Source organism: Sulfitobacter sp. (assembly GCF_041552635.1).
In the GTDB taxonomy this organism is placed as follows: domain Bacteria; phylum Pseudomonadota; class Alphaproteobacteria; order Rhodobacterales; family Rhodobacteraceae; genus Sulfitobacter.
The window spans coordinates 1-57,671 of record NZ_JBFEKM010000003.1 but is presented as its reverse complement, the minus strand read 5'-3'; the positions used below and the strand labels follow the sequence as shown (position 1 = coordinate 57,671).

Annotated in this window: 52 protein-coding genes (1 of these 52 running past the window's edge); 16 read left to right on the top strand and 36 right to left on the bottom strand. The window is 56.9% G+C overall.

Annotated elements, in window-relative coordinates; genetic code table 11:
* The 6 genes from ABYT07_RS00840 to ABYT07_RS00815 all read right to left on the bottom strand — a co-directional run.
* A protein-coding gene (locus ABYT07_RS00840) for a hypothetical protein (RefSeq protein WP_372988691.1) crosses the window boundary here: on the bottom strand, positions 1-3,441 show its 5' portion. It extends 444 nt beyond the left edge of the window; only the first 3,441 of its 3,885 coding nucleotides appear in the window; it begins with the start codon at positions 3,439-3,441; its stop codon lies off the left edge, out of view.
* Between the two features lie 773 nt (positions 3,442-4,214).
* Positions 4,215-4,916 (bottom strand): ABC transporter ATP-binding protein, encoded by a 702-nt coding sequence (locus ABYT07_RS00835; RefSeq protein WP_372988690.1) that lies wholly within the window; start codon positions 4,914-4,916, stop codon positions 4,215-4,217.
* Positions 4,909-5,685 (bottom strand): ABC transporter ATP-binding protein, encoded by a 777-nt coding sequence (locus tag ABYT07_RS00830; RefSeq protein ID WP_372988689.1) that lies wholly within the window; start codon positions 5,683-5,685, stop codon positions 4,909-4,911. Before ABYT07_RS00830 ends, ABYT07_RS00835 begins: the two co-directional genes overlap by 8 nt.
* Complete coding sequence (locus tag ABYT07_RS00825) at positions 5,682-7,544, bottom strand: ABC transporter permease (RefSeq protein WP_372988688.1); 1,863 nt, start codon at positions 7,542-7,544, stop codon at positions 5,682-5,684. Before ABYT07_RS00825 ends, ABYT07_RS00830 begins: the two co-directional genes overlap by 4 nt.
* Before the next feature lie 70 nt (positions 7,545-7,614).
* The gene (locus ABYT07_RS00820) at positions 7,615-8,832 is read right to left on the bottom strand and encodes an ABC transporter substrate-binding protein (RefSeq protein WP_372988686.1); all 1,218 of its coding nucleotides are present in this window, start codon (positions 8,830-8,832) and stop codon (positions 7,615-7,617) included.
* A 52-nt stretch (positions 8,833-8,884) separates the two neighbouring features.
* Complete coding sequence (locus tag ABYT07_RS00815; protein ID WP_372988685.1) at positions 8,885-9,952, bottom strand: Rieske 2Fe-2S domain-containing protein; 1,068 nt, start codon at positions 9,950-9,952, stop codon at positions 8,885-8,887.
* A 145-nt stretch (positions 9,953-10,097) separates the two neighbouring features.
* On the opposite strand from ABYT07_RS00815, the gene ABYT07_RS00810 reads away from it, so the two are divergent.
* Positions 10,098-10,550 (top strand): MarR family winged helix-turn-helix transcriptional regulator, encoded by a 453-nt coding sequence (locus ABYT07_RS00810; RefSeq protein WP_372988684.1) that lies wholly within the window; start codon positions 10,098-10,100, stop codon positions 10,548-10,550.
* Between the two features lie 3 nt (positions 10,551-10,553).
* Here ABYT07_RS00810 and ABYT07_RS00805 read toward each other — a convergent pair whose 3' ends face one another.
* From ABYT07_RS00805 to ABYT07_RS00775, 7 genes are all read right to left on the bottom strand, one after another.
* Positions 10,554-11,138 carry an amino acid synthesis family protein gene (locus ABYT07_RS00805; RefSeq protein ID WP_372988683.1) on the bottom strand — a complete coding sequence of 195 codons (585 nt, stop codon included), beginning with the start codon at positions 11,136-11,138 and terminating at the stop codon, positions 10,554-10,556.
* Entirely contained in the window at positions 11,135-11,719 is a 585-nt protein-coding gene (locus tag ABYT07_RS00800) for an amino acid synthesis family protein (RefSeq protein ID WP_372988682.1), read from the bottom strand. The genes ABYT07_RS00805 and ABYT07_RS00800 overlap by 4 nt, the downstream gene beginning before the upstream one ends.
* Positions 11,704-12,561 (bottom strand): UPF0280 family protein, encoded by an 858-nt coding sequence (locus tag ABYT07_RS00795; protein WP_372988681.1) that lies wholly within the window; start codon positions 12,559-12,561, stop codon positions 11,704-11,706. The genes ABYT07_RS00800 and ABYT07_RS00795 overlap by 16 nt, the downstream gene beginning before the upstream one ends.
* A complete protein-coding gene (locus ABYT07_RS00790; protein WP_372988680.1) occupies positions 12,558-14,045 on the bottom strand; it encodes a 6-hydroxynicotinate reductase in 1,488 nt (495 codons plus the stop codon). Before ABYT07_RS00790 ends, ABYT07_RS00795 begins: the two co-directional genes overlap by 4 nt.
* Positions 14,038-16,785 carry a molybdopterin-dependent oxidoreductase gene (locus ABYT07_RS00785; protein WP_372988679.1) on the bottom strand — a complete coding sequence of 916 codons (2,748 nt, stop codon included), beginning with the start codon at positions 16,783-16,785 and terminating at the stop codon, positions 14,038-14,040. The genes ABYT07_RS00790 and ABYT07_RS00785 overlap by 8 nt, the downstream gene beginning before the upstream one ends.
* On the bottom strand, positions 16,785-17,621 hold the full coding sequence (locus ABYT07_RS00780; RefSeq protein ID WP_372988678.1) for a xanthine dehydrogenase family protein subunit M: 837 nt from the start codon (positions 17,619-17,621) through the stop codon (positions 16,785-16,787). The genes ABYT07_RS00785 and ABYT07_RS00780 overlap by 1 nt, the downstream gene beginning before the upstream one ends.
* A gap of 90 nt (positions 17,622-17,711) precedes the next feature.
* Positions 17,712-18,518, bottom strand: a complete 807-nt coding sequence (locus tag ABYT07_RS00775; RefSeq protein ID WP_372988677.1) for a ferredoxin--NADP reductase — start codon at positions 18,516-18,518, stop codon at positions 17,712-17,714.
* A 129-nt stretch (positions 18,519-18,647) separates the two neighbouring features.
* Here ABYT07_RS00775 and ABYT07_RS00770 point away from each other — a divergent pair, with 129 nt between their 5' ends.
* On the top strand, positions 18,648-19,838 hold the full coding sequence (locus ABYT07_RS00770) for an amidohydrolase family protein (RefSeq protein ID WP_372988676.1): 1,191 nt from the start codon (positions 18,648-18,650) through the stop codon (positions 19,836-19,838).
* 6 nt (positions 19,839-19,844) lie between these two features.
* On the opposite strand, the gene ABYT07_RS00765 is transcribed toward ABYT07_RS00770, so the two are convergent.
* Positions 19,845-20,717, bottom strand: a complete 873-nt coding sequence (locus tag ABYT07_RS00765; RefSeq protein ID WP_372988675.1) for an amidohydrolase family protein — start codon at positions 20,715-20,717, stop codon at positions 19,845-19,847.
* 111 nt (positions 20,718-20,828) lie between these two features.
* Between ABYT07_RS00765 and ABYT07_RS00760 the strand changes: the two genes are divergently transcribed.
* A complete protein-coding gene (locus ABYT07_RS00760) occupies positions 20,829-21,611 on the top strand; it encodes a crotonase/enoyl-CoA hydratase family protein (RefSeq protein WP_372988674.1) in 783 nt (260 codons plus the stop codon).
* A 78-nt stretch (positions 21,612-21,689) separates the two neighbouring features.
* The gene (locus ABYT07_RS00755) at positions 21,690-22,733 is read left to right on the top strand and encodes a TRAP transporter substrate-binding protein (protein WP_372988673.1); all 1,044 of its coding nucleotides are present in this window, start codon (positions 21,690-21,692) and stop codon (positions 22,731-22,733) included.
* Positions 22,734-22,755: 22 nt separating this feature from the next.
* On the opposite strand, the gene ABYT07_RS00750 is transcribed toward ABYT07_RS00755, so the two are convergent.
* The gene (locus tag ABYT07_RS00750) at positions 22,756-24,570 is read right to left on the bottom strand and encodes a feruloyl-CoA synthase (RefSeq protein WP_372988672.1); all 1,815 of its coding nucleotides are present in this window, start codon (positions 24,568-24,570) and stop codon (positions 22,756-22,758) included.
* A gap of 5 nt (positions 24,571-24,575) precedes the next feature.
* On the bottom strand, positions 24,576-25,058 hold the full coding sequence (locus tag ABYT07_RS00745; RefSeq protein ID WP_372988670.1) for a MarR family winged helix-turn-helix transcriptional regulator: 483 nt from the start codon (positions 25,056-25,058) through the stop codon (positions 24,576-24,578).
* A 134-nt stretch (positions 25,059-25,192) separates the two neighbouring features.
* Here ABYT07_RS00745 and ABYT07_RS00740 point away from each other — a divergent pair, with 134 nt between their 5' ends.
* From ABYT07_RS00740 to ABYT07_RS00705, 8 genes are all read left to right on the top strand, one after another.
* Entirely contained in the window at positions 25,193-25,660 is a 468-nt protein-coding gene (locus ABYT07_RS00740; protein ID WP_372988669.1) for a DUF3237 domain-containing protein, read from the top strand.
* A 305-nt stretch (positions 25,661-25,965) separates the two neighbouring features.
* Complete coding sequence (locus ABYT07_RS00735) at positions 25,966-27,657, top strand: class I adenylate-forming enzyme family protein (protein WP_372988668.1); 1,692 nt, start codon at positions 25,966-25,968, stop codon at positions 27,655-27,657.
* 31 nt (positions 27,658-27,688) lie between these two features.
* A complete protein-coding gene (locus ABYT07_RS00730) occupies positions 27,689-28,981 on the top strand; it encodes a 3-hydroxyacyl-CoA dehydrogenase NAD-binding domain-containing protein (protein WP_372988667.1) in 1,293 nt (430 codons plus the stop codon).
* Positions 28,978-29,757 (top strand): enoyl-CoA hydratase-related protein, encoded by a 780-nt coding sequence (locus tag ABYT07_RS00725; RefSeq protein ID WP_372988666.1) that lies wholly within the window; start codon positions 28,978-28,980, stop codon positions 29,755-29,757. Before ABYT07_RS00730 ends, ABYT07_RS00725 begins: the two co-directional genes overlap by 4 nt.
* 57 nt (positions 29,758-29,814) lie before the next feature.
* A complete protein-coding gene (locus ABYT07_RS00720; RefSeq protein WP_372988696.1) occupies positions 29,815-31,101 on the top strand; it encodes an acyl-CoA dehydrogenase family protein in 1,287 nt (428 codons plus the stop codon).
* A complete protein-coding gene (locus ABYT07_RS00715; protein WP_372988665.1) occupies positions 31,098-31,865 on the top strand; it encodes an SDR family NAD(P)-dependent oxidoreductase in 768 nt (255 codons plus the stop codon). Before ABYT07_RS00720 ends, ABYT07_RS00715 begins: the two co-directional genes overlap by 4 nt.
* Before the next feature lie 9 nt (positions 31,866-31,874).
* Complete coding sequence (locus ABYT07_RS00710; RefSeq protein WP_372988664.1) at positions 31,875-32,666, top strand: SDR family oxidoreductase; 792 nt, start codon at positions 31,875-31,877, stop codon at positions 32,664-32,666.
* A complete protein-coding gene (locus ABYT07_RS00705) occupies positions 32,663-33,034 on the top strand; it encodes a VOC family protein (protein ID WP_372988663.1) in 372 nt (123 codons plus the stop codon). Before ABYT07_RS00710 ends, ABYT07_RS00705 begins: the two co-directional genes overlap by 4 nt.
* Positions 33,035-33,055: 21 nt before the next feature.
* Here the strand turns inward: ABYT07_RS00705 and ABYT07_RS00700 are convergent, their stop codons facing one another.
* From ABYT07_RS00700 to ABYT07_RS00620, 17 genes are all read right to left on the bottom strand, one after another.
* Entirely contained in the window at positions 33,056-34,111 is a 1,056-nt protein-coding gene (locus tag ABYT07_RS00700) for an amidohydrolase (protein ID WP_372988662.1), read from the bottom strand.
* Entirely contained in the window at positions 34,111-34,983 is an 873-nt protein-coding gene (locus tag ABYT07_RS00695) for an acyl-CoA thioesterase (protein ID WP_372988661.1), read from the bottom strand. The genes ABYT07_RS00700 and ABYT07_RS00695 overlap by 1 nt, the downstream gene beginning before the upstream one ends.
* Positions 34,984-34,986: 3 nt before the next feature.
* Positions 34,987-36,945, bottom strand: a complete 1,959-nt coding sequence (locus ABYT07_RS00690; RefSeq protein ID WP_372988660.1) for an acetoacetate--CoA ligase — start codon at positions 36,943-36,945, stop codon at positions 34,987-34,989.
* Positions 36,942-38,144 carry a serine hydrolase domain-containing protein gene (locus ABYT07_RS00685; protein ID WP_372988659.1) on the bottom strand — a complete coding sequence of 401 codons (1,203 nt, stop codon included), beginning with the start codon at positions 38,142-38,144 and terminating at the stop codon, positions 36,942-36,944. Before ABYT07_RS00685 ends, ABYT07_RS00690 begins: the two co-directional genes overlap by 4 nt.
* A gap of 89 nt (positions 38,145-38,233) precedes the next feature.
* Positions 38,234-38,938: an ABC transporter ATP-binding protein gene (locus ABYT07_RS00680; RefSeq protein WP_372988658.1), complete on the bottom strand. Its 705-nt coding sequence runs from the start codon at positions 38,936-38,938 to the stop codon at positions 38,234-38,236.
* Positions 38,938-39,699 (bottom strand): ABC transporter ATP-binding protein, encoded by a 762-nt coding sequence (locus tag ABYT07_RS00675; RefSeq protein WP_372988657.1) that lies wholly within the window; start codon positions 39,697-39,699, stop codon positions 38,938-38,940. The genes ABYT07_RS00680 and ABYT07_RS00675 overlap by 1 nt, the downstream gene beginning before the upstream one ends.
* Entirely contained in the window at positions 39,696-41,036 is a 1,341-nt protein-coding gene (locus tag ABYT07_RS00670; RefSeq protein ID WP_372988656.1) for a branched-chain amino acid ABC transporter permease, read from the bottom strand. Before ABYT07_RS00670 ends, ABYT07_RS00675 begins: the two co-directional genes overlap by 4 nt.
* A complete protein-coding gene (locus ABYT07_RS00665; protein ID WP_372988655.1) occupies positions 41,033-41,989 on the bottom strand; it encodes a branched-chain amino acid ABC transporter permease in 957 nt (318 codons plus the stop codon). The genes ABYT07_RS00670 and ABYT07_RS00665 overlap by 4 nt, the downstream gene beginning before the upstream one ends.
* Before the next feature lie 77 nt (positions 41,990-42,066).
* A complete protein-coding gene (locus ABYT07_RS00660; protein WP_372988654.1) occupies positions 42,067-43,311 on the bottom strand; it encodes a branched-chain amino acid ABC transporter substrate-binding protein in 1,245 nt (414 codons plus the stop codon).
* A 476-nt stretch (positions 43,312-43,787) separates the two neighbouring features.
* Positions 43,788-44,585: an IclR family transcriptional regulator gene (locus ABYT07_RS00655; RefSeq protein ID WP_372988653.1), complete on the bottom strand. Its 798-nt coding sequence runs from the start codon at positions 44,583-44,585 to the stop codon at positions 43,788-43,790.
* On the bottom strand, positions 44,586-45,617 hold the full coding sequence (locus tag ABYT07_RS00650) for a phosphotransferase family protein (RefSeq protein ID WP_372988652.1): 1,032 nt from the start codon (positions 45,615-45,617) through the stop codon (positions 44,586-44,588).
* 11 nt (positions 45,618-45,628) lie between these two features.
* Positions 45,629-46,276, bottom strand: coding sequence for a histidine phosphatase family protein (locus ABYT07_RS00645; RefSeq protein ID WP_295512360.1), 648 nt, complete (start codon positions 46,274-46,276; stop codon positions 45,629-45,631).
* 6 nt (positions 46,277-46,282) lie between these two features.
* Positions 46,283-47,479, bottom strand: a complete 1,197-nt coding sequence (locus tag ABYT07_RS00640; protein WP_372988651.1) for an acetyl-CoA C-acyltransferase — start codon at positions 47,477-47,479, stop codon at positions 46,283-46,285.
* A 27-nt stretch (positions 47,480-47,506) separates the two neighbouring features.
* A complete protein-coding gene (locus ABYT07_RS00635) occupies positions 47,507-48,433 on the bottom strand; it encodes an SDR family NAD(P)-dependent oxidoreductase (RefSeq protein ID WP_372988650.1) in 927 nt (308 codons plus the stop codon).
* A gap of 9 nt (positions 48,434-48,442) precedes the next feature.
* Positions 48,443-49,264: an SDR family NAD(P)-dependent oxidoreductase gene (locus ABYT07_RS00630; protein WP_372988649.1), complete on the bottom strand. Its 822-nt coding sequence runs from the start codon at positions 49,262-49,264 to the stop codon at positions 48,443-48,445.
* A 3-nt stretch (positions 49,265-49,267) separates the two neighbouring features.
* On the bottom strand, positions 49,268-50,383 hold the full coding sequence (locus ABYT07_RS00625) for an acyl-CoA dehydrogenase family protein (protein ID WP_372988648.1): 1,116 nt from the start codon (positions 50,381-50,383) through the stop codon (positions 49,268-49,270).
* Between the two features lie 3 nt (positions 50,384-50,386).
* Entirely contained in the window at positions 50,387-51,562 is a 1,176-nt protein-coding gene (locus ABYT07_RS00620) for an acyl-CoA dehydrogenase family protein (protein WP_372988647.1), read from the bottom strand.
* Positions 51,563-51,689: 127 nt separating this feature from the next.
* Between ABYT07_RS00620 and ABYT07_RS00615 the strand changes: the two genes are divergently transcribed.
* The 3 genes from ABYT07_RS00615 to ABYT07_RS00605 are packed head-to-tail and all read left to right on the top strand — an operon-like array spanning position 51,690 to position 54,193.
* A complete protein-coding gene (locus ABYT07_RS00615; protein ID WP_372988646.1) occupies positions 51,690-52,688 on the top strand; it encodes an NADPH:quinone oxidoreductase family protein in 999 nt (332 codons plus the stop codon).
* A gap of 17 nt (positions 52,689-52,705) precedes the next feature.
* Complete coding sequence (locus ABYT07_RS00610) at positions 52,706-53,710, top strand: NADP-dependent oxidoreductase (protein WP_372988645.1); 1,005 nt, start codon at positions 52,706-52,708, stop codon at positions 53,708-53,710.
* A gap of 12 nt (positions 53,711-53,722) precedes the next feature.
* The gene (locus ABYT07_RS00605) at positions 53,723-54,193 is read left to right on the top strand and encodes a MaoC family dehydratase (RefSeq protein ID WP_372988644.1); all 471 of its coding nucleotides are present in this window, start codon (positions 53,723-53,725) and stop codon (positions 54,191-54,193) included.
* A 63-nt stretch (positions 54,194-54,256) separates the two neighbouring features.
* Here ABYT07_RS00605 and ABYT07_RS00600 read toward each other — a convergent pair whose 3' ends face one another.
* The 3 genes from ABYT07_RS00600 to ABYT07_RS00590 form a co-directional block, all read right to left on the bottom strand.
* The gene (locus ABYT07_RS00600) at positions 54,257-55,525 is read right to left on the bottom strand and encodes a multidrug effflux MFS transporter (RefSeq protein ID WP_372988643.1); all 1,269 of its coding nucleotides are present in this window, start codon (positions 55,523-55,525) and stop codon (positions 54,257-54,259) included.
* Positions 55,522-55,995 (bottom strand): MarR family winged helix-turn-helix transcriptional regulator, encoded by a 474-nt coding sequence (locus ABYT07_RS00595; protein WP_372988642.1) that lies wholly within the window; start codon positions 55,993-55,995, stop codon positions 55,522-55,524. Before ABYT07_RS00595 ends, ABYT07_RS00600 begins: the two co-directional genes overlap by 4 nt.
* A gap of 83 nt (positions 55,996-56,078) precedes the next feature.
* Entirely contained in the window at positions 56,079-57,065 is a 987-nt protein-coding gene (locus ABYT07_RS00590) for an aldose epimerase family protein (protein ID WP_372988641.1), read from the bottom strand.
* A 241-nt stretch (positions 57,066-57,306) separates the two neighbouring features.
* Between ABYT07_RS00590 and ABYT07_RS00585 the strand changes: the two genes are divergently transcribed.
* Positions 57,307-57,671 (top strand): phosphorelay protein (locus ABYT07_RS00585; protein WP_372988640.1); only part of this gene is annotated, 365 nt, incomplete at its 3' end.

Below are 57,671 nucleotides of genomic sequence, written 5' to 3'. Positions count from 1 at the left end.
ATCCACCGCCCAAGGCAACACCGCATCTATGCGCTTGCCATAAAGGTAAGCAGCACGGTCCTTCGGCAGTTTCTGCGTCGCGATCTTGAGGCCCGGATCAACCAGCTTGGCCTTAACGTTTTTGTCAAATCCTGGCGGATCGTTCAATTTGGCAAAATCACCTTCGGGGGCGACAGCGTTAAAGGCGTGGATCCCGCCTGTTGACACCATGGTCATGTCACCGCCGCCCATTCCTGAAATCGCCTTAAGAACCTTGACCGCCCGTTCCCCTATGGTGTCGCTCGAATTCTCGCTGACGACATCGTGCCCGCGCAGATTTGCGGGCCGTTTGCTGCCGTCATCCTGTGGCAACAGGACCGCCCCTGATGAATCGCCCCACCCGCCAAAGGACATTTCCCACGGTTTGTCATTGCCCGCCAGCTTGTCGATCCCGGCCACGAATGCAGGTTCATCAATATAGGCTGAAACCTTGTCGCGGTTCGCATCGTCCAGACCTGCTGATGCAACGGCTTCAAGCGCCTTGCGCTTGATGAATTTCACAAAGTCGGCCTGCGACAGAACCTCTTCCTTGGTGTCGATGGTAACCATCTTGTAGACACCCTTGGACGATGATCCGTCAGCACTAACCGCGCCGGCAACGCGGGTGGGGTCATAAACAAAGGTATACCCCCCGATAACGGCCTGTTGCAGCTTGGGTTCAAGCTTCAGCCACGCGTCGGCATCCACCTCGTTTTTGAGCGCACCCAAGGACGGTTCAGATGGATCACGGACCCCGAACATCGCTGCGTTCATGCGGCCACGTTCGCGACTACTTTGCAAACGGGCCGCTGCTGTGGCGATCGAATATTCAAGGCTGCGCGCTAATGGTTCATCACCCGGCGGCAGATTTGTAACGGCGGGGACGGGGCGGCCATGTTTGGGGTTGAACACACCTGTTGTGGCGATATCGCGGTACATTTCCATCAACGCGACCGGATCGTCATTTTGCAACTTGCGCAAAGGCGCGGTGGCAAAACACGACCCGACATCGCCTTGGGCAATGGGCGTCGTCATCGCCTTGAGAATACCAACCTGAATTTTCTCTTTGATCTCGTCTGCCTTCAACGGGTCGTCAAAGTCTTCAGCCGGGATACCCATTTGCGCGCTAAGCAAAGACCGCGAAGCAGGCGATGCGGGCACAGCCGTCACCGAATTCAAAATGGTCTCGGCCTTGGCCCGTCTTGCGTCGCCTTGGGTTGGATCGCCAAAGTACTCTTTCAGATTTCCCATCTGTTCGGACAGGGTAACCGTGGCGTTGAAACTGGCGTCAAAACCGTGGCGTTGTTCGATCAGCATCGCGTTGAACGCAGGGCTGTTAAGGTCAAGCTTGACGCCCGCTGGCACCCCTTGGGATGCGGGGGTCCGCTGGATCATTGTCTCGGCGGCGGTGGTTGCGCGCGACGCCGCGACGTTTTTCATCGAATAGTCGGTCAATGCCCGCATATTGGCGTCTTGTTTGTGGGGAACTCCGTTTGCCACGGCCTGTTGCGCCTCGGCGGTGAATTCCGCACCGAAAAACGCGGCCTGCTTCAGCGCATTTTTCGCGTAACTCATGGCTTGGCCTTCCCCCATCGTCTGGGCCGGGGGGACAACGCCGTCGCTGCCAGCCGGGGGTTGCCACAGGAATTTCGTCTCGCATTGTTGGGCCATAAGCAGGGCAGTTTGTGCCAGCGCCTGTTTGTCCTTGGCACCGGGTGCCAATGCGCAGGTCTGAATGGCAATATCGGGGTTCTTGTCGAACAGACCGACCACATCCTCCAGCATGTCCTCGGGGATCGGATGTGCGGCAAGGGGGGACAACGGCCCAAAGGTAATCGCGTCGAGCATCGCGCGTTGGCTTTTTGCGGCTTTCAACTCCTTCTCGGCGGTAGCGACCTCAGCTTTCTTGGCGTTATAGTCTCTAGCTTTTTCGTCTTTTGCGGTTTGTGCAATCAGGGCAATCTGCAACGATGCTTCGCACACCAGTCGTGCCGCTTCGACTCCGGTACGATCCTCGTCGGTGGCCGCAGCCCCCAGCAAGGTCACGCGTTCTTTCTCATCCGCGAGAGCCTGTTTCAGGTCTTCAAAATCTGCCTTTTTTACTTTGAAATCATCGTTCAGGGGGGTCCAATCGGCAAGCAAGACGGCCAATTCATCCGCGCGCTCTTTCGCTTCTTTCCCTTTGTCCTCGATATAGGTCCGCGTGGCTTCTTGGCCTTTCAGGATCGTTTTAGTGCTTTGCAAGCTTGAAATCACGGCATTGCCTGCGGCTTCATTCGCATCCAGCAATGCTAGCACGCCATCAGCATGTGCATCGGACGCCCCAAGAGCTTTGAACTGTTCCTTTTGAATCCGGCTATCGAGTTCAATAGAAAGATTATAAAAAGTGATGCATTTCGACTGGAGTGCACTCAGCAGCGGCACGAGTTTCAGAATTTCAACGGGGTCGCCGGTGGCCAGTGTCGACAGGATCATCTGATTTTCGGCGGTGATTTCGGCGCGTGTGGACAGCAAACCCGCCTGTTCCGGCTGGCTGTCATATTCCGTCAGATTGATGTCCAGTGCATCTGTTATATCCTCTTCAACGTCATCATAAGCTGCCTGAACCTGAGTAATCACAGCCTGTGTCGCATCATCGACCAGCGATGTGGCAGCATCCAAAGTCACCCAGACCGTAAGCCTGCCAGCAAGGATGCGTAGGGATGCAGCGTCGTTTTGATCAACGGCAGAAACTGCGGCTTGCAGGTCTTTTGCGTCCTGAACCACCGCGGCAAGGGCGCCTGATTGAGGCGTCGACGCAAAAGGCGTCACGTCCAATGCAACAACTTCAGCCAGCCGCGCCGTCGCGGTTCCTGCGGCTTTGTCCAGCGCGGCCCGTGCGGCGGGCAATTCACCAGCCTCAACATAGGCGGCGTTGATGGCCTGTTCAAAAACGGTAATGGCTGCGCGTGCTTCGTCTATCTGCGCCTTGGTCGGTAACGGATCAGCCAGCGGGCGCAGCACGTTTTGACGGGCTTGATCAATTGCGGCTACCGCGTTCTGACTAAACCCGACACCAGTGACTGGACCGACTTCGGCACGTAGAAGATCAGCGGCACTGGTCAAATCTGCGCGCAAACGCTCCATCGCCTGAATGGCGGGTGCCATGCGTTGTGTTGCATCATCAAACGCGCCGGCCTGATTACGTGCACGGGCGGTTTCGGCCTGCGCCAGAACGGCGGCCTTTTGGATATAGTCGTCCGGAACGAGGGCGGCACGTTGATCAAAAAGCGTATCCAGCTCAGAAAACTTGCCAAAGGCATCGATGATGCCCTTGTTGGTTTCGGTCTTATATTTGTCTCTGAACAGGTCGCGGATACTGGTTTTAAGGAAACTCTTCAAAAAGTTTTGCTGTTCGGGCGATAGCTCCTGCCACGTTTTCATGCAAATCCTCTGGCAAATTAATTTCAAGGAAACCTACAGCACCAGCTTGCATATACCTAGTCTGTTTTTGAACAATCAGCATCAGTTTTACACACGAACGGACCGATGAAAAGTTCGGCTTTGTGGCGGGAACCTTTAACTCCGCAAGGAGCAGTTCCCGATCTGCAGCCGATCTGGTCATGAGAATTTTGTCGGGTTCGCGCCGCAGGTCATCGCTGTTCTGGGTGCCTGCGGCAATGGTCTAGATCCGCGCGTCGGATGGCAAACTCTGGCGGTCGAGAGCATTACACAGCAGGGAAAACTGCGGATCGTTGTTCGCAGTAAGCATCAGAAATCCGTCTACTCACTCGAAGGTTCCGGAAGGCGGCGCGCGCTCCAGACTTCGTTTTGGTTCTGCTCGGGCTTCCCCCGGCGGACAAGTACTGCGTCGCAAACGCGGCCATCAACATCAGTGCGGTATCAGGCATCGCGGAATTGATGTGCGACGCCTTTGGTAACCGCTCTACCGCTCTACCGCGCGCCGAACAGCGAGAATGCCGAAGGGCGCGCCCAACTTGGTCGGGTGCCACGCAGCCTTCGTTTCGCAAGCACCCCAAAAGGGGGCAGATTTCGTTGCGACAGTCACAATACATATAACCTAAATTATGTAACATAAAGGTGAAGATGAATTCCACGCGCTAGTACAGGAGCGGTGGAATTCCGTGTCGTATTCGTGACCACGGTCATATGGCCCAGTATTCATCAACCCTTTGTGCTGTCACAACCGTGGGTTATTAAACCGACAGATATTGGTCGCGAATTTCCGGATGTGCCTGAAGGTCGGCCAAACTTCCGGCGAATTTTTGGGTACCGTGTTCAATGATCACCACGCCATCGGCAACAGCTTGGGCAAAATGCAAGTTCTGTTCTGACAAAAGAACGGTCAGCCCTTCGTCTTTGAGCTGCAAAATCACCCGCGCCATTTGTTCGACGATCACCGGTGCGATCCCTTCGGAGGGTTCATCAAGCAAGATAAACGCCGGATTGCCCATTAATGTGCGCGCGATCGTCAGCATTTGCTGTTCACCACCCGACAAGGCCTTGCCGCGGTTGCTACGTCGCTCAGCAAGGTTGGGGAACAGATCAAACACCATATCTTCAGTCCATGTGCTGCACCCGTCGCGGGGCGGCTGGCGACCGACCTCAAGGTTCTCGAGCACAGTAAGCTGTGTGAAGATCCGGCGTTCTTCGGGGACATAGCCCAATCCGGCACGCGCGACTTTGTGGCTGGGCCAGCCGGTGATGTCGTGACCATTATAGATAACGGACCCGCTGCGGGGGCGCACCATCTGCATGATGGATTTCATCGTCGTCGTTTTGCCAGCCCCGTTGCGCCCCAAAAGGGCGACGACAGTGCCGTCATCAACGCGGAAACTCAGGTCATTCAAAACATGTGCTTTGCCGTAGAATGAATTGACGCCTTTGACCTCAAGCATGAGCATCCTCCTCGGCTTTGAACAAGGTACCACCGCCCAGATATACCTCTTGGACTTGTGGGTTGTTCCGGATTTCATCAACGGTGCCGTCCGCGATCAACTGACCACGGTTCAGCACCATAATCCGGTGCGAATGGGCAAATACGACATCCATGTCATGTTCGGTGAACAAAACGCTGATGCCTTTGGCATCCAGAATATCCGCTGTCAGCTGCATCAACGCGATGCGTTCGCGCGGTGCCATGCCGGCGGTGGGTTCATCCATCAGCAGCAAAATCGGATCATGGGCCAGCGCCACGGCAAGTTCGAGCCGCTTGAGATCGCCATACGCCAGCACGGCACAGTGGCGTTCGGCCTGATCAACCATGCCGACTGTATCCAGCAACGCCAGCGCCTCGTCGCGGTAAAGTTTATGCGCAAATGTGGTCAGGGAATACAGTTTGCGGTGATGCGAGATCAGCGCCATCTGCACGTTTTCTACCACTGTCATCGACGCGTATGTTGCGGTGATTTGAAAGGTACGCCCCACCCCCATGCGCCAGATTTTGCGCGGCTGCATCCCGGCAATGTTCTTGCCCATCAGCTGCACAGTGCCCGACGATGGTTTAAGCTGGCCCATCAACATGTTGAAACAGGTGCTTTTGCCAGCGCCGTTTGGTCCGATCAGGGCAAGCAATTCACCCTTGGCTAGATCAAAGCTGACGTTATCGACCGCTTTGATGGCCCCGAAACTGCGGGATAGATTACGAACGGAAAGGATCGGGCTCATTTTGCATCCTCCGGTGTTTTCAACAGGCCATAGCGTTCTCCTGCTTTGCGCAGGCTGCCGACGATCCCTTCGGGGCCAAGGATGACCACCACGATGATCGACAGGCCAAGGGCAAGCCGCCAGTATTCGAAGCGTGTCAGATAATCTTTGATTCCCTCAAAGAACGCGCCGCCGACCCAACCGCCTGACAGGGTTTTGACCCCGCCGAGGAACACAACAATCAGCGCGTCAAAACTGCGGGCAGTTTCCAATTCGTTGGGAAAGATGCTGCCCTTGGAAAAGACGAATAACCCGCCGGCAAGCCCGGCCATTGTGCCGGCAAAGGTAAAGGCAACCCATTGGACATGCTTGGTGTTGATCCCCATCGCTTCGGCTTGGCGTGCGCTGTCACGCGCAGCGCGCATGGCGTATCCAAAGGGCGCATGGGCCGCTTGGCGCAGCAACAAAATGCCCCCGACGCACAGGATGAAGGCGACGTAGTAGTAGACGCTGTTGTCAGACGCCCATGCCGAGGGCCAGATGTTGACCAACCCGTCGTCGCCGCCGGTGACGTCACCCCACTGGAACGCGAGGCTCCAAAGCAGTTGACCAAAGGCAAGCGTCAGCATCGCAAAATAGACGCCGGTTGACCGCAAACAAACCCAACCGATGACGATCGCGGCAAGCCCTGCGCAAAGCGGCGCAAGGATCAGCGCAAGCTCCATCGGCGTATCGGCATAGGTGACGAACAAGGCCGCCGCATAGGCACCACCCCCAAAGAATGCCGCATGACCAAAGCTGACCAAACCGCCTTGACCCAGCATGAAATGCAGCGATGCGGCGAACAGACAGAAAATCATGATATCGGTGACCAGCACGACCGAGAAATTACTGCCATAAAGCGGCAGCAACCCGAGGATCACCAAGCCAAACGCCACCAACCAACGAACGCGTTGACCTGCGGGCTTGATGGGGCGTTCAGGTTCGCCGACCTGGCCATGTTCACCTGCGATTTCCTCTTTGCCCAGCAGGCCAAAGGGGCGGAACATCAGCACGACGATCATCACAAGGAACATCAGAACAAGTGTGGATTGCGGCGCATAAGTGACGCCAAAAACGTTGAGTACGGATATGATGACCGCAGCCAGATAGGCCCCCGGCAATGATCCCATACCGCCAATAACAACGACAACAAAGACAGCGCCCAGAATGGTGAAGTCCATCAGCAGATCGGCGCCCCCCTTGGGCAGTTGCAGCGCACCGCCAAGACCGGCCAAAGCGCAGCCCAGAAAAAAGACGCCGGTGAACAGCCATGCCTGATTGACGCCAAGTGCGCTGACCATTTCGCGGTCCTGCGTCGCCGCACGGACCAGAACGCCGACACGGGTGCGGGTGATCAGATACCAAAGCGCAAGGGCGACGAATGGCGTAATGATGATCAGCGCGATGTCATATTGTGGCACCGGTTCGCCCATAATCCGGATTACCCCCTTGAGGCCCGGGGCACGCGGCCCCAGCAAATCTTGGGGTCCCCAGATCATCAGGGCAAGGTCTTGGATCACCAAGATCACCCCGAAGGTTGCGACCAGTTGGAACAGTTCAGGCGCGCTATAGACAGGGCGCAGCACGCAGACTTCGACGATGACACCAATCAGGCCGACAATCAGACCCGCAAGCAAAATAGCGCCCCAAAATCCGACAACACCGGGGAGAACCTGCATCAGGGAATAGCCGACATAGGCCCCCAGCATATAAAAAGACCCGTGGGCAAAGTTTACGATACGAGTCACACCAAAGATCAGCGACAAGCCAGACGCGACCATGAAAAGCGCACCAGCATTGGCAAGCCCAGTCAGAATCTGTGCGATAAAAAGGCCCATCAGCCAACCTCATAAATTTTGGGAAAAGACGATGCTCCGGAAGGCGACCCTTCCGGAGCGGCACCGCTGTTTAGTCAGCCGGGCGCAGTTTCGAGACTTCTTCGTCGGATGGCAGATAGTTGGCACCATCCATGTACGTCCAGTCGGTCATGACGCCTGCACCGTCCCTTAGTGCAGTCGTACCGACAAAGGCACCCAAGGTTGCTTGGTTATCGATTTCGCGGAAGGTGATATCGCCCACGGGTGTGGTCACGTCCAGCCCTTCGAACGCCATGCGGATTGCATCGCTTTCGGTAGATCCCGCTTTGTGGATCGCTGCGGCAACTGTTTCAGCCGTCATATAGCCCACAAGAGACCCCAGCTTTGGCGTTTCATTGAACCGTGCCTGATAGGCATCGACGAACACCTTGTTATCGCCATCCGCTTCGGTGAAGTCATACCAAGGATAGCCCGTCACGATCCAACCCTCAGGCGCTTCATCTGCCAGCGGTTCAAGGTATTCCGGTTCGCCTGACAGCAGGCCGTAAACCGTGCGACCATCAAACAGACCGCGTGTGGTCCCTTCGCGGACAAATTTGGCCAGATCGGGGCCGAATGTCACGTTATAGATCGCGTCGGGTTTGGACCGTTCCAGCGCCTGCACCTCGGCACCGGCGTCGATCTTGAACAGGGCGGGCCACTGTTCGCCGACGAATTCAACGCCCGGCTTCAGCTGGGTCAGCACTTCCTTGAACGCGGCAACCGCGTCTTTGCCATAGGCATAGTTGGGCGCGATGGTGGCGTATTTCATCGCGTCAGTTTTGGCCGCCTGTTCAGCCAGCATTGCGGCTTGCATATAGGTCGAGGTGCGCAGACGGAACGTCCACGGATTGCCCTGCGACCACGTCAACGCATCAGCAAGTGGTTCAGAGGCCAGATAAACCCATTCCTTTTCCGCCGCGACCGACGAGATTGCCAAACCCACATTCGACAGGATCGTACCGGTCAGCATCACAGTGCCTTCGCTGGTCATCAGTTCTTCGGCAATTTTGATCGCCTCGCCGGGATCGCCCTGATCGTCGCGGAACACAAATTCCAGCGGACGGCCCAGCACACCGCCAGCGGCGTTGATTTCTTCCAGACGCAGTTCGATGCCCTTTTTATATGGCTCTGCAAAGGCGGCCATCCGCTTGTAGTGGTTGATTTCGCCAACCTTGATCGGTTCGCCCGATTGGGCAAGGGCGGCAAGGCCCGTCATGCTAAGGGCAGCAGCCCCCGCAATGGTTTTCAGGAAAGTGTTTCTGTTCATTTTGGTGTCCTCTGTGTTGGGGTGGTGCCGTCTTTTGCGGCTTTATTTATGGTCAATCGTGTTGGACAAAGACCGGCGAAACAGGTTCGCCCAAATCATCGGTTGCTTCGGCCTCTATCCGGTCGCGAATCCGCTTGCGGTAGACATTTGGCCCTTTGTCGATGGCAATGCGGATGGGCTTGCGTTTTTGTGGGCGCTGCTCTTCTTCATGCACGGCCTCGAGTATTGCTTTATCCTCGGCAAAGGCGACGCGGAACATCGCATCCATCTGATCAGACGCGGCATCATCGCCGAGGGCCGTGTTGCGCAGATGCATCCAGTGGTCGATCGTATAATCCTCGGTCACGGGGGTAACGAAATGCAGCGCAAAGATGCGCACGCCTTTGTTGCGTTCTTCTTCGGGAAGTTCAAGCGCAGCATCGACCGACCCGAAATCAATCACAGCAGTCGAAGGCATGTGCAGATAGTAATAATGCCAGCGGTCAACGTTGCCTTCAAAGCCACCAAATTTCTTGAAAAACCCAATCGGTTCCGCATTCCTGATCCAACGCCAAGCCACAATAACCTCGTCCGCCGTTTTTACATGCACCGGCACGTTTTCAGACGCCGCGTTGCCAAGTGTGGTGGGGTGCACAAAGCTGACATGCGCCGGATCGACCAGATTCTCGGCGACGTTCAGGTAATTTGCCTGAATGTGAAGCTTGTCGCCGTGATGCAGATGCCAGCCGTCTTGCGACAGTTCGGGCATATCAAAGGCCAGCGCAGGGTCTGCCTTGTCGGCGTCACCCATCCAGACGAAAACGATGCCATGGCGTTCCAGCACCGGAAAGCTGTCAACATAAGCCGATTTGGGGAGGTTTGACTGGCCCGGTACGCGCACGCATTGCCCGCCCGCGTCAAAGGTCATGCCGTGATAGCCGCATTGAATGGTGTCACCGATGCGCTTGCCCTTGGACAACGGCAGCAACCGGTGCGGGCAGCGGTCCTCCAGCACGGCAAGCTGGCCGTCACTGCAGCGGAACATAACGATGTTCTGAGAAAGCAGGGTAAGCGACACCAGATCGTCGCCAAAGTCGGTTGACCATCCTGCGACGTACCACGCGTTTCTGACAAAGGACAAAGCATTACTCCCAGTGGTTATGGGTTCCATGAAGGACCAAAAACTTGTTAGCTGTCAAACAATATTTTTGATCTGATATGATGTAGACCCCAGATAAAATCCATGGGATGATAATGCATAAGAAATACGCAGACGCATCAAAATATTGGACATCACTTTGGCCGAAACGGCAAATTCAGCGCGCCGCACGGCAGCACCCTATCAACTGGAAGACCAGGTCGGATTCAAGCTGCGCCTTGCCAACCAGCGCCACCTTGAAATATTTAACCAGCGGATGCCTGACATCACACCGACGCAATTTGCCGTTCTGGCCAAGCTGCGCGATGAGGTCTGCATCAGCCAGAACCAGCTTGGCCGTCTGGTTGGCATGGACGCGGCGACGACCAAAGGCGTGGTGGACCGGTTGCGCAAAAAAGGGCTGGTCCAAAGCACACCGTCCGAGACCGACATGCGCCGCCTCGAGATATCGCTGACGGACGCGGGCAAAGACTTCTCGGCCAGCGCCATCAGCATAGCCCATGACATTTCTGCCGAGACTGTCAGCAACCTGACCCCCCGCGAGGTCGAACGGCTGCTGACGTTACTTGATAAGCTTTAGACCCTAGCGCAGGCCGTCTTGACCAATTGCGTCGTCGTGAGTCAATCCGCCAACGCGGGGCAACGGGCGCCCACTGTCGGTGACGGCAACGGCAACCATGATTTCACCGGCACGTGGTGCGTCGTTCAGGTGCACTTCGATCCCGTCGAAATGGCTGCGCACATAGGCGGCGTCTTTGTGCCCCAGCGGAACGTCCAGTACCTGCCCCGGCCCGCCCATCTTTTTCGAGGACGGCACCAGTGCTGCGCCTTTTTCAACGGCAACCCGCAACGGCGCACCCAGTTTTGGGTGCAAGATCGCAGCGGCATGTTCCAGTTCCCCGCCTTCGCCAACCATGGCCGCCTTGCCATAGCTTTCGGCTTGCGCGGGGGTGATGCCAAGCGCCGCAACACATTTGTCACCCAGCAGACCGCCCAATTCGGCACCGATGTCCATAAGGGGGGTCAGATCCTCGGTGTAAGACCCTGCAAAGGGGTTTTTGATAACAGCTACGGCCACGGCCTTACGTGTGGGCGGCGAAATAACTTGCCCGATTTCGCGATGCGTTTCCTCGACCCAAACGGCAATTTTACGAATATCAGCTTTCATCTCAAACCATCCTCCCCTTTGATGTCCTTTGCGTCCAAGCCGCCCGCCCGGTTGTGAATGCGCGACCCTGTGGTCATGACCAAAATCACAGCCATTTCGTTGGCGCGGGGGCTGTCGTTCAGCCCGACTTCGATAGAATCGAAATGGCTGCGGACATAGGACGCGTCAACATGGGTGACAGGCACGTCCAACCGCACGCCCGCCGCGCCCACCTTTTTCGTGGAAGGCACGATCGCCTTGGCCCCCCCCAGAACATCGCGCATCGCATAGCCACCGGGGGCATGCCACAGCGCGCCATGCTCCAACTCTCCGCCCACGCCGACGATAGACCCTTTTCCATAGCCTTCAATCTGTTTCGCTTCGACCCCAAGGGCGGCCAACAGTTTTTGCGCCATCTCAAGCCCAAGGGGTTTTAGGTCTTCCATGAATGTCTGGATGTCCTCGACATAAGACCCTGCATAGGGGTTTTCGATCACTGCCATGACATATCCGCGCTTTAGCGGTGTGTTGGCGCGGGGGCCGCCTTCGTGAAAGATCTCCTCGATACTGGTGACCATCTTGCGGATTATGACGTCAGGCATGGTTGGGGGCCTTTCTGTAAGTGTTTCATTTTTTCAGGCAGTCCAAGCGTTCGGCTTTGACCTTGTAGGAACAGTGCGGCCCCGTCGATCAGGCGCGCATCGCGCATCGCATTGGCCGCAGCTTCACCGCGTTCAAGAGCCTGCACAACATCTGTTTTCGCCAGATTTGCAACATGAGTGACAACCAGAGTGCTGCCCAGATCGCTATCGTCGTGCAGGTTGTTGGCGGGTGCGCGTTTGATGGCGGGATGGCAGGGCAGATCGACAGCATTGCCCAACTTGGTCGCCGCCGCATCTGCTATCGCGGCTGATCGGGCCAAAACAGTCACTGCATCGGCAATACCAAGGCTCAGCGACCGACCGCGCTGCCCGCTGGTCGCGATCCCGCGAATGGCGTCGGTGCTTGATATTGTAACTGTGCCAAGGCTGTGTCCATCAGGCACCGCAATAGCCACCTTGAATGTGGCATCATCGGTTAGGTGCAGCGCGATGTCGCCACCGTTGTTCACATAGGCGCGGGCCAGGTCCGTGGCGTCGACCATGGCGGCCAGCACCTCCTCGGCGACGGCACCGGCAACGCAGATCATCGGCGTTGTCAGCCCGTCGGCATGGGGCAAGGCGGCGCGGTACATCCGGCGGGCGATCTTGCCCTGTGGTTTGGCATCGACCGGCTGGCGAAGCAGGGGCAGCTCCGTCATCAGCTCGGTCAAAACAGTCTCGAACCTTGCAAAAGCTGCTCGAAAAGCCGTATCGCGCGCGCCATCCGCCCCGATGATCAGATCAATCGGCCCGTGTGACAGGTGCAGCCTGTTGCCAGACAAAAAGACGGCTTGTGCGTTCATTTATCGCCTTTAGACCAACCGTAGTTCTCGCGGTCGTTCGGATCGGATTGCAGCGCTTGTTGTGCGACGCGGCGCACGTCGCTGGTGATAACATCGCCCACCGGCTGGATATGTTCCATGTGCCCGCCAAGGGTGCCGTAATCTTCGCGCCGCAGGGTGAATTCGATGGGGGCAACCAACGCGGGCGTCGGCACGTACCCGAATGAATTGGTCGGCATATCCATCACGTCGACCATCACGGTGATCCCGCCACCCGGCCAGACATAGGCTTCGGCCCCGCCGCAGGACACGTGGGTCAGCGATTCCTTGACTGATCGTGTCAGGCGCACAGGGTTTTCCGTGACGCCGGCACGCAGCGACCCGCCCGCACCGCCCATAAACAGGACAGAACACAGCGAGGGTTCGCAGTTTTCTGCAATACGTTCGGCCACGACCAACAGCTCGGGCGTGATCTCGGCGGGTTGCGGTTCAAGATCATCGTCCAAGATAAAGTACGCCCATTGTTCGCCCGTGGTCGAGATCATCAGCAGCCGCAGCCCAGGCCAAGCACGCTTGGGATCAGCTGGGCGCAGGATGGTAAGCGGGTCTTCGACATCGGTACCGCCCCAGCCAGTGCCGGGGTCAGCGACCTGAAAATAGCGGCCGGGGGTGGACCGGCGCCCGTTGATGCGGATGCCGGATGGCGTCATGTCCAGCCCTTTGCCGGCCTCGTGTTCGCTTAGCACGCCGGTGATGTGATCGTCGACCACGACAACTTCGTCCACATGCCCGTGCCATTGTTTGGCGAACATCCCGATGGTGGCGGACCCGCAGCCCACGCGCATCAGCTTTTCAGGTACGCCGTTGATGATGGGCGCATTGCCCGCCTCTACGACCATGGTCACGCCACCATCGATATTCATCTCGACCGCTTCGCGATTGCACAGGCGCAGCAAAGCATCGCAAGTCACACGGCCTTCTTTCTTGGAACCGCCTGTCAGGTGTTCGACCCCGCCCAAAGACAGCATTTTAGAGCCGTATTCCGAGGTCATCACATGGCCGATCGCTTCACCGTCCACCCGCACCACGGCGCGTTCGTCACCAATGTGGCGGTCGGTGTCGATCTTAACCTTGACCCCGCAATAGGAAAAAATCCCCTCGGTCACGACGGTGACCATATCAACGCCCTCAACCTCTTGGCTAACGATAAAGGGCGCGGGTTTATAGTCGGGATAGGTCGTGCCCGCGCCAACGGCAGTCACGAAATCGCGCCCGCCCTGGATGACATCGCCATCCCAATCCTGAGCATTGTCACCCTGATCCAGAAAGGCCACAGCCTTGGCCCCCGACTGGATCACCGTCAGTGGATCAAGCCGGACCAATTCGCCCGCGTGGTTGGCATAGCGATCGCAGGCACCGGATTTGCCATCGGCGATAAAGCACATGACGGGGCAAGCATCGCAGCGGATTTTCTCGGGTTTGGTGTCGCGCAGATCATCAGGCATGTCCGGCCTCCTTTAGGGCTGCGCGCAGGCGCGTTGGGGTTGCGGGCGCATGCGTCACCTTTGCGCCTGTCGCGTGATAGATCGCGTTGAATATCGCGGGCGCTGTCGGGATCAAGACGTGTTCACCCAGACCCTTGGCACCGTAAGGGCCGTGTGCGTCTGCAACCTCAAGGATCAGTGTCTCGATCGGGGGAATATCGCCAATCGTGGGGATCAGATAGTCGTGCAAATTCTCGGTGCGCCCGGGTATATATTCCTCCATCAAGGCCATGCCAAGCCCTTGGGCGATGCCACCTTGCACTTGGCCCTCGACCAGCAGCGGGTTGATCGCACGGCCCACGTCGTGGGCGGCGACAAAGCGCAGCGGTTTGCATAAACCAAGGGCGATATCAACCTCGACCACGACCAAATGCGCGGCATAGCCGAATTGCGCATAGGGCACGCCCTGCCCGTTTTCATCCAGCGGTTTGATCGGCGGATCATAGGTTTCCTGCGCCATCAGCACATAGCCTTCGGCGTTCGGGTCCAGCCGCGACAGATCAAGCGTTTGCGTGCGGCCTGCGTCGGTCACTTGAACCTCGCCACCGCTTAGCGAGATCACCGCATCAGGGCCTGCATTGGCCTGTCGCAAAATTTCGCCGCGCAATGTTTCGCCCGCTTTCAGCGCCGCATTGCCTGACACAAAGGTTTGGCGCGAGGCGGATGTTTTGCCCGCATCCGGTGTGATATCCGTATCAGCGCCCAGCAAAGTCACCCCGTCGATGGATACGCCAAGTGCTTTAGCGAATATCTGCGGAATAACCGTGTTAGAGCCTTGCCCGATGTCCATCGCCCCTTGGTGCAACACGACCGAGCCGTCAGATCGCAGACCCGCCTTGATCGTAGACGGGTTCGGCAGCGACGTATTCCCGCAGCCATACCACGCACCCGCGATTCCGACGCCGCGCTTGTGGGTCGTATTGGCGGCGTTAAAGGCAGCACAGTCGGATTTTGCCATCTCCCATGCAGGTTGCAGCGCCTCAAGACAGGCTTTGATGCCAACGCCCTGGTCAAACACCTGCCCGCACACCGTTGGCACATTATCCTCCAGCGCGTTTTTCAGACGGAATTCCAGCGGGTCCATCCCCAGCTTTTCGGCCAGCAAATCAAAAACGGTTTCCTGTGCGATGGCCGATTGTGGCACACCAAAACCGCGAAAGGCACCAGAGGGCGGGCAATGGGTGTGCACGGCGCGACTGCGCGCGCGGTAATCAGAGATATGGTAGGGCCCAGAGGCGTGCACCGGCACACGGTTCGCCACGGTCGGACCCCAGCTGGCATAGGCACCGGTGTTGAAATCGCCGTCAAAGCGCAGGCCGGACAAAGTACCGTCAGCTTTGGCCCCTACCTTGATCTTGATCTGCGCGGGGTGGCGCTTGGTGGTCGATTGCATGGTCTCGTTGCGGGTATAGGTCATGCGGACCGGCTTGCCGGTTCTCAGCGCAGCAAGTGCTATGAAGGGCTGCAAGGACACATCAATTTTCGACCCGAACCCACCCCCAACGGCGGTTGGCACGATGCGGATATCCGCCATCGGCATGTTCAGAACCGAGGCCAGCGTTTCGCGGTCCATGCCCGGTGCTTGGGTGCAGGCGTGGACATGCAGGCGGCCATCGACCATCTCGGCAAAACCTGCCTCGGGTTCGATATAGCCATGTTCGACAAAGCTGGTTTTATAGGTCGCCTCGACCGTTACATCTGCGCCATCTAGTGCGGCATCGGCATCGCCGCATTGCACAAAGCCGCCGCACATGATGTTGCCCTTGCGGTCGTCAAACAGCAGCGGCGCATCGGGCGCGATGGCCTCGTCAATATCGGACAGCGTGGGTTGCGCGGTCCATTCGACGGGAAAGCTGTTCAGATCAAGTGCCGCCATCGCATCGGCGCTTCCAACAACGCAGGCCACCGCCTCGCCTCGGAAACGGATGTGACTTACAGCAAATACCGGCTGGTCAATAAAGCCGGGAATGACGCCAAAAGCATTCAGGCCGGGGATGTCTTTTGCGGTCAGAACAGTGACTATACCAGGGTTTTGTGCCTGCCATGCCGCAATGTCGCCCAAGGTAAAACTGGCCGATGGATAGGGCGACCGGATCACGCGGGCGACCAGCGCATCGGTAGGGGCGACGTCATCGCCAAATCTCTCGGAGCCATCAACCTTGGCCAATCCGTCGAAACGGCGGGCAGCATGGCCAAGATCGGTCGGGGCTTTGACCAATTGATCAGCCGCATGCGCCCCTACGACGGCATCGATAATCTTGCGGTAGCCCGTACAGCGACACAAAACACCTCCAAGGGCGTCTTGGACCTGCGCATCATCGGGCTGTGGCACGGCACGCAGCAAGGCGACGGCAGACACCATCATCCCCGGCGTGCAAATCCCGCATTGTGCGGCTTGATGGTGCTGAAAGCTTTCCATCAGGGCCTGCGCATCGAGGTCCGCCTTAACCAGCCCGGCTAGCGTTTCGACCTTTCGACCTGATGCCTGTTGCGTCGCCATCAAGCAGGCGCAAACGGGCGCACCATCGACCAAGACAGTACAGGCCCCGCAGTCACCCGCATTACAACCGACCTTGACATCCTTGCGGTCCAGCCGTTCGCGCAAAGAATGGGACAGACGTTCGCCCGGTTTGGCATCAACTTGGACAATTTCACCGTTCAAAGTGAATGAGGTGGCTAGCGAGGTAACAGATTTGTCCATCACGCGACTCCTTCCAAGGCTAAGGTGATTGCGCGGCGGATCACCTGCGGCGCTGCGGATTGCCGATAGTCGGCGCTGGCACGCACATCAGATATCGGGCTGAGGGCAAGGATCACTTCATCCGTTACCGCCTTGATCAGACCGTCCACAGGCAGGCCGCGCAAACTATCCTCGAGCGCGGTTAATCGTTGGGCTGTCGGCGATGCTGCACCGACACCTATCCGGATATCAGACACTAACCCGCCCCGAACCGTAACCAGAACAGCAACCATGCAGATCGAAATCACCAGATATTTTCGGGCACCCAGTTTAACAAAACTGCCGGTACTGCCCTTTGGCAGATCGGGAACATAGACCGCCGTCAGGATTTCATGCGCTGCGCGGTCTGTCTTGCGCACCCCTTGCAGAAAAGCGCCAAGCGGCATCTGCCGTGTGCCTTGGGTCGAAGACAGCTCAACCGTTGCATCCAGCGTCAACAACGGCGGCACACCGTCGGCTGCCGGTGATGCGTTGCACAGATTGCCCGCAAGCGTGCCGGTATTTTGAATCTGCACCGACCCGACCTCGCGGGCGGCCAGTTTCAGGCCGTTGAAGGCAGGCGGCAAATCGGCCTTGATGATATCGGTCCAGGTGGTCGCGGCACCGATCCGCCAGCCAGTATCGGTTTTGGTCACACCGCGCAGCTCTGTCAGGCGCGAAATGTCGACCAGCGTTCCGTCGAAATGGCGATCACCTTGGGCGGGAAACCAATCGGTCCCGCCAGCGATCACCGATGCAGACCCCGCAGCCAAAGCATCAAGCGCATCCTCAAGCGTGGTGGCAGTAATATAGCTCATGGGGTGCGTGCTCCTGTCAGGATAAGAACTTGTTGGTACACTAATAAGAATTCGATAGCGTCGGCTCTGTCAAATCAATTCGCGCAAGGCCTATCCCACAAACGCCTTTTCGACCACAAAAGTGGCGGGCCGGTTGTTGGCCCCTTCCTCGAGGCCGAAACGTTCTAGAGCCCGTTTCGTGTCGGCCAGCATGTCCATCGATCCGCAAATCATGCCCCGATCTGTGGCAGGATTAATCGGAGGTACGCCCAGATCGTCAAATATCTTGCCCGAAGCCATCAGATCGGTCTGTCGCCCCATGCGCGGCCAGTCCTCGCGCGTTAGAGTATCGTAAAGGGTCAGCCTCTGCGCGAATTCACCAATCAACGGGTCGGCCTTCAGGCTCTCCACAAGTGCTCGTGAATAGGTCAACTCTCCGGCTGTGCGGCAGGTGTGGCACAGGATCAGGTCATCAAATTTGTCGTATGTTTCAGGATCGCGGATGATGGATGCAAAGGGGGCGACACCCGTGCCTGTGGCAAACATCCACAAACGTTTGCCGGGCAGCAAGGCGTCATTGACCAATGTGCCCGTGGGTTTGCGCCGCATCAGGACCCTATCCCCCACCTCAAGCTTTTGCAGATGTTCGGTCAGCGGACCGTCGGGCACTTTGATCGAATAAAACTCGACCTCTTCGTCCCACGAGGGGGACGCGATAGAATAGGCTCTGAAAACGGGCTTTTGCGCATTTGGCAGACCAATCATGACAAATTCGCCCGACCTAAAGCGAAAACTTTCAGGCCGCGTGATGCGAAACCGGAACAGGCTGTCGGTGTAATGCTCAACTTCGGTAACGGTTTGCGCGAATACGCCCGCCGGAATTGGAAATGGGGTATCGAGTGTTTCTGCGCTGTCCATGGGGCATTCCTTTTCGCTGTTATGCATATTGTTTGTACACAAACAAAAAACTGTCAAGCATTTCATCTTGTCTGGTTTGATTTTTCTGTTAGCGTTCAAATGAAACCATATGCTTGAAAGGCACGCCCCATGTCCGACACCCCCGCAAAGCTCGTGATACGCAACATTGGCATGATCCTGTCTGGCAAAATGGAAGAACCCATTTTTGACGGCGATTGCCTGATCGCGATTGATGGCAAGATCACCGAATGGGGCAAAGAAAAAGACATGGATTGCGAAGGGGCTACGACGCTGATCAATGCCAACGGTGCAACCCTTGCCCCCGGACTGATCGACAGCCATGTGCACCCCGTCGTGGGTGATTATACCCCGCGTCAACAGCAGTTGGGCTGGATCGATTCGACCCTGCATGGCGGTGTGACGACGCTGATTTCCGCAGGCGAAGTACATATGCCCGGACGCCCCAACGATCCGGTTGGCACGGTCGCGATGGCGATTGCCGCACAGCGGTGGTACGAAAATTTCCGCCCCTCGGGCGTCAAGGTGCACGCGGGCGCGCCCCTGCTACAACAAGGGCTGGAGGAAGAGCACTTCCGCCAGATGGGCGAAGCCGGCGTGACGTTGATCGGCGAGGTCGGCCTTGGCACGGTCAAGGACGGCAAGACCGCGAACGAGATGGTCGGCTGGGCGCGGAAATACGGGATGCAAAGCACGATCCACACCGGCGGCCCGTCGATCCCCGGATCGGGGTTGATTGACGCGGATATGGTATTGGAAACCGGCACCGATGTGGTGGGTCACATCAACGGTGGGCACACTGCCCTGCCCGACGATCAGATCATTTGCATCTGCGAAGGTTGCCAAGCCGCGCTTGAAATCGTGCACAACGGCAATGAACGCGCCGCTTTGTTGACGCTGAATACAGCGCGTGAACTAGGCAAGCTGGACCAGTTGATACTGGGCACTGACGGGCCAGCGGGATCGGGCGTGCAGCCGCTGGGGATCATGCGGATGGTGGCGCTGTTGTCGTCGCTGGGCGACATCCCTGCCGAGACCGCGTTCTGCTTTGCCAATGGCAACACCGCGCGCCAGCGCAAGCTGGACACCGGGTTGATCGAGGCAGGCAAAGCTGCGGATTTTGTAATCATGGATCAAGCACAGCACGCGCCGGGCAAAAACCTGCTGGAATCAGTGCAGCAGGGAAATCTGCCCGGCGTCGGCATGATGGTGATCGACGGCGTTGTGCGCAGCCAGCGCAGCCGGAACACGCCGCCAGCGACCCGTTTGCCCGAATTGGTAAAGGGAACGGTAGGGGCCTAAGCGCCCCTAGCTTGCCCCCAGCAACCGCATCGCATTTTCCTTGAGGATCAACGGCCGGACATCGTCCTTGATGTTGATCTTGTCGAAATCCGACAGCCAGCGTTCGGGCGTGATCATCGGCCAGTCCGACCCGAACAGCATCTTTTTCTTCAGGATCGAATTGGCGTAGCGCACCAGAATTTCGGGGAAATATTTCGGCGACCAACCCGACAGGTCGATATAGACATTGGGCTTGTGCTGCGCGACCGAAAGCGCCTCTTCCTGCCAAGGAAAGCTGGGATGCGCGAGGATGATCTTGAGGTCAGGAAAATCAACCGCGACATCATCCATATACATCGGGTTCGAATATTTCAGCCGCATGCCGTTGCCACCGGGCATGCCGGACCCCACGCCGGTTTGGCCGGTATGGAACAGCGCGATGCCGCCTTCTTCTTCGATGGCTTCGTATAGCGGATAGGCAATGCGGTCATTGGGGTAAAAGCCCTGCATCGTGGGGTGAAACTTGAACCCCTTTATGCCGTATTCCTTGATCAGCCGCCGCGCCTCGCGGACGCCCATTTTACCCTTCCAAGGGTCAATCGACGCAAACGGGATCAGCACATCGTCATTTTCCGCGGCGATGGCGGCGACTTCTTCGTTCTTATAGCGGCGATATCCGGTCTCGCGTTCGGCATCGACCGGAAAGATCACAGCGGCAATGTTTTGTTCGCGGTAATGCGCAGCGGTTTCCTGAATCGTTGGCGGGTGTTTCCACGGTGCCCCGAAATAGCTGGCCATCGTAGACTGAAGATCGTCATAGCCGTCGTCCGAGTGACAGCCGCAAGGTTCTTCGGCGTGTGTATGAAAATCAATCGCGCGAATTTTGTCAAAGTCGATCATTTCGGCCTCTCCCATGGGCAAACTTTGTGCAAGTTTGGAACAAATTATATTGCTATTCAATAGAACAATTGTTCTATTCACCTAAATTGGACCTTTAAGGATTTTACCCTGATGACCTCAGCCGTTGCCAACCCGGATGTTTTGAACATTGACCTGCAGGGAAATATTGCGGTCCTCACCATGACACGTCCCGCCAAGCGCAATGCAATGAACGACGATTTACTTGGTGCGCTCAAGGCGTTTTTCATGGACCCGCCCAAGGAAGCCCGCGCCGTGGTGTTGACGGGCACCGCAGGGCATTATTGCTCCGGCTTGGATCTTAGCGAACATGTCAAACGCTCGACCGAGGAAACACTGTACCATTCGCGCAACTGGCATGGTGTGATGGACATGATCCAATTCGGCGGCTTGCCCGTGGTATCCGCGATCTTTGGCGCGGCAATCGGTGGCGGGCTTGAACTGGCGACATCGACCCATGTGCGGATCGCTGAGCCGTCCACTATCTTTCAGCTGCCAGAAGGACGGCGCGGTATTTTCGTTGGTGGCGGTGCCACTGTGCGTGTGGGCCGTATCTTGGGCGCGGACCGGATGACCGAAATGATGCTGACAGGGCGCAAGTTCAACGCCGAAGAAGGCGTTCAACTGGGTCTGGCGCATTATGCGGTGGGCGACGGGGAAGCACTGGCGCTTGCGATGGAACTGGCGGGCAAGATCGCGCGCAATGCGCCAATGTCGAATTACATGATGATCAATTCGATCAGCCGGATTAACGACATGTCTAAAGCCGATGGCCTTTATGTGGAAAGTCTAAGTGCGGCCGTGTCGCAATCAGGCCCCGATGCGGATGAAGGTCTGCGGGCATTTCTGGAAAAGCGCGCGCCAAAATTCCGCTAGTAAATCACCAAAATGTCGCGCAACCTGCGGCATTATATAAGCAGCAAAAAGCTGCATCATCAACTCTGGGAGGAAACGATGAATAGACGTTCTTTGATTAAAACCGTGGCAGCAGGTGTTTTTGCAAGCGGCATGTTTGCAGGCACGACTGCCTCGGCCGAGACAACAACACTGCGCCTGCACCAGTTCTTGCCGCCTGTGGCGACAGTGCCAAAGCACATCCTCAAGCCGTGGGCCGAACGGGTTGAGGCCGCATCGAACGGCAGCCTCAAGATCGAGCATTTCGATGGCATGGCGCTTGGTGGCCGTCCGCCAGAACTGATGGACCAAGCGATCGACGGTGTTGTTGATATGTCGATGACCGTTGTCGGTTATACCCCCGGTCGTTACCCCAAGACCGAAGTGTTCGAACTGCCCTTTATGATGACCGATCCGGTCGCCACGTCGAAAGCGTTCTGGCAGCTGGTCGAGGATGATTTACAAGGCGGCGAATACAAGGACCTCAAGGTTCTGGGCGCATGGGTGCACGGCCCCGGTGTGATCCACACCAAGGAACCGGTTACCAAGCTGGAAGACCTTGCCGGCAAAAAGCTGCGCGGCCCGACACGGGTGATCAACGACATGCTGTCCGAACTGGGTGCCACCCCTGTCGGTCTGCCCCTGCCCGGTATCCCCGAAGCCCTGTCCAAAGGTGTTGTCGAAGGCACCGTGATCCCCTGGGAAGTCACCCCGTCGATCCGTCTGGCGGAATTGGTCGGCAACCACACCGAATTCACCGGACCTGAATCGCTTTATACCGCGACAATCGTATTGGTCATGAACAAGGACAAATATGAATCGCTGACAGACGAACAGCGCGCCGCAATCGATCAGGAATCCGGTGCCGCGCTTAGCGAATTCGCCGCTCAGGTGATGTTTGATTACGACGCCCCCGGCCGCGAGATTGCTGTGAAAAATGGCAATAACATCATCGAACTGGACGCAGCCGAGGTTGCCCGTTTCAAGGACGCCGCACAGCCTGTGATCCAGCGTTGGGTAGCCGAAGCCGAAGGCAAGGGTTTTGATGGTCAGGCGTTGATCGATCAGGCCAAGGCGTTGATCAAAGAAAAATCCGAAATGTAAGATATTTTCGAGGCGGCCTGTTTTAGGTCGCCTCGAATACCCCTGCCCCGCCATCATAGATCGCTTGGATCAATTCGGGACGGTTGCGGATGACAGCGCGCTGATTGATCGACCCTTTGTCGGTTACTTCGCCTTTATCAAGGCTTGGCGCATCCATCATTACCAGCATACGTTTGATTTTATTCGCGGACCCAGTGGCGGTTGCGGCAAGGCTGTTCAGGCTGGTTTGCAGCGCTGTCCGGACGTCGGGATTTTGCATTAGGGCTGCCAAGGTATCGCCTTTGGCGATCTTTCGCAGTTCGTCCATGTCAGCCAACACAATCGCGCCCAGAAATGGCTGATCCTCGCCCACAATCACCGCATCGCGCAGCAATCCGTCAAAGTGATCGACCAGCTTGGCCCGCAACGCGCCAACAGCAACCCATGTTCCCGTGCGCAGTTTAAAGTTTTCCGCCGTGCGCCCGTCAAAAAAGAACCCCTTGGTCAGATCATCGGGGTCTGCGGGGCGCAGCGCATCGCCAAGCATATAGAACCCTTCATTATCCAACGCATCTGCGGTCGCTTGTGGGGCTCCGAAATAGCCGGGCGTGATCGACGGACTTTTCAGCCGCGCCTCCAGCTTGCCTTCGTTCGGGACCAGTTTAAGGGTCACACCGCATGCGGGGACACCAACATTTCCCGATCTGGGCTGGTGATCCGTTCCCATCAGCGCAAAGGGGCCGGTTTCGGTGGCCCCCAACGCGGTCACCAAAAGCACCTCGCGCCCTGTGGCCTGCTTGGACAGCGCCTTGAGCTGATCCCAGGTATGTTGCGCCATACCGGCACCAGCATACATCATCATGTCCATGCGGCTAAAAAACGATTTTGCCAGATCGGCGTCTGCTTCTAGGGCGCGCACAAGCATTTCATAGCCCAACGGTACATTGAAATGCCACGTGGGCCGCACATCGGCCAGATTGCGCAGGGATGTGGCAAATCCGGCAGGCGTCGGCTTGCCCTCATCGATATAGAAAGTGCCGCCGTTATACAGCACCATGTTAAAGGTCTTGTTGCCGCCAGCGGTGTGATTCCACGGGGCCCATTCACACACGACGGGCGGGTGATCGGCCAGAAAGCGAAAGCAATCGGCGATCATGTCCTGATTGCTGGTCAGCATATGTTGCGTGTTGATGACCGCCTTGGGCGATCCGGTGGACCCGGAGGTGAACAAGTATTTCGCGACTGTGTCAGGCGTTAATTTGGCAAAGGCCGCATCGGCAGTGTCAGTGTCTAACGTGCAACTTAGGGTCCTGAAATCTATCTGACCTTCGGCAAGATTTTCGGTCGCGATCACCGCCAAATCCGGCGAAGCAATCGCTGCGATGGCTTTGCCATAGGCCGCCCCATCAGCGACGAAAACCGCGCCGGGTTTTAGCAGCAATGCGATATCGCGCAGCTTGGCGTGGTCGCTTGATACCAGGGAATAGGCTGTCGAGATCGGCGCATAAGGAACACCCACATATTGCGCGGCCAGCCCGATCAGCGCGTGTTCTATGTCGTTGCCCGACAACACCAGCAGCGGCTTGTCAGGGCCAAGCCCCAAAGACAGCAACCCCGCCCCGATCTGTCGCACCTGCGTCAAAACTTGTGAATAGCGCATCGTGCGCCATTCGCCCGACGCGTCTCGTTGGCCCAAATAGATCCGGTCAGGTGCCACCTTGGCCCAATGCACCAGTCTTTCAGGTATGCTGTTGGCCAATGGCGTAACCACACCTTTTTGCGCCATCACAATCGTGCCGTCGGGGCGGTGCTCAATATCAAACTCTGGCTGCCAAAGCGCTGGACCGGGTGTACTCATTTTGATCAGTTTCCAACAAGCTTCGACAGGATCGTATGAAGGCTCTCGCGTTCTGCGGCGCTTAGATTTGCAAAGATGCGCTGCTCATGGGCAACGATCGCGGCACTGACCTTGTCGTGCAACTGCTCTCCTTTCAGGGTCGTGCGCAAGGCATAGGCACGCCTGTCTGTCAGCGCGCGTTCGCGGCGGATCAAGTCCAGATCTTCCAGCTCGTCCACGATGACCACCATGCCCGACCGTTCAATTGACAGGGCCACCGCGACGTCGCTTTGGTTGATGTCGGGGTTCGCGCTGACGACAGACAGGACCGACATGCTGCGTTGGCTTAGGTTAAACCCCATCAGCAATTCACGCAGATCGCGTTGGATGGTGACCCAACTGCGCTTGATCAGATATCCCGTAAAATCCGGCAGGTTGCTTTTGCGGATCGCGACGGACAGGTCGTCGCCGTGCAGCGTTGGTGTCAAAGGTGATTTTTGCTTGGTCATGCCGGTCTCTGGTTTGTTCTGTTACCGAACATTAAGTTTGATCTGGCGCTTTTGGCAAGCAAAAAGGCATGGCCTTGCGTCCGGGGCTGCGATTGACGCAGTATCAAAAACGAACAGTCCGCTAGGAATACATAATGTCGATTTTGCCGCCCCCTGCCCTGCGCCACATCACCGATCTGACCGTAACGTTGGACCCGATCCGGCATATGGGCAGCGGTCGCGCCGGTACCCGGCGGATTATCCCCATTGTAGGGGGCGCTGCGCAAGGCCCGTTGATCAACGGCAAAATTTTGAACGTCGGGGCCGATTGGCAAACACAATTTGCCAGCGGATTGACCGAACTTGATACACGTTATGCCATTGAAACCGGCGATGGTGCGACGATCGAGATCCAGAATTACGGCTACCGACATGGCCCCGCAGAAGTGCTGGATGCGCTGGTCCGCGGCGAAGACGTCCCCCCAGACGCCTATTATATGCGCACCCATGCCCGGCTTGAGACCGGCGATGAACGCTATGCTTGGGTGAACCAAACCTTGTTTGTCGGGAACGGTGCGCGCTTGAACGGGCTGGTGCAAATGTCGCTCTTTGCAATTGACTGACTTTGGCTGGTGAAAATCCGATGCCACGCAAAGAAGTGCTTTCTTTCTGTGGTCAGCCATGTTCAGTTTTCCCTCGTATTGCGCAAATCAAAGCAAAAGACAGGATAGAACCATGTTAAATCCTGCCAAATGTCAGTTTGCGGAACTTCGTTCCGTTATGCGGTATTGGCAGATGGGATTTTAACGCTTAGGCTACGCAAATCAGAGTCGCGGACAATCGTGGAGGAGCGTCCGCAAAGGCTTGTTTAGGGAGGGGTTCATATGTCCGGGAAATCGGCAGCACTGCCAATACGAGGTGGTCGTTCATGACGGCGATGACCATGGAAGAGGCCATTCGCCACACAGTTCAGACCAACCCGACCTTCGAGGTCGTCGAGGCAGACGTACGCGGTGTCACTTACCGCACGTTCAAGAATATTCCCGGCACAGTCGCCGCATTGATGCTGGCCAGCCGCGAACAGCATGATGGGGGCGCTGCCGAATTCCTTGTCTATCAAGACGAACGCTGGACCTATGATCAATTCTGCGCGCAGGTGCACCGCATGTCGCACGCGCTGCGCGACACATTAGGCATCCAAAAGGGTGACCGCGTCGGTATTGCCATGCGCAACTATCCCGAACTGCTGATGCTGACGCTGGCCATCGCGTCGGCCGGTGCGGTAGTGGTGTTCGTAAACGCGTGGTGGACCACCGAAGAACTGGACTATGCCCTGCAAGACAGCGGCGCAAAGACAATCTTTGCCGATGGCCCGCGACTTGAACGGATGTTGCCATTGCAAGACCGTCTTGGCCTGCGCTTGATCGGTGTACGCGACGGCGAAGGGATGACTGATCATTCCCTGACCGCGCTTGCCGCTGATATGCCTGATACGCCCATCGACGGGATCGTGCTGGATACAGATGACGATTTCGCCGTGATGTATTCGTCAGGCAGCACCGGCAAACCCAAAGGCGTCGTGCAAACTCACCGCAGCGCTGTCAGTGCTGTGTTTAGCTGGCTTATTCAGGCGGTTGCGGCCCCCTTGGTCAACCCGCCACAACCGGGTGATCCCGAACCGCCGCGCCCGTCGGGGTTGGTTGTGACCCCCTTGTTTCACGTCACCGCGACGCATCCATTATTCCTGCTCAGCCTGCCTGCGGGCGCAAAAATTTCACTGCTCCATAAATGGGATGCCGAAGAAGCTGTGCGGGTGATCAACCGTGAAAAAGTAACACGTTTTCTGGGCGTGCCCACCCAGTCGGCCGACCTGCTAGAGGCGGCAAAGCGGATGGGTGAAACCCTGCCCACGCTGACGTGGCTTGGCGCTGGTGGCGCGAAACGCCCCGCTGCCCAAGTCGCGCAGCTGCAAGGGCAGTTCCCTGCCGCCGAAATTGCGACCGGCTGGGGCATGACGGAAACCAACGCCCTTGGCATCGGCATGGTCGGCGAGGAATATAACAAGCGCCCCAATGCGGCTGGCAAGCTGCACCCGCCACTGCAAGACCTGCGGTTTTTGGATGATAACGGCAATGATGTGCCGGTCGGCCAATTGGGTGAAATCACCGTCAAAAGCCCCGCCAACATGCGCTGCTATCTGAACAAACCCGAAGCCACCGCCGAGACAATGCAAGACGGCTGGCTACGCACCGGTGATCTGGGCGTGATCGACGAAGAAGGGTTCATTACCATTCTGGATCGCAAGAAAAATATCATCATCCGTGGCGGCGAAAACATCGCCTGCCTAGATGTCGAAGGGGCGTTGCATACGCACCCCGACGTGATCGAGGCTTGTGCCTTTTCCGTGCCCGACGAACGGCTGGGCGAAGTCGTGGGTGCCGCTATCCAAATGCGCGATGGCAAGACGATGACCAGCGCAGACATGGCCACCCATCTGGACGGGCACCTTGCCAAATTCAAAATACCGCAACAATTGTGGTGCCAAGACGGGCCTTTGACCCGTGGTGCTACTGACAAAATTGACCGCCGTGCGATCCGCGCCGCGTGTCTGGAACTTTAGGCCCCCCGAGCCTTTGCTGAAAGGAAGACAGATGAACCACCCCACAGACGAAGAAATTGGAGCCTATATCGGTGCTGCTGGCAAAGCGGCATGGGAGGTTCCTGACCTGCCGGCGGGGACTGCCCTGCGCGAGATCAAATCAGTTGGCATCATCGGTGCCGGCACCATGGGCGGCGGCATCGCAATGAACTTTGCCACAGCTGGCATCCCTGTGACCATCGTTGAAACCACCCAAGAAGCGCTGGATCGTGGGTTGAAGGTCGTGCGAGGCAACTACCAACGTAGCAGTGACAAGGGTCGTTTTCCACAAGACGAAGTCGAAACGCGGATGGACCGTTTCAACGGCCAGCTTGAAATCGCAGCGCTTGCTGATTGTGATCTGGTGATCGAAGCCGTGTTCGAAAACATGGAGCTGAAGCGCAAGATTTTCACCGAACTTGACCGCGTGATGAAGCCGGGTGCGATTTTGGCAACCAACACATCAGCGCTGGACATCGACGAAATCGCGGCGATGACCAAACGTCCCGAAGACGTAATCGGGCTGCACTTCTTCTCGCCTGCCAATGTGATGAAATTGCTCGAAATCGTACGCGCAAAACACACGGCAGATGATGTCGTCGCCACGTCAATGGATCTGGCGCAAAAGATCAACAAGATCGCCGCGCTGGTCGGCGTTTGCCCCGGTTTCGTTGGCAATCGCATTCTGTTCGCCCGTCAAATTCAGGCTAACAAGCTTTTGGACAAAGGATTGATGCCCTGGGATGTAGACGCTGCGTTAAACACCTTTGGCTTCAAGATGGGCCCGTTCCAGATGTCGGACCTTGCCGGTCTTGATATCGGTTGGTCCAAAGGGGCCAAGACAACCAACCCGATCCGGGATGCGCTATGCGAAATGGACCGTCGAGGCCAGAAAACCAAGGCCGGTTTTTATGACTATGACGAAGCCCGCCGCCCGATCCCGTCGGACGTGGTCGCTGGCGTGATCAAAGACATCACCGGTGCTGAATCCTCGTCGATGTCTGCGGACGAAATCATTGAAATCTGCATTTATCCGATGATCAACGAGGCCGTCAAAATCCTTGAGGAAAACAAAGCGCAACGTCCATCCGACATCGATGTGGTCTGGCTGAACGGCTATGGCTGGCCCGCCGACAAGGGCGGACCGATGTTCTATGGCGATATGGTCGGCGCACAAGCCGTGCTGGACGTGATGGAGCGCTTGGGCGCTGAAGACCCCGCATTTGCACCCGCAGAATTGCTCCGCGATCTTGCGAAAAACGGCGGCAAATTCACCGAGATCGACACCGGAGGGCTGAAAACATGAGCTATGAATTCATCAAGACCGAGAAAAAAGGTCATATCCTGATCGTCACCATGAACCGGCCCGAAGTCTACAACGCCGTTCATGCCGAAATGCATCAAGAAATGAGCGATTGCTGGGATGCTTTTGCGGCGGACCAAGACCTGTGGGTCGCGGTTCTGACAGGTGCAGGCGACAAGGCGTTTACCGCAGGTAATGACCTCAAGGCCACTGCGTCGGGTGGATCCAAGAAAACGCTGGCTCCGACTGGCTTTGCCGGTCTGTCCTCGCGCTTTGATCTGGAAAAGCCGATTATCGCAGCCGTTAACGGTTTTGCGATGGGCGGCGGGTTCGAAACAGCACTGTCCTGCGACATTATTCTGGCCGCTGACACAGCGAAATTCGCGCTGCCCGAAGTCAAAGTAGGCTTCTTTGCGTCTGCGTCGGGCGTGCAGCGTTTGTCGCGCTACATCGGGCGCCTTGCTGCGCAAGAACTGATGCTGACAGGCCGCACCATCGACGCTGCCGAAGCGCTGAAACTGGGATGCTGCAACGAAGTGATGCCAGCCGATCAGTTGATGCCACGCGCGATGGAACTGGCCGAGCAGCTTTGCTCTGTCTCGCCATCCTCGGTCAAAGCGACCAAGCGCATTTTGAACTGCATGAACGTGGCCGAAGGCCTGCCCGAAAGCCTTGAGTACAGCCGTGTTGTCCAAGGTGATCTGGCGAAAACCGAAGATTTTAAAGAAGGCGTTCAAGCCTTTGTCGAGAAACGCAAACCCAATTGGGTCAACAAATAATAACCGAAATTAACAGCCGGGAGGCACCGAATGTCACATAACGAAGCAATGGCCGGAATGAACAATCTTGAGATGTCCGAGAAGGCCAAGCCGCTTTTGGCGGCCGTCATCAAGCACATCCGCGAAAACGTCGATCCGATCACAGATGAATATTTCCGCCTTGGCGAAGGCCGCGCAGACCGCTGGTCGCACGCGCCGGGCCAGCTTGAACTGCTGGAAACCGCCAAGAAGAAAGCGCGCGAAAGCGGGTTGTGGAACTTCTTTTTGCCCAACGCCGAAACCGGCGAAGGTCTGTCGAACCTTGATTACGCTTATATCGCGGCCGAGTTGGGCAAAAGCCCGCTGGCGTCTGAATCGCTGAACTGTTCCGCGCCTGACACCGGCAACATGGAAGTGTTGGAGCGTATCGGCACCCAAGAACAGAAAGACACATGGCTCAAGCCGCTATTGGCGGGTGAAATCCGGTCGGCATTCGCGATGACCGAACCCGACATGGCGTCGTCGGATGCGAAAAACATCTCGACCTCGGCCGTGCTGGAAAACGGCGAATGGGTAATCAACGGCGAGAAATATTATATCTCTGGTGCTGGTGATCCACGTTGTAAGATCATGATTACAATGGTGAAAACATCGCCCAACGCAGAGCCCTTCCGCCAGCAGTCGCAGATCCTTGTGCCTGTCGACACCCCAGGTGTTGAAATCATCGGCCCAATGCACGTCTTTGGTCACGACGACGCGCCGCACGGTCACATGCACATCAAATTCACAAACGTCCGCGTACCAGAGGCGAACATGTTGTGGGGCGAAGGTCGCGGCTTTGAGATCTCGCAAGTGCGTCTTGGACCTGGCCGTATCCACCACTGCATGCGGTCGATCGGTGCTGCCGAAAAGGCGTTGGATCTGATGATCGAACGTGGCCTAAGCCGTGAAGCCTTTGGGAAAAAGATCATCGACCTTGGCAAGAACATGGAAACCATTTCCCGTGCCAAGATAGAGATTGAGGCCATGCGTTTGATGGTTCTCAAAGCTGCCAAGGCGATGGACGTATTGGGCAACAAAGAGGCCCGTATCTGGGTCAGCATGATCAAAGCGATGGTGCCGGAAAAAGTCTGCAACATCATCGACCAAGCGATGCAGGTTCACGGCGCGACCGGTATTTCCCAGTGGTCCCCACTGTCCGGCATGTACACCTCGCAGCGCACATTGCGCTATGCGGATGGCCCCGATGAAGTCCACCACCACGTTATCGCCCGTGCCGAAGTCAAGGATTACAAAGAATCCAACCTGCGCACATCCCGCGCCCGCGAAGAAATCGCGACAGGCCGGACACGGGGCGGCGTATGACTTTGTTTGATCTAACCGGAAAGGTGGCGCTGTTAACCGGTGCCTCCAAAGGCATGGGGTTGGCGATGGCCAAGGCCCTTGCCGAACACGGGGCGACGGTGGTGATTTCGGCGCGCAAGCAGGATCAGCTTGATGCTGCTGCGGCTGAGATCAACGCGCTTGGCAAAGGCAAAGCCTTCGGCGTGGCCTGCAACGTGGGCTACAAAGAACAGCTGCAAGCGCTGGTTGATAAAACCCACGAAGTTGCGGGCAAGATCGACATCGTGATCGGCAATGCCGGCGTGAACCCCTATTACGGGCCAACGTCGGAAATCCCTGACGATGCCTATCAGAAAACCATGAACGCCAACGTGCAGTCTAACCTGTGGCTGGCACAAATGGTCGCCCCTGACATGGTCGAAAAGGGTTCGGGTTCGATGGCGTTTACGTCCTCGATCGGGGCATTCAAGCCGTCTGTGATGCTGGGCACCTATGGCATGTCCAAACTGGCGTTGATCGGGTTGGTACGCAACCTTGCGGCTGAATTCGGTCCCAAAGGCATCCGCTTTAATGCGATTTGCCCCGGCCTTGTACGCACCGAATTTGCGCGCGAACTGTGGGACAATCCCGAAGTCGAAGAGCGCATCAAAAACGACATCCCGCTGCGCCGCCTGGGTGAGCCCGAGGATTTCGCGGGCCTTGCCGTTTTCCTGGCCTCTGATGCCAGCCGCTACATGACCGGTCAGGCGCTGACCGTCTGTGGCGGATCGAACCTGTGGACGTAAGGGGCTGATATGGAACTGAAAGATAAAATCGTCGTCGTCACAGGTGCCGCGAGCGGTATCGGCAAAGCGATGGCCATTCGTTTCGCTGCGGAAGGTGCCAAGAAAGTCGTCTGCGTCGATCTGAACAAAGACGGTGCGCAAGAAGTGGCAGACGGCATCGACGGTGTGGCGTTCGGCGTCAATGTCGGTGTTGAGCAAGAGATCGCGGATATGATCGAAGCGGTCGAGGCCGATATCGGTCCGATTGATTTGTTCTGTTCTAACGCAGGCATTTTGACCGCTGGTGGTATGGACGTGTCCAATGACGACTGGCAGCGGATTTGGGATATCAACGTGATGTCTCATGTCTGGGCCGCGCGTCATCTGGTGCCGCGCATGACCGCACGCGGGGGCGGCTATCTGCTGAACACCGCGTCGGCGGCGGGCTTGCTGAACCAGGTCGGTTGTGCGCCTTACGGCGTGACCAAACACGCGGCAGTTGCCTTGGCTGAGTGGCTGGCAATGACCCACGGCGATGACGGCATCAAGGTTTCCGTGCTTTGTCCGCAAGCGGTGCGCAGCGAAATGACCCGTGGTCACGAGGAATCTGTAGCGGCTCTGGACGGCATGTTAGAGCCTGAACCAGTGGCAGACGCCTGCGTTGAGACGATCAGAAACGAGACGTTCCTTGTCCTTCCTCACCCACAGGTCTTGGACTATATGCGCAAGAAAACCGACAACTATGATCGTTGGATTGGCGGGATGCGCAAGCTGAACCGTCAATTTGGTGACATCCGCAACCCAAAGAAAGCACCCTCATGATCGGATACACGACAGTCGGCACCGCCGACATGGAGCGCGCCAAAAAGTTCTATTGCGATCTGTTCGAAAGCAAGGGTGCCAAGGTGCTGGTGGATGCAGGACGCATCGCCATGATCGGCACAGGTCGCGGTACGCCGATGATCGCAGTGTGCGAGCCGTACAACAAAGAGGCCCCCACCCCAGGCAACGGCGTAATGGTGGCCTTTACGGCCGAGACAAAGCCCGAAGTTGACGAAATCTATGCCCGCGCGATTGAACTGGGGGCGACCTGCGACGGCCCTCCGGGTCAGCGCGTGCCAGACCGCTTTTACGGGGCATACGTCCTTGACCATGACGGCAACAAGCTGTGCTTTTTCAAGTTCGCGTAAGTTAAAACGCTGCCGTCCGCGTCACGCGGGCGGCAGATCATAGACGCGCCGCGCAGTTCCCGAAAACAGCGCTGTCTTCTCGGCTTCCGTCAAATCCGCTGACATCTTCTTGAACGCATTCCAAATCACCGGATAGCTGACAGCGGTACGGTCCACGGGAAAATTGCTTTCAAACATGCAACGGTTCGGGCCAAAGACCTCTAGCATATGCGCGTACCATTTGCCCTGAACCTCGACGATCTCGTCCGAAGACGGCGGCAATTCGCGGTGCATGTAGCCAAACCCGTTGTCCGGCATACACAAACCGCCCAGTTTCGCCATCACGTTGGGGCATTCAGCCAGGTCGGCCATGTGATCCTTCCACGCCTTGAAAATCTCGTCGCGCTTGCCCTCGAACCGGCCAACGCCCAAAGGGGTGCCAAAGTGGTCAAGGATCAGCGTGGTACCGGGAACAGCACGGGCGAGATCAAGGAATTCCTGATGCTGATGGTGATAGTGCCAACTGTCCAGCGTCAGACCGCGTTCACCCAAAATCGCTGCACCGCGTCTAAAGTCAGGATCACCATACTGGTTCGGCACACCGCGTCCCGGAATGGCAAGGCTGGCAGGTTCCGGATCACGGGCACCGGAATTGCGGATGCCCTTGAACAGGCCTTGGCCTGCTTCTTCATGCGCCTCCAATGCTTCGTGCAACAAAGCAGGGTCCAGCACCAATTCGGTCTGGCCGATGATGCCCGCGACCTTGGCTTGCCCGTCACTTGCCGTCGCGGCCATCCGCGTGACTTCGCGTGTTTCAGCAACGGACTGAAGATGCGCCGCCGCGTCCAAATCCCAATATGACCGGCATTCGATAAACATCGTTTGCACGACATTATGGCCTGACCCCGTATCACGCCCAAGCGCATCCATTTCATAGACCGCAGGGTTTTCGTCGGTCCCGTGCCGCCACAGGTGATGGTGCGGATCTACGATCTCGCGGTCGGGGTCGATGATCGGTTCCACCACCAATCCCAGCCAGTCGTCACGCAATTCAATACCGGGTTGCCACCCCGGATAGCGGCCACCGGTATTTGTCATCAGGTTTCTTTCTTTTTATAGGGCCGCATCAGGCCCTCTTGGGCTGTGCTGGCCGCCAGTTGGCCATTTTGATTGTAGATCAATCCGCGGTTAAACCCGCGTGCACCGCCCGTGAATGGCGCATCAAGTTCGTACAGATGCCAATCGGAAAAATCGATCGGTGCGTGAAACCACATCGCGTGGTCAAGGCTGGCGGTCATCACCTTGCCCTGAAACCACGTCAGCCCGTGCGGGCGCAGTGACGATCCCAAAAGGTTCATATCGGACGCATAGGCCAGCAGACATTGCTGCATGATAGGCGATTGCCCCTTGGCCGCTTCCATGCGGAACCAAAGATAGTTTTTATCAGAAGTTTTTTCAGGCTCAAAAAGATCGCGCGGATCGACTTCTCGGATTTCGATGGGGCGTTCGCGCTGGAAATCTTCGCGGTATTTTTCGGGGATTTTCTGAATATATGGCTCGCGCAGATCGGGACGATCCAGCCAGTGTTCAGGGCCTTTGACATCGGGCATCTTGTGCTGATAATCCCAGCCCTCTTCCTGCACATGGAACGACGCTGACAGGTTGAAAATCTGTTTGCCGTGTTGGATCGCCACCACGCGGCGAGTGGTAAAACTGCCGCCGTCGCGCGCGCGATCAACCTGATAGATCACCGGAATAGACGGATCACCGGGGCGGATGAAATAGGCATGCAGCGAATGGCAGATCCGGTCGGGCACTGTACGATAGGCCGCCATCAACGCCTGCGCGATGACATGCCCGCCAAATATCCGCGTCGTCGTTTCGCCGCCCGATCCGATGCCACGAAACAGATCGACCTCAAGCTGTTCAATGTCGAGCAGTTCAAGCAATTGGTGGGCGGCGTCTGTCATGGATTAGTCCTTTTGGGTTGCCCGCTTTTGGGCGTAGGCGATATAGAAATCAAAGCTGTCAGGGTTGGCCATTGAATCGCGGTTGACCACCTTGGCCGGATCTTGACCAAGCAACAGCTTTTTCACAGGAACCTCAAGCTTTTTGCCCGAAAGCGTGCGGGGTATTTCCGCCACTTCGATGATTTCGTTCGGGATAAAGCGCGCGGATACATTCTTGCGGATCGCTCCGTTGATCTTGTCTTTCAGCGCGTCATCCACAGCGACACCTTTGGCAGGCACGACAAACAGCGGCATAAAGCTTTCGCGACCCAGAAATTCAAGATCGACGACAAGGCTGTCCATCACATCATCAATGCCTTCAACAGCTTGATAGATTTCGGCACTACCAAGGCGCAGCCCTTTGCGGTTGATCGTGGCGTCCGACCGGCCATAAATCACCGACCCGCCGTCTTCGTTAATCTCGATCCAGTCACCGTGGCGCCAGATGCCGGGGTAGGTATCGAAATAACTGTCGTGCAGGCGGCTGCCATCATCATCGCCCCAGAAAAACAGCGGCATCGATGGCAGCGGTTCAGTGCAGACCAATTCACCGACAACACCGATCAGTTCATTGCCGTCTTCATCAAAGGCGCGCACGGCGTTGCCAAGCGCACGGCACTGCATTTCACCCGCGCGAACTGGCATGCCGGGGTGACCCAACACGAACGCCCCGGCAAGGTCTGTCCCCCCCGAGATCGGTGCAAGCCAGAGGTCTGCTTTCACGTCCCGATAAATCCAGTCATAGGCGTCGGAACTTAGCGGTGATCCGGTCGAGCCGAGCGATCTCAGTGCGCTTAGGTCGACTTCTTCTCGGGGTTTGATCCCAGCCTTCATACAGCCGCTAAAGAACGCGGCACCTGCGCCAAAGAAATCCAGCGTTTCATCCGCAACAAAACGCCAGATCACGCCCATATCGGGATAGTTTGGCGCGCCGTCGAACATGGCAACCGTGGTACCTTGGCCAAGGGCGGTGAATTGCGAATTCCACATGATCCAACCGGACGAAGTCAGCCAGCAATAGCGCCCGCCCCGTTTGAAATCATGGTGCAGCGATTGCTTGGCGGATTCCAGAATGATGCCGCCATGCCCATGCACAATGGGTTTCGGGTTGCCGGTGGTGCCAGACGAATAAACGATCCACAGCGGATGATCGAACGGCACTTGGGTCGAGGTATAATCGACCTTGTCGTGCAGCAAATCATCCCACGCGACGTGCCCAGCTGGAAGATCGCCGACAAAGGGAACAGTGACGCATTGGACGAGGCTGGGCAGTTCTGCCTCGATCCCGGCCAGAATCTCGCGACGGTCAATGGTTTTACCAGCATGGACATAGCCGTCTTGTGCAATCAACACTTTGGGTTCGATCTGTTTAAACCGGTCAAGGATCGCAACGTGGCCCATATCAGGTGCGCACAGCGACCAGATCGCACCGATGCTGGCGGTCGCAAGAAAGGCGATCATCGCGGTTTCGGTGTTGGGCAAAACGGCGACAACGCGGTCGCCCTGTTCGACACCAATGCCACGCAGGCGTGCGGCAACACTGGCGACTTGCGCGCGCAGGTCTGACCATGACAGCACCTTGCGGCCAAAGGTTTCGGATTGCACGATCAGCGCGTCGCCGTCCGGCTGGCTGTCGACATGTTTCATGATCTGGTCAGTAAAGTTCAACATCGCACCCGGACACCATTCTGCCCCCGGCATCTGACGTTTCGCCAAAACTTTGGTGCAGGGAACGCTGGCCTGTACGTCAAAGAACTCCCAGATCGCACCCCAAAAGGCATCCAGATCATCCACGCTCCACCGCCACATGGCGTTGTAATCCGCGAAAGTCAGGCCGTATTTTTCCTGCAAGAAACGCTCGAACCCCGCCATGGTAGAGGCGGCGTAGCGCTCTGGCGAAGGGGTCCAAAGGATATCGTTCATGTCATTGCTCCGTGGATAAGCGCCTTGAGCTGTGGCCGGGCGGGATAGGAACTGGACGGGGCAAGCTGTGTAAAGAATACGACGGATAGATCCAGCACAGGGTCGACCCAAAAGAAGGTTGAGGCCATACCGCCCCAGCTGAAATCACCCACGCTGGATGGAACACGCACGCGGCCGGGGTTCATCACCACGGCACCACCAAGACCGAAACCCATCCCCTCCATCGGTTGTTCGGCAAAACTGGCCGGTCCCATCGATGCAATGTCGCCGGGCAGGTGGTTGCGCATCATGAAATCCAGCGTCTTAGGCGAAAGCAATCCCGCCCCGCCGGTGCGCAGCATTTCAGTGAACTTGAGGTAGTCATCAATCGTGCCCACCAACCCGCCGCCACCCGAATGCATTTCCGCCTCTAGGAACGGGGATTTTTCAGGGCGATCCACGCAACGCAGTGTGGGTTCGGACGGTGTGGCATCGTTCAATGCATAAGCACTGCCTGCAAGCGGGGTATAGAGCGCTGCAAACCGATCCTGTGCGCCTTGAGGTACTGAAAACCGCGTCTCGTTCATGCCGAGTGGCCCAAGGATTTCATCGACAAAGAACTGCTCAAGCGTCTTGCCGGAAACGACTTCGACGACGCGGCCTAGCACGTCGATGCTAACCGAATATTCCCAGCGGCTGCCAGGCTGAAACGCCAGCGGCAGCGCGGCAACACGGTCTGTCATTTCGGCCAACGATCCCTGATCGGCGCGGAACAGGATGTCGTGTTCATCCATCGCTTTGGCCAAAACACCGGGGTTGAACGGATAGCTTAGGCCCGATGTGTGGGTCAGCAAGTGGTGCAGCGTCGGTGTCGGGCAGGGTTCAGTCTGATCAATACTGGTCGCACCGGGGATCAGGCATTCCATCTTGGCAAAGGCCGGAATGAAATCGGACACCGGCGCATCAAGGTGAAACAGCCCGCGTTCGGCCAGCATCATGATTGCGACCGACGTGATCGGTTTGGTCATCGAATAGATGCGCGCAATCGTGTCACGCGCGAACGGTTCGCCTGTCTCAATGTCACGCTGGCCAACGGCGTTGAAATACACTTCGCGGCCCGCTTGCGCCACCAGAACCGAACACCCGGCAAAGCGGTTGCAGTCCACATAGCTTTGCATCCAGTCGTCAATACGGCCCAAACGATTACTATCGAAACCCATAAAAAATCCTCCTAAGACGCACCAGCGGCCTCAGGAGGATGAGGCCGCCAGAAGCGACGTTTTTCTATCCGGCAAAAGTAATCCGAAGATCAGACTTCAAGCCATTCCTTGCGTACATCCTCACGTGCCTTCAGGTCGGCTGGCGTGCCTTCGAACACCACCTGCCCGTGACCCATGACATAAACACGATCCGCAATATCCATCGCGATGGACAGCTTTTGTTCGACCAGCAATGTTGAAATCCCGCGGTTTGCGATTTCTTTCAGCACCTCGGCGACCTTTTGAACCATCTGCGGGGAAAGCCCCTCGGTTGGCTCATCGATCATCACCAGATCAGGGTCGCCCATCAGCGTACGGCACATGGTCAGCATCTGCTGTTCGCCGCCCGATAGAACCGATGCTTCGACGTCAGCGCGACGGTCAAGGTTTTCGAACATCTCGAACATGGCCTGCATGGACCAGCGGCCTGCGCCATCCTTTTGGCCCGGCTTCAGGCCCAGTGTCAGGTTTTGCCGCGTGGTCAGACCAGGAAAGATATCGCGGTTTTCGGGCACATAACCGATGCCCATGTTGGCAATCTGAAACGCCTTTTTACCAGCGATTTCCTGACCTTGGAATTTGACGGACCCGTGTGGTTCGACCTCGCCCATGATGGCCTTGCAGGTGGTGGATCGCCCCACCCCGTTGCGGCCCAAAAGGGCGACAATCTCGCCCTCTTTTACGTTCAGGTTCACACCTTGCAGGATGTGGGATTTGCCATAATAGGCATGCATATCGGTGACTTCGAGCATCATTAGTGTTCTGCCTCCAATGCGGCGCCCAGGTAGGCTTCTTGAACGCGGGCGTCGGCGCGCACGTCTGCGGGTTTTCCTGTGGCGATGATTTCGCCGTAGACCAGCACTGAAATGCGGTCAGCCAGACCAAAGACCACACCCATGTCATGTTCAACCATGATCAGCGTTTTGCCGGCCGTCACCTTGAGGATCAGATCGGTGATGTAATCGGTCTCGGTGTTGCTCATGCCTGCAGTCGGTTCATCAAGCATGATGACATCCGCACCGCCGGCAATGGTGATCCCGATTTCAAGCGCCCGCTGTTCCGCATAAGACAACGTGCCAGCGGGCAGATTGCGCCGTTCCAGCAGGTTGATCTGGTCCAAAATAGCCTCGGCCCCTTCGGTCAGATCACGCTTCTGGTTCACCAGATGCCAAAAGCTGTACTTGTAGCCCTGCGACCATAGCAACGCACAGCGGACGTTTTCAAACACGGTCATAGCCGGAAAGATGTTGGTGATCTGGAACGACCGGCTTAGACCTTTGCGGTTGATCTGGAACGGCTCAAGCCCTGCCAGATTTTCGCCATGCAGCTTGACCGTGCCTGCCGTTGGCGCGAACCGTGCAGTGATCAGGTTGAACAGTGTCGATTTACCCGCCCCGTTGGGGCCGATGATCGCGTGGCGTTCGGCCTTGCCGATGCTCAGGTCAATGCCGCGAATAATCTCGGCTTTGCCAAAGCTTTTCTTGAGGCCAGTCAGTTCAAGGGCTGGTGTGCTCATGATGCGCCTCCTGCTGTGTTAGCTTCGTTCCAGGCGTCTCTAAGCGCCGGAGCGGTGGCTTTGGTGATGCCAAGGCCGATCGCCGTGACGGCAATTGCAATCACCCAAGGCAAGACCTCATGGCTGTTGAACGTCGTCCAGAAGATCGTCATTTCATCATCCCCCGTCGCCGCATGACGAAAGTGGAACGTCATTTCGACCAAAGCCGCTAAGCCAAGCAATCCGATTGCCCCGGGCAAAAGCGTCTTGAGGTAGGGTATGAACAATGTGCGCGCCTTGCCCAGTTTGAACACTGGCACGTGCATCATCAAAAGCCCCGCCAGACCACCCGGAAAGAACATCACCGTGGCGACAAACAGGACACCTGCATAAAAGGCCCATAGTTCAGTCGACAGACTAAGAACCGTTTGCAGCAGCGTAAAGGCAATCGCGCCAATGATCGGCCCAAAGAAGAACCCAACCCCACCCAGAAAGGTCACCAGAAGGATCACGCCGGATGACGTGGTATTCAGGTTCTCTTCGGTCAAGATTTCATAGTTGATGGCGAAAAGCCCGCCGGCGATGCCGCAGAAAAAACCCGACGCGATAAAGCTGTAATACCGGACCCACCGTGAGGAGTAGCCAAGGAATTCAGCGCGCTCCGGGTTGTCGCGCACGGCGTTTGCCATGCGGCCAACTGGGGTGCGACTCCAAAGATACATAAGTGCTGCGGAAATCACCAACCACGCGATGGTCAGGTAATACACTTCGATCTGTTGCAAGAATTCGACGCCAAAGAACGGTTGCGCATAGGTACGGTCGCCACTGATGCCTTCTTCGCCGCCGAAGAAGGCAACGATGATCACCGAACAGGCCGCGATCAATTCACCGACCCCAAGCGAGATCATGGCAAATACCGTACCGGCGGAGCGCGTGGAAAAGGAACCGACGATCATCGCAAGGCCCATACCAAACAAGCCGCCAAAGATAGGCAGGATGACCAATGGCATGCTTTCAAAGAAATCCGACATGTTCATGATGTGCATACAGGCAAACCCGCCCACACCAGCATAGACCGCGTGACCAAAGGACAACATGCCCCCCTGTCCCAGCAGCATATTATAGGCCAGCGCGAACACGATAGTAATCGACATCTGGTTCATAATCGTCAGCGCCGAGTTGTTGGTAAACACCATCGGCAAGAACACGAGGACAACGATTGCGATCAACCAAGGTGCCAGCGTCATCGTCATGGAACCTGCGCGCATTCTTTGGGATGCCTGCGAAGGATCAGTGGTAATCTGATCTTTCTCGCGCGCGCCTTCTGGGATGTCGTGTTTTGGATCTGATACTGTCATGACTGGCGCTTTCCGAAAAGACCTGCTGGGCGGAAGATAAGGATCAGCACCATCAGGATATAGGGCAAGATGTCGGCGATCTGCGGGCTCGTAAGGCTCCAGAAATCCCGGAAGACGCTTTCGCTCAGGTCCTCGGGTGTTGAGATCCCTATGGCATTAAGGATGCCTTCCATCTCGATGTTATAGGATTTGGCGAATGTGGTGATCCAACCGATCAGCAAGGACGCGACCAGCGCCCCCCAAAGGGACCCAAGCCCCCCGATTACGATTGTCACAAACACAATAGAGCCAAGCACAAAGGCCATGCCCGGGAACGTACCAAGCACAGGACCAGCGATAACGCCGGCCAATCCGGCAAGTGCGGTGCCGACGCCAAACACACCCATAAAGATCAACGGCACGTTATGGCCCAATGCCTCGACCGTGCGGGGATAGCTGAGAGCGGCCTGAATAATCATGCCGACGCGGGTCTTGGTCAGGACATAAAGCAGCCCGATAAAGATACCGATCGAGATGAAGATCATGAAGATTTTGTATGCGGGGATTGAGTTGCCCGAGATTGCGAAGGCGGTGAAGTTCAGCACCTCTGGCACGGAATAAGCCATCTGGTTCTTACCCCAGATGAACTGCACCATTTCTTCGATCAGCAGCGCCAGACCAAAGGTAAAGATCAGTTCAGGCACGTGACCATACTGGTGGACGCGACGCAGGCCGTACCGTTCGACCCCCGCACCCAACACACCGACCAGAATCGGCGCGATCAACAAGCCCATCCAGAACCCCAGGGCAATACTGATCTGATAGGCAAAATAAGCGCCAAGCATATAAAAGCTGGCGTGGGCAAAGTTCAAAACACCCATCATCGAGAAAATTAGGGTCAGACCGGCGGACAGCATAAACAATAGCAGTCCAGTAACCAGCCCGTCGATCAGATTGACGAGAATGAGGTCCATGAGGCCCCTCCAGGTGAGTGGTGGCAAAAAAGAATTGGCCCGTCCACCAAAAGGCAGACGGGCCAGAGATTAGACGCTTATGGGCGCTTCATCTCGCAGGTGGTTGGGCTGTCCATCGACGCCATCTCGATTGTTGTTTCAGTCACAACACCAAAGCCGGAGTTGTCATAGTCAAAATCAAGGTTTTCGTCGGTGTGTACCGCAACATGCATGTCTTGGATCAACTGATGATCCTGTGGGCGCATGAACAATTTGCCACCCCACATGCTGTCGTATTCCATACCTTCAAGCTTGGTGCCGATGGCAACGACGTCTGTCGATGTACCTGCTTCGGTAATCGCCTGACCCAGCATGCCGATGACGTTGAAAATACGGCTTTGGTCGATGTTGCCTTCTGGGTATTTCGCCTCGAACGCTTCGTATGTGGCACGTGCCTCATCGCTTGCGATCGGGTTGATGCCGCCTTGCGAAATCAGACGGATCCGGTTTTTACCGCTTTCGCCAAATGCACCGGTGATCCCGGAACCCGCAGCGTAGTAGGTATAAATCGGGCCCTCAAATCCGTTTTCGATGATCGACTTGCCCAGACCCAGCATGTCTGCGCCCCAGTTACCTGTGATAACCGCATCCGCGCCGGACGAAACGATTTTACGCGCATATGGTGTAAAGTCTTTTACCTTGCCAATGGGGTGCAGTTCGTCACCAACGATTTCGATGTCGGGGCGCTTGGCACCCAACATGCTGTTTGCAGCGGCGGAAACGGCCTTACCAAAGGAATAGTCCTGACCGATGATATAGATTTTCTTGAGCGCTTCGTCTTGTGCGATCACGTCTGTCAGCGCGTCCATCTTGATGTCGGCGTTGGCGTCAAAGCGGAAGTGCCAGAAGTTACACTTGTCGTTGGTCAGCGCAGGATCGACAGCGGCATAGTTCAGGAACAGAACACGGCTGTCAGGGTTGCGCTTGTTGTGCTTGTCGATTGCTTCGGTCAGCGCGTTCGCAACGCCCGAGGAGTTACCCTGCACGATGAAACGGACACCTTGGTCGATGGCGACCTGAAGCTGGATCAGCGATTCTTTGGGGCTGATTTTGTTGTCAAAGCCGATGACTTCCATCATCTGGCCGTCCAGCAATCCACCTTTTTGGTTGACCATATAGTCAGCGGCAAATTCGAACTGGTGAAGACCGTTTGTACCGGTGCTCGCAAAGGGGCCAGACAGTGGGTCGATGAATGCAATCTTGATATTTTCTGCAAAGGCAGCGCTTGCGCCAATGAGCAAAGAAAGTGCGGACACTGCACCTAGCTTAGTGATATTTTTCATTTTTATCCTCCCAAGGACGGCCCGGCGCTTTGATGCGTTTTTTAGATTGCCAAGCCTTGTGCGGAGCCTTGCATAATCGGGTTTATTGTCAAGCGCCTCTGTTCAAAAGTTGCGGGGATAGGCCGTCAGTTATGGCATTTGTTGCGCTGCAATAAAGGCGCCCATGTTTCAAGCAAAGCCCCCCTAAATGCCCATAATTTCCTCGAAATACACTCTAACATTTTGTTATGTATTAATTTTATTTTTTCACAGCGATCGACTGCGTTGCCTTAAAATTATACATCATCCTGACATTTGTCCGGAACAGCCCACGCCAAAATTTTTCGTGTGACGTTAGGTTCTTTGTCGATATTTTTCAGTGCTATGATCGCGCAGACATCCAACGCAAAAATTCGCGCCACTTCCAATATGGTGGCACGGCGTTTCGGTGACTTGCGATTTGATTCTTAGTAACTTAGCGCCTTCTCAAGGGACCGCTAAATCCGGATGCTGATCGCCTCGGCGGCTTTTATCAGGCGTTTGGCATAGACGGTTTCAAGCTGCTTTTTCTTCACATGAAACGATGGGCCGCCAATGTTCAAACCATAGACCAAAGACCCGTTTGGCGAAAATATCGGCACAGCAATGCCGTTCACATCCGGGCGCCAATCCCCATAGCTCGAACAATAGCCTTTTTCATCATATTCCACGACCGCCGCCTCATAGCTCGCGTGCGCTCGTACCTTGGTCTGCGCATCGACCTCAGCGGCAAGCGCAAAGGCGCGGTCGCGTACCGCTTCGTCAGACCCGACCAGAATGGCCCGCCCAATCGCTGAATCGAACAACGGAAGGCGCGACCCGACCCGCATCTGCAAAGCCACATCTTCCCGAGACCGTTTTGTACAAATATAAACAGCATCAAGCCGGTATTGTTCGCCAATCGCGACGGTGACATAGGAATTGGGACCATCGCGCAAGGCCGTCATTTCGTCTTTTGCCCGGTCGCCGATTTCCATGCTGGTCAGTACACCGAACCCCAGCTGCAAAACACCTGCGCCCAAGCGGTACGTTCCGGTCCGCGGATCGGCGACCAGATAATCCAGTTCGCACAGCGTGTGGGTCAACCGCGAAACCGTGGCCTTCGGCAATCCTGTGCGTTCTGAAAAATCGGTATTGGTCAGCGCAGATTCATTCATCTTATAACAGCGCAATACGTCCAGCCCGCGCGCCAGCGCTGTCACAAAGTTTCTATCCTTTGCCTCTGCTGGATCATTCGCGAACTCGTTATGTGCCATCTATTTGCCGTCCAGTGCTTTCAACCCGTTGGCCGCAAAGACCGGCACATAGGCACCGACCTTCATCGCGCGTTCCGGGTTTGACGCGTTGCCATCCAGCGCGCGTTTTAGCACCCCTTGGATAATGCCAGCCATGCGGAAAAAACAAAACGCCAGATAAAAACCAAAGTTATCGATCCCGTCCAACCCGCGACGTTCGCAATATTTAGCGACAAATTCTTCGTCTGTCGGCACGCCAAGTGCCTTGCGATCCGCACCGCCAAAACCGCGGCCTTCGGTGCCCGCTGGCATTTGCCATTGCATGATAACGGCAGCAAGGTCGGCATAGGGATGCCCAATGGTGGAAAGTTCCCAATCCAGCACGGCCAAGCATTTCGTGCCGTCCTTTTCGAACATCATGTTGTCGATGCGGTAATCACCATGCACCAGCGTGCGCTGGCCGTCATCTGCGGGGATGCTGGCGGTCAAACGTTCGATCAGTTCGTTCATCGCTGGCTGGTCTTCGGTTTCAGAGGCCCGATATTGCTTGGTCCAACGGGCGATCTGGCGTTCGTAATAGTTGCCGGGCGGGCCATAATCCGCCAGCCCGACCGTGTTGATGTCAACGTCATGCAGGGCGGCCAGCACGCGGTTCATTTCGTCCATGATCCCGGCGCGCGTTTCATTGGTCTCGTCCGGCATGCGGGGGTCCATGAAGTTGCGCCCGTTGATGTGGTCCATGATATAGAAGGCGGACCCGATCACATCGTCGTCTTCGCACAACAAATGCATCTTTGACACCGGGACATCCGTATCCTGCAATGCCTTTTGCACGCGGAATTCACGATCAACCGCATGGGCAGATTTCAACAAAACCCCCGGCGGTTTGCGACGCAGCACATAGTTGCGGGTCGGCGTCTTTAGCAAGAACGTCGGGTTCGACTGCCCGGCCTGAAACTTGGTGACCTCAAGAGGGCCTTCAAAGCCGTCGAGGTGTTTTTCCAGATAGGCGGTGACCTTTGGAATATCGAGCGTTTGTGTGTCGGTACTCATGAGTTTATTCCTTAGCTATAGGTCAACATGCCAGCGGCGTCGCCGGACATCATATGCGGTGTCGCGTTGAATTCATGCAGAAAAAACGCGGAATTGGTGAAAACAAATTTCGTAATCGACGTGTTCTTGATTTGCAGGTTCAGGGTCATCATCATCTTGTCCGGTGCCCCCAATGACGCCGCCGTCAATTGCCCGATCACCCCGCCAGAGCTGACAGCAAGCACTCGTTCAGCCCCGGTGGCACAGGCCGCAAGACGGGCGGCTTCGACGCGACCGGTAAAGGTGCCCCAACTTTCAGAGGGGCCTTCGATCTCGTCCGCTTGCCACTGAAACACCGTCTCGCGCAGCGTGCGAAAATGAACCTTGCGATCGCCTTTGACCAGTTCCGGCACGTCGCCTTTATAGCGGGCATTCAGCAGGTCCTGAAAATCATATTCGTTGAACCCAGCATGTTCGTCGCCTGCCCCAAAGCCCATCGAGGCAAGCGTTTCTTTTTGCCGGGTCAGGGTGCCGGTGATCGTACGATCCGGCACCCACCCCATATCGCGAAGGGCCTGACCAACCGCCGCAGATTGCCGGTGCCCGAGATCCGACAACTTGTCATAGTTGTCGGCCCCGAATGACGCCTGTCCATGGCGGATGACCAAAAGCTCTCCCATAGCTGCTTACAGAACCTCGAACAGGCCAGCAGCACCCATGCCGCCGCCAACACACATGGTGCAGACAACGTATTTGGCACCGCGACGTTTGCCTTCGATCAGCGCATGGCCAACCATGCGTGCACCGGACATGCCGTAGGGGTGACCGATAGAGATCGCGCCACCGTTCACGTTCAGCAATTCGTCAGGAATACCCAAGACGTCACGCGACTGGATAACCTGAACCGCAAAGGCTTCGTTCAGTTCCCACAGACCGATGTCTTCGATCTTGAGGCCATGCGCCTTCAGCAGCGGTGGCACGGCATAGATCGGGCCAATGCCCATTTCATCAGGCTCACAGCCAGCGGCCATAACGCCCATGTAGCGACCCAAAGGCTGAAGGCCCATCTTCTCGGCCTTTTTCGCTTCCATGATCACAGTCGCGGAGGCACCATCGCTTAGCTGCGATGCGTTACCAGCCGTGATGAATTTGCCTTCTTTGATGTGGATACCGTCAGAATGCACCGGCTTTAGGCCCGCAAGGCTCTCGGCGGATGTGCCGGGGCGGTTACCCTCGTCTTTTTCCAGCGTGACTTCGTGCTCGGAAATCTCTTTGGTTTCTTTGTTTTGTACCAGCATTTTCGAGGTGAAAGGCACGATCTCGTCGTCGAACTTGCCTGCTTCTTGTGCCAGATGGGTCAGCTCTTGCGACCGTGCGGCATATTCGTCCTGACGCTCGCGGCTGACGTTGTAACGCTCGGCTACAGTCTCGGCTGTTTCCAGCATGGTCATGTACAGCTCGGGCTTGTGCTCTTTGATCCAGCTGTCAGCTTTGACGCGCATTTCAGCTGTCTGCACCATCGAAATGCTTTCGACACCGCCACCGATGACAACATCCATGCCGTCGGTGATGACCTGCTTGGCCGCTGTCGCAATGGCCATCATGCCAGAGGCACATTGACGGTCCAGCGACATGCCGGCAACTGTCACAGGCAGACCTGCACGGATTGCAGCCTGACGCGCGATGTTGCCCGCAGATGCGCCCTGCTGAAGGGCGGCACCCATGATGCAATCCTGAATTTCAGACACGTCAACACCGGCACGCTGTACCGCGTGGGCGATGGCGTGGCCTGCCAGTGCCTGGGGTGTCGTGTTGTTGAACGCACCGCGATAGGCTTTGCCAATCGGGGTACGGGCCGTTGATACGATTACTGCGTCACGCATGGTGATCTCCCTTTAAAGTTTAGTGTCTTAGCCCCAATCCAGATCAAGACCCTGGGCCTTGGCTGCATTGAGAGCGTATTTCTTGGTTTGGCTAAAGGCATCGGTCAGCTCTTGCTGGCCTGCCGCGTCGGTAATTTTGTCAAAGGCTGCGGCAACACCTTCGGGGGTATTGTCGTCGCCGGTCAAGGTCACGCCTTCGGTCTCGTAAACGCGCGTTTGGGCAAAGCTGCCTGCACCCGCGCCAAGGATCACCCGGCTGGGGCCGTCTTCGCTGACCAGATAAAGCAGGCCGGGTGTGATGGTTTCGGGGGCCAGCAAGGCCTGAGCCTGTTCAGGCAACAGATCGGCGGTCATGCGGGTCGCCGCTGTGGGTGCCAAAGTGTTGACGCGGATGTTGTCGCGCGCACCTTCCAGATGCAGCACGTTCATCAGCCCCATCATCGCGGCCTTTGCGGCACCATAGTTCGACTGACCAAAGTTGCCATACAGCCCTGATGCCGATGATGTCAGCACGATACGGCCGTATTTCTGCGCGCGCATGATCGGCCAGCAAGCGTGCGTCACGTTGGCAGAGCCGATAAGGTGCACGTCAACGACCTTGCGGAAATCAGACATCTCCATCTTGGAAAACGTCTTGTCGCGCAGGATGCCCGCGTTGTTCACGACGATGTCGATACGGCCCCATGCTTCCATGACCTTTGCGACCATGTCTTTCACGCCCGCCTCGTCCGACACATCGCAGCCGTGGGCCATCGCCTCGCCGCCTGCATCGCGGATTTCTTGTGCGACGGCTTCGGCGGCTGTGGATGATGCGCCCTGCCCGTCTGTCGTCACGCCAAGGTCATTGACCATAACGCGCGCGCCCCGTGCGGCCAGCCCCAAGGCGTGGCTGCGGCCAAGACCAGTGCCAGCGCCCGTAACAATCGCCACGCGGTTATCAAATCGGATGTCCATGATCGCCCCTTAATGCAGTGCTTGTTCAAAGATGTTCGGCCCGCTCATCACGTTGATGCCGCCGCTGACTGGAATGACAGCGCCCGTGATATAGGCCCCGCCGATACCGCATAGAAACAGCATACAGCCCGCGATGTCAGTATCCGTACCCACACGACGCAGCGGCACATCTTTGCCAACCTTACTGCGCATATCTTCGTCATGGGTGGCAAAGGCGGTCATGCGCGACACGAATGGCCCGGGTGCCAAGGCGTTGACGGTGATCGCATCGCCCGCCAGTTCCTTGGCCAAAATCTTGCTCAGGTGGATCACAGCGGCCTTGGACGCGGAATAGCTGTAGGCACCATCGCCCATCTCGCGTTCGCCCATGACCGACCCGACATTCACAACCCGTGCTGGGTCTTCGATGGTTGCGTGCTTTTTCAGCATCGGCAGCAGCTTTTGGGTCAGATCGAACAAACCGGCGACATTGACTGCCATCACCTTTTCCCAAGCCTTGAACGGAAAATCCCCCAAGGGCGCGCCCCATGTGATGCCCGCGTTGTTCATCAGGAGATCAAGGCGATCAGTGTGCGCCTTTACGGCCTCGACCATCGCATCGACGCCTGCTTCGGTGCCGACATCGCCTGCGAAACCGATGGCCTGGCCACTGGCCCCCATCGCGTTCAGCTCTTTCGCGACAGCCTCGCAAGCGTCGCCCTTGCGGCTGGCGATCAGGACCGTTGCACCTGCACGTATCAGTGCTTCGGCGGCCATGCGGCCAATGCCTGTGGCACCACCGGTGACAAGAGCGGTTTTGCCTTCAAGCCCGAAAAGTGTTTGGATATCCATGGTTTAAAATCCTCTGTGCTTGGCGACTTGGTTCGCGTGATAGCCGTAGTCACCCAGCCATTCAGCACCCACACGGGCGCGTTTCATATAAAATCCGATATCAAAAGCGTCAGTCATGCCGATGCCGCCATGCATCTGAACACCCTCTTGCACTGCCAGCTGCGCAGTCGAAGTGGCACGCGCTTTGGCCAAGGAAACGGCCATGGTCGCGTTGTCAGGGTCTTCGTCCAGCATACGGCCTGCGTTCAGGATCGCGGATGCCGTCACTTCGATCTCGCACCAAAGATGGGCGGCGCGGTGTTGCAGCGCTTGAAAGTTGCCGATGACGGTGCCGAATTGCTTACGCTCTTTGAGGTAAGCGACAGTCATCCCGAAGGCACCAGCAGACAGGCCAGCCATTTCAGCGGCAAGCGCGGCCTGGCCTGCTTCAAGCGCAGGCTTGAGAACGCTCATCGCGCTATCCACTTGGCCCAAGACATCCTCGCCAGTGGCTTCGACATTGTCGAAATCAATGCGCGCGGAATCACGAGCATCGATCATGTTTTGCGCATTCCGGGTGATGCCCGCACGGTCGGCAGGAATGTCGAACAGCGTCAGACCGTCATCGGTTTTCGCCAGCACCAGCAAACGATCTGCCAGCGCGCCATCAACGACGAATGTCTTTTTGCCCGACAGCCGGAAACCATTGCCTTCGCGTGTCGCAACCATTGATGCGGCTTCGGGATTGAACTTGGACGTCTCATCGACAGCCAGCGCATAGGTCACATCGCCCGTCGCAATCGCGGCCAACGCCTTTTCCGCACGCGCATCGCTCACGTTCCGCAATGCAGTCGCGGCAATCACGGCAGTCGACAAAAACGGGCTGACGACCAGCGTCTTGCCCATCTCATGCGCCAGAACACCCGCGGCGGCATGGCCCATGTCGGACCCGCCAGCAGATTCAGGGACCAGCACACCGGCCCAGCCCATATCGGCCATTTCTTTCCACATCTTTGCGTCGTGGGTCTTGCCCGCATCGCGTAGGTCGCGGAACGCTTTGACGGGGGCGGATTTATCCAAGAAACCGCGCGCAGCATCAGCCAGCATGGTTTCGTCTTCGGTCATCACCAGATTTGCCATAGTTTACGCCCCCAGCCCAAGTACGCGGCGCGACACGATGCTAAGCATCACCTCGGATGTGCCGCCTTCGATCGAATTCGCTTTGGTACGCAGCCAATCGGCAGGACGATTGCCCAAAGGTCCGTCCCATTCCAGCGCATCAGACCCACCCGCAGCCATCAACAATTCGTGGCGCTGCTTGTTCAGCTCGGTTCCCATGTATTTGAGCATCGCAGACGCATCGCCCGCACCGGTTCCGGCCTCGGCTTGGTCCTTGTAGCGTTCCAGCGTCAGCCCGATGGACAGCGCGTCCACCTCGCAGCGCAGCGCATCGGCGCGCAGGGTGGTTTCCATTTCCTGACCTTCGCCTAGGGATTCGTTCAGGACCGCACCCAAAGCACGTCCACCAGAAAGACCCTGACCGCCGCCCGAGATCATCTCGCGCTCGTGGGTCAGCAGGTATTTCGCTACGTCCCAACCGCGGTTTTCAGTGCCGACGATCTGCCCTTTGGGTACCTTCACATCGGTGAAAAACGTTTCGCAGAACACAGATGCACCCGAGATCAATTTGATGGGCCGGGTTTCAACGCCTGCGTCTTCCATGTCGATCAACAGGAAGGAAATGCCCTTGTGCTTGGGGGCTTCGCGATCGGTGCGGATCAGCGCAAAAATCCAGTCGGCCTTATCGGCATAAGACGTCCAGATCTTCTGACCGTTGACCAGCCAATGGTCACCTTTATCCTCGCCGCGCGTCTGAACGCTGGCCAGATCGGACCCGGCACCCGGTTCGGAATAGCCTTGGCACCAACGGATTTCACCACGGGCAATCGGGGGCAAATAATGCAGTTTTTGTTCATGTGATCCGAAATGCAGCAATGCGGGCCCAAGCATCCAGATGCCAAAGCTTTGCAACGGATTGCGCGCCTCGATGCGGTCCATTTCTTCTTTGAAGATCTTTTCCTGAGGTCGGGTCAGACCGGCACCGCCATATTCAACTGGCCATGTTGGCACGGTATATCCCTTGGAAGCGGCACGTTCCATCCAGACACGCTGCGCGTCTGATTCGAACTCAAAATTCTTGCCACCCCAGCACACAGATGCTTCACTGGCTTCGCCACCGCGCATTTCGGCCGGGCAATTTGCCTCAAGCCAATCGCGCAGTTCAATGCGGAAACCCTCCAGTTCCTGATTGGACTGCATCGTATTCTCCCCCCTCGTTTTTGCGGATAACAATTCCGCACTGCAAAATTGCATTTCGAAATTCGATTGACAAGACAGTTTCTGAACGCGCCTATTGCTTTGCAAATTCTTGAGGAGGAATATCGAAATGAAAGCCATGCTAAGCACCGCACCAGGCGGCCCCGAAACCCTGGAACTGACCGAACTGCCACAGCCCGAACCCAAGAAAGGCCAAGTCCGCATTCGGGTGCGCGCCGCTGGCCTGAATTTCCCTGATACGTTGATCATTCGGGACCTTTACCAGATGAAACCCCCGCGCCCGTTTGCCCCCGGTGGCGAGGTTGCAGGCGATGTTGATGCGCTTGGTGAGGGGGTCACAAACGTTGCTGTTGGCGACCGCGTTTTGGCGATGACCGGCTTTGGCGGGTTTGCAACCGAGATGTGCATTGACGCCGGAAGGGTCATGAAAATCCCCGACGCGATGCCATATGACGAAGCGTCATGTTTGGTTCTGACCTACGGCACTTCGCATCACGCGTTGAAAAATCGCGCTGAAATCCAGCCGGGCGAATCCCTGCTGATCCTTGGTGCTGCGGGTGGCGTGGGTGCTGCCGCGATCGAACTGGGTAAGGCCGCCGGTGCGAAAGTCATCGCCGCCGTGTCGTCCGAGGAAAAGGCACAGTTCTGTCGTGATCTGGGCGCGGATGAAACCATTGTCTACAGCCGCGAGATGGATGACCGCGCCACGCAAAAAGAGTTCTCGAACGAGATAAAAAGGCTTTCAGGCGGTGACGGTGTTGATGTTGTCTATGATGCCGTCGGTGGTGCCTATGCGGAACCCGCCGTGCGCGCACTGGCGTGGAAAGGCCGCTATCTGGTCGTTGGTTTCCCTGCCGGTATCCCCAAGATTCCGCTGAACCTGACCTTGCTGAAGGGCTGCCAGATTGTTGGCGTCTTCTGGGGGGCACACACGGTACAAGAACCGCAAGCCCACGCCGAAAACATGGCCGATCTGTTCCGGATGTACGCCGAGGGCCAGATCAAGCCGCGCATTTCTGCCCGTTTTCCGCTGGAAAAGGCCGCCGATGCGCTGAATCTGATGCAGGATCGCAAGGTTCTAGGCAAAGTCGTGCTCGACGTCGGTTGAGCCTGAAAGGTACTAAAATGACAAACAAACAAATCGTTATTGCCGAGCTGCCAACCGACGCGTTGACGCCTGCGCATTTCAAAGAAACCACAGCAGATATGCCCACGGCTGGCGACGGTCAGGTGGTGCTCAAGGTGATCTTGATGTCCATCGACGCGGCGAATCGGTCGTGGATGAAGGGGGCGACATACCGCGCGGCTGTGAACGCGGGTGACGCGATGCCGACCTATGCAATCTGCGAAGTCACCGAAAGCAAATCAGACCGACTGGCCGTCGGCGATATCGTCGCGGCCGAGGCGACTTGGTCGAACTACGTCGTGGCGGACGCACGCAAATGCGAAAAGCTGCCCAAGGTGCCCGAGCTGTCCAACCTGATGTCCGTCTATGGCATCGCGGGCAAGACCGCCTTTCACGGTCTGATTTCCGTGGGTCAACCAATTGCGGGTGAAACCGTGCTGGTATCGGCGGCGGCCGGGTCGGTCGGCGGCTATGTCGGGCAGATCGCCAAGGCGCTAGGCTGTCGCGTTGTTGGCATCGCGGGCGGTGCCGAGAAATGCAAGTGGGTCAAAGAGGAAATGGGCTTTGACGACTGCATTGATTACCGCGCGCCAGGCTTGGGCAAAGCATTGCGCGCCGCCTGCCCGGACGGCGTCGATGTGTATTTCGACAATGTCGGCGGCACTGTGTTGGAAGCCGCCTTGTTCAGCATGAACGAAAAGGGCCGCATCGTCTGCTGTGGTGCGATCAGCCAATATGACACCGAAACCCCCACCGGCCCGCGCAACCTGCCCGGTCTTGTGGTGGTGAAACGGCTGCGCATGGAAGGTTTCATCGTGATGGATTGGGCGCATAATGACGCCAAGGCCGTGCGCGCGCTGCAAACCTGGGTGGCAAATGGCCAGATCAAAGTAACAGAAGACATTGTCGAGGGTCTTGAGAACGCGCCTCAAGCGCTGATCGGTCTGTTGGCGGGCGAAAACAAAGGCAAGCGCATGGTGCGCGTTGCCGCAGATCCGGCATAGGGAGGCCAGAATATGTCAGCACTCAAAGACGCGGTCGCGCAGAGCGAAGCCCTGATCGGAACCGAAGTCGGCGTTTCCAACTGGATCACCGTTGATCAGGAAATGATCGACCAATTCGCTAAGACGACCCACGACCTGCAATGGATCCACATTGATCCGGAACGCGCTGCGGCCGAAACGCCCTTTGGCGGCACAATCGCCCATGGGTTTCTGACGCTGTCGCTTGCCAGCCGCTTTGCCTATGATTGCTTTAGCATGATGCCGGGTCAGGTCATGGGCATCAACTATGGCATGAACAAGCTGCGATTTCTGAAACCCGTCGTCGCGGGGTCACGCCTGCGCGGTCGGTTCACCTTGCAAAAGGTCACGGCCCGCAATGCGACCGATATGCTACGGGAAAATCTGCTCACCATCGAGATTGAAGGCGAAGAAACCCCGGCCCTGATTGCTGAATGGCTGGGGCTGGCAGTCTTCAAGGACTAAGACGCTTTGGACTGACGGCAAAGGCCGCCCCATCAGGAGCGGCCTTTTGCATTTGAATGGCACCTATTTGTCAGGGGCGGATACCGGTGCCGGATTGGTGCAGAGCGGGCCGCATTTGCTGGGTGCTTGGACAGCAGCCGCTGGTGTTTCTATCGGGCCAATCTTGCGATACACCGCAAACGCGATGCAGGCCACTGCCCCCATGATCGGGATCAGCACGCCCATGGCAATCACCGCATTGCCCATCAACGCGCCAATCGTCCCCATCAACAAGCCCGATCCCATCTGGATAAACCCCATCAACGAGGCAGCAGCACCAGCAGCCTTGCCAAAAGGTGCCAGCGCCGCCGTCGACATGGCAGGCATGACAAAGGCGATACCAAAGGAATACGTCGCGACAGGGATCATCACATGCAGAAAGCTAGGGGGCCAGATCAACAAGGTCATCGTGCCAAGGCTGCCGCAGGCGATAAAGCAAAGGCCGGGGGCGACAAGGCGCTCGGCACCGAACTTCTCCATCAGACCACGACACAGCAGCGAGGCTAGAAAGAAGCTGCCCGATTGCGCCAGCATCGACACGCCGAACTGCGCTGAGCTTAACCCCACGTCATTCATCAAGATAAACGGCAAAAACGTGGCTTGCGCGTAAAGCGCGCCCAAAGCGCCACCAATCACCAGCGACGCAGACAAAAAGTGCTTGTGCGTCAGCAACATCCTGTAGGTGCGCCCCAAGGCAGGAAGGTTCAACCGCGACTTGTCAGCAACCACGGTTTCTTTCATCGCGAAAACCGTGACGGCAATGATCACAAAGCCAAGCACAGCCATCAAAATAAACAGCGACCGCCAGCCAAACAGCGGCAACATCAGCCCCCCGATTGTGGGGGCCAAGGCGGGTCCCAACGCAAGAATAATACCGATCAAGTTCATGATCCGTGACGAACGGTCATCCGTAAACAAATCCCGAACAAGTGCCCGCGAAATGGCGATACCAGCAGAGGCACCGACGCCTTGGGCAACCCGCGCGACCAACAACACCTCGACCGAGGGGGCAATGACCGCGACAAGGCTTGCCGCACAATATAGCCCCATAAAGGCGATGGTCACGGGACGACGTCCCAATGCATCCGACAGCGGCCCGGCGATCAGTTGTGCAACAGCAAAGCCGCCGAAGTACAGCGTCAAGGTCAGCTTGATCACAGATTCAGTTGACCCGAAGGCCCTGACCAATTCGGTCATCGCAGGCGTAAACAATGCCATTGAGATCGGCCCGATTGCCACCAGCATCGCACCGATGATGCTGACCCTGCGTTCGCTCATCAATGGCGCGGTCATGCGGCATCCTCTGCATTGGGTGTCTGGGAACGAGCGTCTGACAGGTTTCTGCGCAACTGCAACGCGATGCGACGGAAGGTTTCCCAGTCTTCCGCGCAGATGCCCTCCGAGAGGGTCTGCTCTGCCTGGGCCCCGGCCTGAGCGATCTGCGCCAGAACATCCGAGGCCCTAGGTGTAAGTGTTACGATTTTCGCGCGCCGGTCTTTGACGTCCGCTGTCCGTGTTACCAGCCCCGAAGTTTCCAGCCGGTCCAGAAAACCGGTCAGGCTCATCGGGGTCATACCAAGCCGTTCGGCCAGCAGATGCTGCCGCGTGGCACCGCAGCGCGCCATATGGGCCATCACACGTGCTTCGGCGGCCGTGACGGATAAACGTGCGGCTTCGATCTCGACCTCGAATACCGCGCGGCTAAACCGGGCGATGTCATTGATCAGAAATCCAAAACTGTCGGGGTCGATGGTTTTGCGCATGGAAAGGGGACCTTTTCTTTATATGTCTACCTTACTATTAATTAGTGAGATATACCGTCGGTCCCGTCTGTCAATCGTCCAATTCAATCATTTGTTGCAAATTCAAAGCGGGAACGATGCTTCGACACCTGCCCCGGCGAAATCAAACTGGATGGATACCCCGGCTGGTGGGGGGTGTCCGGCCAGAATTGCGGCTCGATCGCGAGACCCGCACAAGGGCCATATGCCCGCCCCCCATGACCACGCGACGCGCCGGTCTGAATATGGAGACCATTATAAATCTGGACGCCACGCTGGTTCGTAGACACCTCAAGGGACAGTCCGGCGGCCTCGACCTTGCAGGCATCCTGCATCTGGCCCCTGACGAAGGGCAGACAAAAGTTGTGATCCAGAACTGCGCCGACCGGACGGGCCATGCGATAGTCAAAAGGACCCTCATCGACCGGACTTGGCCTGCCCAGCGGTATCTGGTCGTCATCGACAGGCAGATAGGTCGGGGCAAAAACAGTTAACCGGTGATCAGACAGGTCCTGCTTGCCTGACAGGTTCCAATAGCCATGAAATGCCGGACTGAAATAGGTAGGGGCATCCGTCATCCCGATAATTTCAATATCCAGCGCTCCGGATTTATCCAGACGGTAGGTAACACCCACAGATATGTTGCCCGGAAACCCGCCAAGGCCGTCAGGATGGCTTAGCATCAGGCGGCATTCGGCGGGGCCGGTCATATCGAACGACCAGTTGCGATCGCTAAAACCGGCAAGCCCGCCATGCAGTGTCGTGCGGCCCGCTTCGTTCTTGTCTAGGTCAAAATGTTGCCCCTTAACCTCCATCTGGCCGCCTGCAATGCGGTTGGCGACAGGGCCGACAATCGCCCCGAAATAGCGCATCGGTCCCAAATAAGCGGCCATGTCATTGCCGCCCAGAACAAGCGAGCGATCCAGCCCGTCAAGTCGGAAGTCTTGCAGGGTGGCCCCCCAAGTGATGATCGACGCCACAGCGCCACCATTGCGGATTTGACACCGCATCACATCGTCGCCCTCCGGCGTTTTTCCGAAAACTTCTATCATACACACGCTCCGGTCGCTGACTTGATCCTAGGTCAATCATCGCATTGGTTAATTATTCATGAACTTCTCAGCCCTGCGCCCAATTTCCGCCATCTTAGTACGTAAAACAGTTTCCAGTCACGAACGGCAAAAACATCGCATACCCCAAGAGCAAGGAGTTTGACATGAAAAGACACACTCGTCCCGATCAAGCCCCAAGCTTTCTGGCGCACTGCGTTGTTGCAGTAAGAGGTAAAGATCTATGATACAGGAAAAACAAGCACTTCCCGGCATTGATCGGATTCAAACCCGTTTTCTAGATATGCTCAAAGACCGTCAGGCCGACATCGCCACCCACGCCTTGGGCGCTTGGGAAAGCGATACAGTAGAAGACATTAACGAAAGCCTGACCGAAGCCCGAAACATTTTGCGCCAGATTGCCGGCACTGCAGGGTCCACCAGCTTTGATGATCTGGGCGCAACGGCACGCGACTGCGCGTCAAAGATAAACGCCCACCTGACGGGGCCTGATGCTGATTTGGCGCTGTGTCCCGGCGAATTGGTCTTGTACATGGACCAATTCGTGCAAAGCTGCGGCGCGTTGATTGAACAGCATCCTCAGTTGGT

Bases quoted from the DNA above. Each gene is read 5' to 3' on its own strand.
- ABYT07_RS00705 (WP_372988663.1), top strand. From the start codon at position 32,663: ATGATCGGATACACGACAGTCGGCACCGCCGACATGGAGCGCGCCAAA.
- ABYT07_RS00805 (WP_372988683.1), bottom strand. From the start codon at position 11,138: ATGAAAGCTGATATTCGTAAAATTGCCGTTTGGGTCGAGGAAACGCAT.
- ABYT07_RS00625 (WP_372988648.1), bottom strand. From the start codon at position 50,383: ATGGCAAATCTGGTGATGACCGAAGACGAAACCATGCTGGCTGATGCT.
- ABYT07_RS00735 (WP_372988668.1), top strand. From the start codon at position 25,966: ATGACGGCGATGACCATGGAAGAGGCCATTCGCCACACAGTTCAGACC.
- ABYT07_RS00825 (WP_372988688.1), bottom strand. From the start codon at position 7,544: ATGGGCCTTTTTATCGCACAGATTCTGACTGGGCTTGCCAATGCTGGT.
- ABYT07_RS00820 (WP_372988686.1), bottom strand. From the start codon at position 8,832: ATGAACAGAAACACTTTCCTGAAAACCATTGCGGGGGCTGCTGCCCTT.
- ABYT07_RS00595 (WP_372988642.1), bottom strand. From the start codon at position 55,995: ATGCGCAAAACCATCGACCCCGACAGTTTTGGATTTCTGATCAATGAC.
- ABYT07_RS00760 (WP_372988674.1), top strand. From the start codon at position 20,829: ATGACCTCAGCCGTTGCCAACCCGGATGTTTTGAACATTGACCTGCAG.
- ABYT07_RS00790 (WP_372988680.1), bottom strand. From the start codon at position 14,045: ATGCCTGATGATCTGCGCGACACCAAACCCGAGAAAATCCGCTGCGAT.
- ABYT07_RS00665 (WP_372988655.1), bottom strand. From the start codon at position 41,989: ATGGACCTCATTCTCGTCAATCTGATCGACGGGCTGGTTACTGGACTG.
- ABYT07_RS00600 (WP_372988643.1), bottom strand. From the start codon at position 55,525: ATGACCGCGCCATTGATGAGCGAACGCAGGGTCAGCATCATCGGTGCG.
- ABYT07_RS00635 (WP_372988650.1), bottom strand. From the start codon at position 48,433: ATGGACATCCGATTTGATAACCGCGTGGCGATTGTTACGGGCGCTGGC.
- ABYT07_RS00750 (WP_372988672.1), bottom strand. From the start codon at position 24,570: ATGAGTACACCCGGTCCAGCGCTTTGGCAGCCAGAGTTTGATATTGAG.
- ABYT07_RS00680 (WP_372988658.1), bottom strand. From the start codon at position 38,938: ATGATGCTCGAAGTCACCGATATGCATGCCTATTATGGCAAATCCCAC.
- ABYT07_RS00785 (WP_372988679.1), bottom strand. From the start codon at position 16,785: ATGGACAAATCTGTTACCTCGCTAGCCACCTCATTCACTTTGAACGGT.
- ABYT07_RS00740 (WP_372988669.1), top strand. From the start codon at position 25,193: ATGTCGATTTTGCCGCCCCCTGCCCTGCGCCACATCACCGATCTGACC.
- ABYT07_RS00685 (WP_372988659.1), bottom strand. From the start codon at position 38,144: ATGGGTTTCGATAGTAATCGTTTGGGCCGTATTGACGACTGGATGCAA.
- ABYT07_RS00720 (WP_372988696.1), top strand. From the start codon at position 29,815: ATGAACAATCTTGAGATGTCCGAGAAGGCCAAGCCGCTTTTGGCGGCC.
- ABYT07_RS00715 (WP_372988665.1), top strand. From the start codon at position 31,098: ATGACTTTGTTTGATCTAACCGGAAAGGTGGCGCTGTTAACCGGTGCC.
- ABYT07_RS00620 (WP_372988647.1), bottom strand. From the start codon at position 51,562: ATGCAGTCCAATCAGGAACTGGAGGGTTTCCGCATTGAACTGCGCGAT.
- ABYT07_RS00755 (WP_372988673.1), top strand. From the start codon at position 21,690: ATGAATAGACGTTCTTTGATTAAAACCGTGGCAGCAGGTGTTTTTGCA.
- ABYT07_RS00765 (WP_372988675.1), bottom strand. From the start codon at position 20,717: ATGATCGACTTTGACAAAATTCGCGCGATTGATTTTCATACACACGCC.
- ABYT07_RS00590 (WP_372988641.1), bottom strand. From the start codon at position 57,065: ATGATAGAAGTTTTCGGAAAAACGCCGGAGGGCGACGATGTGATGCGG.
- ABYT07_RS00630 (WP_372988649.1), bottom strand. From the start codon at position 49,264: ATGGATATCCAAACACTTTTCGGGCTTGAAGGCAAAACCGCTCTTGTC.
- ABYT07_RS00660 (WP_372988654.1), bottom strand. From the start codon at position 43,311: ATGAAAAATATCACTAAGCTAGGTGCAGTGTCCGCACTTTCTTTGCTC.
- ABYT07_RS00655 (WP_372988653.1), bottom strand. From the start codon at position 44,585: ATGGCACATAACGAGTTCGCGAATGATCCAGCAGAGGCAAAGGATAGA.
- ABYT07_RS00695 (WP_372988661.1), bottom strand. From the start codon at position 34,983: ATGACAGACGCCGCCCACCAATTGCTTGAACTGCTCGACATTGAACAG.
- ABYT07_RS00745 (WP_372988670.1), bottom strand. From the start codon at position 25,058: ATGACCAAGCAAAAATCACCTTTGACACCAACGCTGCACGGCGACGAC.
- ABYT07_RS00730 (WP_372988667.1), top strand. From the start codon at position 27,689: ATGAACCACCCCACAGACGAAGAAATTGGAGCCTATATCGGTGCTGCT.
- ABYT07_RS00690 (WP_372988660.1), bottom strand. From the start codon at position 36,945: ATGAACGATATCCTTTGGACCCCTTCGCCAGAGCGCTACGCCGCCTCT.
- ABYT07_RS00800 (WP_372988682.1), bottom strand. From the start codon at position 11,719: ATGCCTGACGTCATAATCCGCAAGATGGTCACCAGTATCGAGGAGATC.
- ABYT07_RS00700 (WP_372988662.1), bottom strand. From the start codon at position 34,111: ATGACAAATACCGGTGGCCGCTATCCGGGGTGGCAACCCGGTATTGAA.
- ABYT07_RS00605 (WP_372988644.1), top strand. From the start codon at position 53,723: ATGTCAGCACTCAAAGACGCGGTCGCGCAGAGCGAAGCCCTGATCGGA.
- ABYT07_RS00675 (WP_372988657.1), bottom strand. From the start codon at position 39,699: ATGAGCACACCAGCCCTTGAACTGACTGGCCTCAAGAAAAGCTTTGGC.
- ABYT07_RS00645 (WP_295512360.1), bottom strand. From the start codon at position 46,276: ATGGGAGAGCTTTTGGTCATCCGCCATGGACAGGCGTCATTCGGGGCC.
- ABYT07_RS00830 (WP_372988689.1), bottom strand. From the start codon at position 5,685: ATGAGCCCGATCCTTTCCGTTCGTAATCTATCCCGCAGTTTCGGGGCC.
- ABYT07_RS00725 (WP_372988666.1), top strand. From the start codon at position 28,978: ATGAGCTATGAATTCATCAAGACCGAGAAAAAAGGTCATATCCTGATC.
- ABYT07_RS00650 (WP_372988652.1), bottom strand. From the start codon at position 45,617: ATGAGTACCGACACACAAACGCTCGATATTCCAAAGGTCACCGCCTAT.
- ABYT07_RS00610 (WP_372988645.1), top strand. From the start codon at position 52,706: ATGACAAACAAACAAATCGTTATTGCCGAGCTGCCAACCGACGCGTTG.
- ABYT07_RS00795 (WP_372988681.1), bottom strand. From the start codon at position 12,561: ATGAACGCACAAGCCGTCTTTTTGTCTGGCAACAGGCTGCACCTGTCA.
- ABYT07_RS00780 (WP_372988678.1), bottom strand. From the start codon at position 17,621: ATGAGCTATATTACTGCCACCACGCTTGAGGATGCGCTTGATGCTTTG.
- ABYT07_RS00615 (WP_372988646.1), top strand. From the start codon at position 51,690: ATGAAAGCCATGCTAAGCACCGCACCAGGCGGCCCCGAAACCCTGGAA.
- ABYT07_RS00670 (WP_372988656.1), bottom strand. From the start codon at position 41,036: ATGACAGTATCAGATCCAAAACACGACATCCCAGAAGGCGCGCGCGAG.
- ABYT07_RS00710 (WP_372988664.1), top strand. From the start codon at position 31,875: ATGGAACTGAAAGATAAAATCGTCGTCGTCACAGGTGCCGCGAGCGGT.
- ABYT07_RS00770 (WP_372988676.1), top strand. From the start codon at position 18,648: ATGTCCGACACCCCCGCAAAGCTCGTGATACGCAACATTGGCATGATC.
- ABYT07_RS00835 (WP_372988690.1), bottom strand. From the start codon at position 4,916: ATGCTTGAGGTCAAAGGCGTCAATTCATTCTACGGCAAAGCACATGTT.
- ABYT07_RS00775 (WP_372988677.1), bottom strand. From the start codon at position 18,518: ATGGACAGCGCAGAAACACTCGATACCCCATTTCCAATTCCGGCGGGC.
- ABYT07_RS00640 (WP_372988651.1), bottom strand. From the start codon at position 47,479: ATGCGTGACGCAGTAATCGTATCAACGGCCCGTACCCCGATTGGCAAA.